Here is a 49,320-nt window from a genome sequence, read left to right as displayed (position 1 = left end):
CCTAAGTTTTCGGTAACTGCCAAGCCTGAAACTATAACACAACTTTTGCAGATTATGCAACCGGCTTTTGCCTAATTTGCATCCTATCTTGCAACCCCGCTGTTTCGCGAATCACTTCACTTCGCAGCAGCCCCGGATCGCCCCAGAGGTTGGTTACCGCCCAGTCGGCTTGCAACGTCGTTCAGACCACCCTACCGGGTAAACCCTGATTTGTCGTCACCAGCCAAGCCCAAGACTATAGCACAATTTTTGCAGGTTATGCAACTGGCTTCTGCCTGATTTGCACCACCTTTTGCAAAATTCGCTGACCGCTGGTTCGAGAGAGTCATTGCTGGCTCACCGCCTTGCTGCCCTGCGGCAGATCTGCTTGCCGTAGCGTTCAGATCCGTTGCACTTGCCTGGCCTCGCTGCTCAAAACTGCTTGAACTGCGAAGGAGCGAGACTATAGCACAGAATTTTCGCTTGTCACGCCAGCATGACACTCATTTTGCAGAAAGATGATGATTTCCGTGTGCCCCGGCTCTCGGATCGCTCGCGGTGACTGGCTCGCGGGCCGGTTCCAGCCTTCCTCAGTACAGGATGGCCGGCACGGCACATTTTTTTTGGGGGGGGGCACAGACATGCGCATTCGCGCCCGCCGGCCCCTCTCTTCGCCTCTCTCTATATAGGAGGAGCCGTGTGTCCCTGCTGGATCAGGGCGAATCGCATCGACCTGGTCGAGCGCCTGGCCTATGGGCGCCCCGTCGGCTGCTGACGGCTAGCCATCGGTCTGGGGTTTCCCTATGAATTCACCCGGGTGGGAGATCTCTATAGGGATAGCCTCTCCATATAGGACTTATCGCGGGAGTGAGCATCGAGCAGCCATATCTACCGTCGGAAGCACGCATCTATATATAGAGAGGGAGGGGGAAACGAGGCGTTCGCCCTCGGTTGGCGAGCCCCTCCCCCCAGCTGTGTGCCACCCCCAGCTGTGTGCCACCCCCAGCTGTACGCCATTAGCCGGCAACGCGCCCTTCCATGCTGCACGTCCGCCCACCAGTGGTCAATGAACGCCGCAACCACCTGTCTATATATAGTGGCAGGAATGGGAATCAGGAACTGCCGCCGGCTAGGGCGGGGACCGGGAAGGCATATTCCCTCCCACCCCAACCACCCTGCCTCATCACCAGCGCAGGGTGTCGATGCGGGTGACCCGCTTGAGCGATTGCTCGACGGTGGCCTGGTTCACCAGCCATTCCGGCGCGCCCACGTCCTTCAGCATGTGGACATCCATTTCATCCGCCAGGTTGCGCAGGACCCTGTCGGCACGCCGTTGGCGATAGGCACGCCAGAGACGGACGATGAAACCGCCCGGCGGCACGGCCGCGCGGTTGGCGCCGGAGACGGACGCTTCCGGGGTGCGCGTCACTGGTTGTGAAACCGGGATAGCCGGCGCCGCGGACGACGACACGTCAGGCATATTTGCCCGCTTGGGCGCCGGGCAGGCCGCGCCGAAAGCGGGAGAGGTCTGGATGCAGGTTTGGGCGGACATGGCTGGGCTCCTCGATTTAGTCCGTTTTGGTAAGCGTATTCGCCCAAATCGCGCCTGAAAATCGAATTGTTTTACCCAGGACGGTCAGTTAAGCTAACCAATCGAAGCATTCTCTCCGTGGGCTGGCCAGGCCCTCGACGGAATGTCCGCGAAACTTCCTGGCGTCCCGCCCCCCCCCCTTTCCCATGCGCCTGCCCCTGAATACCCTGCCCGCCTTCCGCGCCGTCGCCGAACTGCAGAACCTGCGCGCGGCGGCCGAACGCCTGCATCTGACCCACAGCGCGGTCAGCCAGCAGATCAAGGGGCTGGAAGAACAACTAGGCTTCCCCTTGTTCGAGCGCAGCGGGCGCGGCATCGTGCTGAACCCGGCCGGCGCGGCGCTGCTGTGCCGCGTGCAGAGCGCGATGGTGTTGCTGGACGAAGGCCTGATGGCGGCCTCGGCCGCCGCGACCGGCAGCGCGCAGCAGTTGCGCGTGTCGGTGCTGCCCTCGTTCGCGCAGCGCTGGCTGCTGCCGCGCATGACGCGCTGGCACAAGCGCCACCCGGACCTGTCGCTGCAGATCGAGACATCGCAGCAGGTAGTGGATCTGCTGCGCGATGGTTTTCACGCCGCGCTGCGATTCGGCCGCGGCCCGTGGCCGGGCGTCGAGTCCGAACCGCTGTTCGATATGCCGTTGCCGCTGATCGCGTTGGCCTCGCCCGAAACGGCGGCGGCCTTGCCCGACAACACGCCCGAGACGCTGGCGCGCCAACCCCTGCTGGGGGATCGCGACATGTGGCAGCACTGGTTCAACGCGGCCGGACTGAGCGTGCCGGTGACGCCGGTCGCCACGTTCAACGATGCCGGCATGATGCTGCAGGCCACTGAACAGGGCCTGGGCATCACTCTGGGACGCGAATTGCTGGCCGCGGACGCGATCTGCGCCGGGCGGCTGGTGCAGGTGTCACCGGTGACCGTGCATTATGAGCAGGCCCAGACCTATCACCTGGTCTACCGGCCCAGCCTGCGCGACTGGGAACCGCTGGTGGCGCTGAAGCAATGGCTGCGCGACGAGCTGGAACGCTCCAGCAAGAGTCTGGTGACCGCCGCTGCCCATGACGCAGCCAAGACGACGCGCGACAAGAAGGAATGACCCGCCGCCGGACGTGAACGTGCCGCGGCGGGAACCGGATCAGGCGACCTTGCGGGTCGCGGGCGGCACTGCCCGCATGCTGTCGGTCTCGTTGAAGCGCTGGTGCCACGCGAACGCCTCTTCCAGCAGATGGGGGGTCTGACCGCCGCGCTCGCAGGCCCGGTCGAAATAATCCTGCAGGGCTTCGCGATACGACGGGTGCACGCAGTGCTGGATGACGGCGCGGGCGCGTTCGCGCGGCGCCAGGCCGCGCAGGTCGGCCAGGCCGCATTCGGTGACCAGCACGTCGACGTCATGCTCGGTGTGGTCCACGTGGGACACCATCGGCACGACGCTGGAGATATCGCCGTTCTTGGCCATGGATTTCGACACGAAGATCGCCAGGTGCGCATTGCGGGCGAAGTCGCCGGAACCGCCGATGCCGTTCATCATGTGCGTGCCGCCAACGTGGGTCGAGTTGACGTTGCCGTAGATGTCGAACTCCAGCGCGGTATTGATGGCGATGATGCCCAGGCGGCGCACGATCTCCGGCGCGTTGCTGATCTCCTGCGGGCGCAGCACGATGCGTTCGCGGTAGTGGTCGATATTGGCGAGGATCTTCTCGTACACCGGCTTGGACACCGTGATGGACGAGGCCGAGGCGAAGGCCAGCTTGCCCTGGTCGAGCAGCTTGATGGCGCTGTCCTGCAGCACTTCGGAGTACATCGTCAGCCCGTCGAAATCCGACGATTCAAAACCGTGCAGCACGGCGTTGGCGATGGTGCCGATGCCGGCCTGCAGCGGCAGCAGTGAATTGGTCAGGCGGCCGGCGTCCACTTCGCGGCGCAGGAACGCGTTGATGTGCGCGGCGATGGCGTTGGTTTCGACATCCGGGGGCAAGGCGTTGGAGGGGCTGTCGGGCTCGTGCGTGATGACGATGGCGGCGATCTTTTCGGGATCCACCTCGATGAACGGCTGGCCGATGCGCTGGTCGGCCGTCACCAGGCCCATGGGCTCGCGGTTCGGGCGATCGGCCGGCACATAGATGTCGTGCAGGCCCTCGATCGCGGCCGGCACGCCCAGGTTCAGCTCGATGATGACGCAGCGCGCCTGTTGCGCGAACGAGGCCGAGTTGCCCACCGACATCGTCGGCACGATCGCGCCGGTCTCGGTGATGGCGGCGGCTTCGATGATGGCCACGTCGACCGGGCCGATGTGGCCGGCGCGCAGTTGCTCGGCCGTCTCGGACAGGTGCTGGTCGATGAAGGCGATCTCGCCCTGGTTGATCTTGCGCCGCAGGGTGGTGTCGACCTGGAACGGCATGCGGCGCGCCAGCGCGTTAGCCTGCGCCAGCACCTTGTCGGTGTCGTGGCCCAGCGAGGCGCCCGTGATGAGGGTGATGGCGAGCGGTTCGCGCCCCGCCCGTTCAGCCAGCGCGGCCGGCACCGACTTACAGTCGCCGGCGCGGGTGAAGCCGCTCATGCCGACGGTCATGCCGTCCTGCACCAGCAGGGCCGCCTGTTCGGCGGACGTGATCTTGGCGCGTAGCCCGGGATGGCGGATACGGTCGGTATGCATGGTGTCTCCAGATTCAAAAGCCGGCGGCTCGCGGCCGGACGCGGCGGTGCTGCCGCTCGCATCCAGGCGCCGTCTAGCGCGGCGTTTCCTGATGCCCGAAGCGCCTGGCAGGCCGGCTTCGGGACGAATTTTCCGCAGTATAGGAAGCGCCAGCCAAATCTCGTAATGACTTAAAATCATCCGATCCAGTCGTTTTTTTCCTTATTTGAATGTTCCGCACCTTGCAGAGGAGATGAGCCTTGGACGTGCGCGCCTTGCGGTACTTCGTCGAGACGGTCCGGCACGCCAGCTTCACGCAGGCGGCCAAGGCGCTGTTCGTGACGCAGTCCACCGTCAGCAAGATGATCCGCCAGCTGGAAGAGGAAGCCGGCACGCCGCTGCTGGTGCGCGACGGCCACACGGCGCGCCCCACCGACACTGGCCGCGTGATGTACCAGCGCGGCCTGCAGGTGCTGGAAACCATGCGCCAGCTGAGCGAGGAAATGCGCCAGACGGCGGAGTTGCAGCGCGGTTCGCTGGAGGTCGGCATCCCGCCCATGATCAACCTGCTGTTCACGCCGGTGGTCAAGCGCTTTCGCGAACTGCACCCCGGCATCCACCTGACCCTGCGGGAAGGCACCGGCCGCGCGGTCGAGGACCTGGTGGCAGGTGGCGAACTGGAAGTGGGCGCCACCATCCTGCCGATCGCGCCCGACAGCGGCCTGGCGGCGCAGGCCTTCGGCAGCTATCCGATCTGGGTGATCGGGCCGCCCGACGCGGCCTGGGCCGGCAAGACCTCGCTGCCCTTGAGCGCGCTGCGCGATACCCGCCTGCTGATTCCCACGGACGATTTCGCCATGACGCGGCGGCTGCGCCAGGCGTTTGCCGATGCCGGGCTGCAACCCGGCATCGCGGCGCAGAGCGCGCACTGGGACTTCCTGGTGGCGATGGCGTCGGCCGGCCTGGGCGTGGCGCTGCTGCCCGAACCGCTGATGCTGCGGATGAAGACGCGCGGGCTCAGCACCGCCAAGCTGGCCAAGTCCGGCCTGCAATGGGAGGTCGGCCACATCTGGCAGCAATCCGGTTACCTGTCGTACGCCGCCCGCGCCTGGCTGGAGGTCTGCGACGCGGTGCTGGGCGGGCCCCGGCGGGCCCGGGCCGATAAGCGCGCGGCGCAGTCCTGAAGCCGCAGCCGCGAGGCCCCGCCCGCCTGGCGACGGCCACCGGGATTCCGGCTCAAATCCGCCCCCGTTTTTTGGTTTCCCACGCCCACGGATCGGCGCCGGCGAAGGCCGGAATCTAACGGGGGACATAGCTGAGTTTTTGTTGCAGCGGACCGGGCCGCGGCTTGTTATGCTGCCGCCTCGACGCGATCCCATCGCCCCAAGAATCATGATCCCGAACCCGCAACATCCGCTCTTGCGCGCCCTGCCGCGCCGCCGTTCTTTTGCCGCGCTGATCGCCGGCCTGCTGCTGGCGCTGTGCCTGGCGCCCGCGTTCGCCGCCGCGCCCGCGTCGCCCGCCGAAACGGACGCCATGCTGGCCGGCGCCCGCAAGCAGCTCGACGACATCCGCAAGCGCGTCCCGGACGAGACCGACGACGCCGACCTGCTCAAGCAGCGCGGCGATGCCCTCGACATCCAGTCCAAGGCGGATGCCACCGCCGATGCGCTCACGCCGCAGCTGACCAGCGTGACCGCGCGCCTGAGCGAGCTGGGCGCGCCGCCGGAGGGCGTCAAGGAAGCGCCCGACGTGGCGGCGCAGCGCATGCAGCTGGAAAAGAACAGCCGCGCGCTGGACGCGCAGATCAAGCTGGCGCGGCTGCTGTCGGTCGATGCCGCGCAGACCGCGGAACAGATCTCGGGCCTGCGCCGCACGCAATTCCAGGCGCGCCTGGGCGAACGGCGCGACTCGTTCCTGTCTGGCCAATTCTGGGCCGAATTCCGCGAGGAATTCCCCGGCGACCTGGAGCGCCTGGTGGCGCTGCGCAACGATCTGGCCACCGCCGTCGGCCAGACGCCGAAATGGGGCTGGCTGCTGCTGGCCGCCGCGGCGGCGCTGGCGATCGCGCTGCGCGTCTGGATCGGCCGGGTGCTGTTGCGGCTCACGGCCACGCGCGTGCCGCCCGGACGCCTGCGCCGCTCGTTCCTGGCGGTGGCGCTGTTGACGCTGGCCGTCGCCACGCCCGGGGTCATCGCGCTGCTGATCCACATCGGCCTGGACTGGAATTCACAGCTGTCGGAAAGCACCAGCGCCCTGCTGGCCAATCTGGTCGCCACGGTCTGTTTTGGCGGCTATGTGTCGGGCCTGGGCTATGCGCTGCTGTCCGCCAACCGGCCGTCATGGCGGCTGCCGCCGATCTCCGACAAGGTGGCGCACCGCCTGCGCTGGCTGCCCGGCGTGCTGGGCGTGATCGTCGTGATGATCTGGCTGGCCGAACGGCTGCCTGTGCTACTCAACGCCAGTCTCACCACCACCATCACCCTGACCGGCATCGTGGCCGTGTTCGTGATGATGACGATGGCGGTGGCGCTGTCGATCGGCCGCCGGCTGCGGCGCCGCGCGTTGCGGGAAGACGGCCCGCCGCCGCCCTTCTGGACCTCGCTGCTGCTGACCGCGACCGGCACGGTGCTGGCGATCAGCCTGGCCAGCCTGCTGGCTGGCTACGTCGCCTTCGGCAGTTTCCTGACCAAGCAGGTGCTGTGGGTCGTGATCATCCTGGCGTCGGCCTACCTGCTGGCCGTGCTGATCGAGGACGGCTTCAGCACCCTGCTGGGCACGTCGCACCGCGAAGACAGCGAAGGCCCCAGCCTGCGCGACCAGGCCGCCGTGCTGCTGTCCGGCGTGGGCCGCGTGGCGGTGGGCCTGCTGGCCCTGATCCTGCTGCTGGCGCCGTTCGGCGAAGGGCCGATGGACCTGCTGCAGCGCTTCGACCAGCTGCGCAAGGGCCTGGCCATCGGCGAAGCGCAGATCCGTCCGGGCGCGGTGCTGCAAGCCCTGCTGGTGCTGGGCCTGTCGCTGCTGGGCGTGAAGATGCTCAAGCGCTGGCTGTCGAACCGTTACCTGCCGACGACGGAACTGGATCCGGGCATGCAGCTGTCGGCCGCGACGCTGTTCGGCTATGCCGGCTTCGTGCTGGCGGTGGCGCTGTCGCTGTCGGCCGCCGGCATCGGGCTCGAACGGGTGGCGTGGATCGCCAGCGCGCTGTCCGTAGGTATCGGTTTCGGCCTGCAGGCGGTGGTGCAGAACTTTGTGTCGGGCCTGATCCTGCTGGCCGAGCGGCCGGTCAAGGTGGGCGACTGGGTCTCGCTGGGCGGCGTGGAGGGCGACATCCTGCGCATCAACGTGCGCGCCACGGAAATCCAGATGGGCGACCGTTCCACGGTGATCGTGCCGAATTCGGAGTTCGTGACCAAGACGGTGCGCAATGTCACGCGGTCCAACCCGCTGGGGCTGGTGCAGATCAAGTTGCCGCTGCCGCTGTCAACCGATGCGCAACGGGTGCGCGAGCTGATCCTGCAAGCCTTCGCCGACCATGAGGATGTGCTGGAGACGCCGGCGCCGAATGTGTTCCTGGATGGCATCGAGGGCGGCAACCTGGTGTTCAACGCCAAGGGCTATGTCTCGTCGCCACGCTCGTCCTACGGCGTGCGCAGCGCGCTGCTGTTCACGCTGCTGCAGCGGCTGCATGACGCCGGGCTGGAGGTATCGTCGCCGCCCACGATGCTGCTGGCATCCGCGCCCCAGACCGCGGCCTTGCAGCAGCCCGGCGCGGCCGAGGGGCCGGGCGCCGCGGCCACGCCCGCCGCAACGCCCTGAACGCCTGGAACCGCGATCGCCGCACACGATCATCAACCCGGCGAATAGAAGTCGGCCAGGCCCTGCCGGTCCATGCGCGGATTGCGCAGCGTCGGCGCATTGACCATGGCGTTCTGCCCCGACATCACCGGGTAGGCCTGCGCGACCGGCGCCGGCGCCATGTACTGGGCGCTGGGCGACTGCGGCTGGGCGGGCGCGTACTGCGCTTGCGTCGGCGCGACGGGCGCGGTCTGCGCGACGTTCTGCGAGGGATTCTCGAAGCGGTGATCCGCCGTGGTCAGCGAGGGATTGGTGCACAGGCCCTGCGCGGTGAGCGCGGCCTTGGTCCGATCGTCGGTCTGGCACAGGATGTCCACGGCGGCCGTCTCCAACCGGCGCGACCGGTCCGGATCCTTGGTCGACGCGGCCGCCTGCATGGTGCGCTCGAAGTTGCGCCGCAGACTGCACTTCTGGTCCTCGACCGGGAACGCCACGTTCATGCCGAAGCCGACCACCGAGCCGCCGCCGCCCGCCGACACCATGCAGCTGTCGGAAGAGAACGAACCATAGAAGCTCTGTGCGCCGATCGGCGGCGCGGTCCGCAGGGTGCTCGATCCACTGTTGTTGGAATTGAGCGTGATGCCCTGGTTGTTGCCGGCATTGGTGGAGCCCGACGAGGCCGAGGTGGTCGCGGCGGAAGAACTGGTCTGGGCGCCCGCGGAAAAGGCCACCAGCGACAGCGACAGAGATAAGGCAAGCGCAAGGGTTTTCATGATGTCCTCTCGACCGGACGGCCGAAGCCGTCCGGATTGCGTGCTGCTCAGTGACCGAAACCGCCCACGGGGCCGATGCCATGGATCGACGCGGTCGCGCCGATCGCACCGGCGTTGAACGTGCCGGTCGCCGTGGCATTGGTGGTGGTGCTGCCGAACGTTGCGCCGCCATTGGCGATGCTGTCGCCCACCATGATCGGCGCGTTGCCATGGATCTGGCCGTAGGTTTCGCTGGTCGCGTATTGCCGCGTGCTGGTGACCGCGGTGGTGCCATCCGGGCTGAAGGATCCGCCCGCGGTGGCGACGCCTCCCGTTTCACCGAACGACGTCTGGCTCGACGAGCCATAGCCGTTGATCTGGGTCGAAACCACGGAAGTACCCGTGGAGACCGAGGACACCGTCCCGGTGATGGTGCCAACATGGCCAGACGCGGAAATGCTGGGCTGGCCCGGTCCGCTCGCATAGGCGGCCGAAACCGCGACGAGGGACAACGCTGCGACTGCTGCGAGCTTTTTCATTTGAGCTCCTCCTGATCCGCCCGATGCGGATGAACAGGTGCCGGTGGCCGACCGGCGCGGACCTTTACCACCCCGACGCAGTACGCCCATACGGCAACGTGGCGTTTGGGACTTTCGTATTGGTACGGAATGATTGCTCCGGACTAAGGACGTCGATATCGGTTAAACGGGCGACCGCCCTCCAGAGACGGAGCGCGAAGACGTAAAAGATGGCGTGGAATCTGCGAACACCGCGACGCGGGCCATGCATATGGAGGAGTCGCGGCGCGCGCCGGGCGAAATTGCTGCGCCGCATCTCAGCTCATAGGATGGGGCGCCGCCGCGCGCTCTCGCGCGATTTACCTAGCGCGCACGGCGGCGGGCGGCAAGGAGGCAACCTTTAGGCTGACTGTCAGGAGAGTGTGACGGCCGGCGCGACCGGCCCGGATTCAACGCGGACCAGGCGCGACGATGCGATCGAGCAGGCGCGCCGATTCCCACCGCGCCAGCGCCAGATCCACCGCGACGAGCAGCAGCAGCACGCCGAGTTCGGCCAGTTCCATCTCGGCCCACAGGTGATAGCAGGCCAGTAGCGCGATGCCTGCCGCGCCGGCCAGCCAGCAAGGCCAGGCCGGCGGCAAGACGGCCGGCGCGGCCGCGCGAGCCTGCCGCAGCACCAGCCAGGCGATGAGCGGCAGGCCCAGCATGGACAACGGAATGTAGATCGCAATGGCCGACAACACGGCGACCACGCTGAACTGGGTCGGCGAGGCCAGCGCCATGATGGCGAGCGCGGCGACCCCGGCATACCAGAGCAGGCGGGCGGCGACGAGGCGCGGCAGCGAAAGGACGGATCGGTTCATCGGGACGGAATTTTGGGCCATACTACTCCGCCCGGCCGGCCCCTGCCCGGCCTCTTTATCCGGAGACACCATCATGATCCAGGAGATTGCCAGCATCCATGTCCGCGAAGGACAGGAAGCCCTGTTCGAGGCCGGCGTGGCGCAGGCCAAGCCGCTGTTCCTGCGGGCCCGCGGCTGCCACGGCATGGAGCTGTACCGCAGCATCGAGCAGCCGCAGCGCTACACGCTGGTGGTGGATTGGGAAACCGTCGAAAACCATATGGTGGATTTCCGGGAATCTTCCGATTTTCAGGAGTGGCGCAAACTCGTGGCGGGCTTCTTCGTCGAGCCGCCCCAGGTGCACCACGAGCAAAAGGTGGTCTGAGGTTCAGGCCGCGTCCGGCGGATCGTCATACTTGCGCGCGCTGCCGCGAAAACGATCCGCGGGATACTTCACCGCGTTCCGGGCCATCTTGGCCTGGACCGCGGCCGCGATGTCCACGCCCAGCTGATCCGCCAGGGCCACCAGGTACATCTGCACATCGGCGATCTCGTCGGCCGCGTCCGCCAGCAGCGCCGCGGACGGCTGGCGCGACTCCTGTTCGGTCAGCCACTGGAACAGCGCCAGCAACTCGCCCGCTTCCCCCGACAACGCCATCGCCAGGTTCTTGGGCGAATGGAAGCGCTGCCACTCACGTTCGGCGGTGAAGGCCCGCAGGGCCTGTCGGATATGTTCCAGGTCGGACATGATGGTTCCGTTGAAACGTGGCGCGGCCTCAGGCCACGGCCAACCTCGAACTGGCCGCCAATGCGACGGCCACCGTGGTGCGCACGTCGGCCAGCGCCCGGTGGGTGGGCTCGGATGCGCCCACGTGCCGCGCCAGCACGTCCAGCTTGTGCGAGGGCAGCTCGGGCCAGGCGCGCCGCGCCAGCACCAGCGTGCAATGCGTGGCGTTGGCGAACGGCAGGCCGGTCTGGAGCGCGGCGGCTTCCAGGAAGCGGCGGTCGAACGAGGCATTGTGGAAAAACACCGGCAGGTCGCCGACGAAGTCCAGGAACGCCGCGAAGGCCTGCGCCACGGGCACGCCCTGGCGGTCGACCTCGGACTGGGTGATGCCGGTGAGGCGGGTGATGAACGGCGGCACCGAGGCGCGGGTGCGCACCACCTGCGCGTATTCCTGTTCGGCCGCGCCGCCCGCGCCGACGCGCACCGCGGCGAATTCCAGGATTTCGCACGACGCGGTCGACAGCCCGGTGGTTTCCAGGTCGGCCACCACGAACGGGCCGCGCAAGGCGTTCAAGGCGGCGGCAACGGCCGCGGACGGCTGCCCGGAGGCGGCGCGCGGCGCGGCGCCGGCCGGCCGCGCACGGCGATAGTAGAAGGCCATGGCCTCAGCGCGCCGCGGACAGCGGCGCGAACCGCGGCGAGCCGTCGGCCAACTGGCCGAAGAACAGGTCGGCCGGGCGCACCCACAGGCCACGCGCGTGCGGCCACAGGTGTTCGTAGACCACCATGGATTCCTCGGTCTCGGAATGGCGGGCGGTATCGATATAGCGATACAGGCCGCCCTTGTAATGGCGATGGGTGGCGAGAGCCAGGGCTTCGGATTCGGTCATGGGGAATTGCCGCAAAAAACACGGCCCGGGCCGGAAACTTCCTGCCTGGGCCGACGGGTTCGTACAAGACCGTATTTATAGCGCACTCGGGCGGCGGGCGCGCCGCCGCCCTCGCATCAGTAACGCACATACTCCAGCACGGGCTTGGGCGGCAGCGGCGTATTGGCGGCTTGCCGGGCCCGCACCGACGGCGCCACCGGCTTGACCGCCGTCCTGAGCGTCGGGCTGCCGCCGTGCAGTTCATGCGCGGCCTGCAGCGCGGACGCCGCCTCGGCCGTCATCTGGGTGATGTCCTCGGTCACTTCGCCCAGCTTGGCCGATTGCGCCAGCGAGACCTCGACCACTTCGCCCATGATCTCGGTGACCCGCCGCGACGACGCGACGATGTCTTCCATGGTGGTGCCAGCCGATTGCACCTGGCGGGCGCCGCTGCCGATCTGCTCGACCGACGTGGTGATCAGCCCTTTGATTTCCTTGGCCGCGGCGGCGCTGTTCTGCGCCAGGCTGCGCACCTCCGCCGCCACCACCGCGAAGCCCTTGCCATGCACGCCGGCGCGCGCCGCCTCGACCGCGGCATTGAGCGCCAGGATATTGGTCTGGAACGCGATGCCGTCCATGACGCCGATGATTTCCGAGATACGCTTGGAACTGTCGGTGATGGCGCCCATGGTGCGGACCACGCCCGCGACGGTCTTGCCGCCCTCTTCGGCCACCCGGCAGGCGTCCTGCGCCAGGGAATTGGCCTGGCTGGCGCGCTCCGCGTTTTCGGTCAGGCCCTGCACCGCCACCCGCAGCGTCTGGGCGGCGGTAAACCGCTTGGTGATGTCGGTGGCGAATTTCACCACTTTGAACGGCCGGCCCTCGGCATCGAAAATCGGGTTGTAGCTGGCCTCGATCCAGACATGGCGGCCATTCTTGCCGATGCGCAGGTATTGGCCGGTGTCATGCTGGCCGCTGCGCAGTTTGCGCCAGAATTCGGCATAGGCGCCGCTGCGCGCCTCTTCGGGCAGCACGAACATGCTGTGGTGACGCCCGCGCACTTCGTCCTCGTGATAACCGACGGCGTTCAGGAACAGATCGTTGGCGCGGATGATGGTGCCGTCCAGTTCGAACTCGATAATTGCCTGCACTTTGGAAATGGCCTCGAGCTGGCCCTCGGTATCCGCCTGGCGCTGCTGTTGCTCGGTAATGTCGGTGGCGTACTTGACCACCTTGAAGGGCCGGCCGTGTTTATCGAAGATGGGGTTATAGCTGGCCTGCAGCCAGACGTCGCTGCCATCCCTGCGAATGCGGCGGTAGCGGCCCGCGTCGTGCGCGCCCTGGCCCAGCTTGTCCCAGAAGGCGAGGTATTCGGCGGATTCCCGGTCCTCGGGCACCACGAACATGCGGTGATGCTGCCCCAGGACCTCGTCCAGCTCATAACCCATGGTGTCGAGGAAATTCTGGTTGGCCATCAGGACATGGCCTTCGAGATCAAACTCGATCACCGCCTGCGCTTTGTGAATTGCCGCGATCTGCCCGTATAGATCCGCTTTCTGCATGCCGCGCTCGCCGCGCAGCAGGCGTTTGAGGGTAAGCCATTGCATGTTGACGTCTCCCGCAGGGAATGGGACGAGTGTGCTGAAAATCGATAGAGAAACCTTGGCTTGTCTGAAGCAGTTGCTTGGCGCGTCCCAGGAATCAAGCGCCGCATGCCGCGCCGCATGCACACGCTTGCCTGCAGGTCCATCGCCCGGGTAGCGACGGCAGGTCAAGAATTACAGAAAACGGAAGAATGTATCCAGTCGAAAATATTTAATCCTAAAAATGAGCTGTTCTCAATATATTCATTGATGACTGACTAAAAAAAACTCGGCAACGGATATTTCACCGCGTTTCACGATTAACGCCCGTCTGATTTTTCGTTATTGATCCGGGTTAATACGAATCCGCCCCCGTATTTTCAGATATAAGTCAGAGGAATAATGGGGCCGCGCCGGCGGCGGCCCCATTTAATTAACACGGCAATAAATACGCACCGGATCCGAATCCCCCGAATGCGGTGACCACGGCCTGGAATCGTTATTCAGCGTCCAGTTCGCGATAATGGCGGAATATGCCCTCGCCGAATGGCAGGCGCCTGCCGCTGGCGAAATACGCCTGCAACGCCGGCAGTTCCGCGACGCGCCGATGCAAGGCCATGACCTTGGGAAACTTCATCGCCTGCGTGCCCATGCGCCTGGGAAAGGCGAACAGCAGGCCGTCGACCAGATGGAACAACGACAGGTCGGCATAACTCCAGCGCTTGCCGCCCGCCAGCCACGCGTCGGGACCGGCCAGCACCCGCTCGAAATATCCCAGGAACTTGGGAATGCGTTCCTCGCGGAAACCGCGGGCGCGCCGCGCCGCTTCCTCCTTCTGGTCCTCGTAATAATCGCTGGCCGAAATCGGGTGATGGGTATCGTGCGCCTCGGCCACCATGTCGGCGATGGTCAGCTGCAATTGGTTGACCCACAGGCGTCCCGACACCGTGGCGGGCGCCAGGCCGTGCTTTTCGCCGAGGAACAGCAGGATGTTGGCGGTTTGCGCCAGGGTCATTTTCCCGGCCACCAGATACGGCGGCGCGAAAGGCGGCTGCTTGCGATCGGACAGCATGTCCTGGATCAACGCATCTTCGCCAATGCCGGGCTCGCGCGCGCGTTCACGGTAAGGAATACCGCCGGCTTCAAGCGCCAGGCGCACGAATTCTCCGCGGCCGGGAATGCCGTCCCAATACCAAAGGTCGTATGTCATGCGTTCTCCTTGCCGGGGCAAAGCTACGCGGGAAAGACGCTGATCTCGCCTTCGTGCCGCGCGGCGTGCTGCCCGTGGCTTTGCTGATACTGGCGCGGAGATAGTCCGAAATGCGCGCGGAAATCGCGTGAAAAATGCGCGCCGTCGGCAAACCCGCAATCCAGCGCGATTTGCGTGATGCTGCAGGCATTATTAAGCAACAACCAGCTGCCATATTCCAGCCGCAATTGCCGCTGGAACGCCATCGGCGACATGCCGGTGGCCAGGCGGAAGGCGCGCTCCAGCTGGCGCCGGCCCACGCCGACATAACGCGCGATGGCATCCAGCGGCGGCGGATTGTCGATGCGCTGCTCGATGAAATGCGCCGCCTGGCGCACCCGCAGGTCCTGGATGCCGGACAGGTCGGTGCGGAAATGCGCCTGCGGCACGCGGCCCGGCCGCGCGCCCTGCAGCATCATGTGGCGCATGGCCTGCTGCGCCTTGTCGCGGCCGCAATGCCGCGCCACCAAGTACAGACCCAGGTCGATGGCGGCGGTGGAGCCGGCGCAGGAAATCAGGTCGCCCTCGTCGACGAACAGGCGGTCGACCACCGCGCGAGTCGCGGGAAAGCGCTCGCGGAAGGTTTCCAGCACGTTCCAATGCACGCACACCGTGCGCGGCCCGATCACGTCGGCCTGCGCCAGCGCAAAGGTGCCGGTGCAGATGCCGAGCAGGCGCACCCGCAGCGCCGCGGCGCGCCGCAGCCAGTCGCGCAGGGGCTCGGGCATGCGGCCGCTGGAATAGTCGTTGCCGCCGCAAATCGCGACGTAGTCGAACTGCGCCGGGTCCTCGGGCAGGCCGGCTTCGACCTCGATCGTCAGCCCGGCGCTGGAGCAGCGCGGCTTGCCGTCCCAGCTCATCACCCGCCACGCGGTATGGATCTGGCGGCTGCGGCCGCCATGGTCGCCGGCCAGCCGCAACACGTCGACAAAACCGGCGAACGCCGCGAGCGTGAACTGGTCCAGCAGCACGATGCCGATGGTCAGGGCGGGTTTTCCCTGAGGCAGGTGTGCTTCGCCGTCTTCATAGGAGAGCGGCAAGGACGGGGGTGGCGCGGCGACGGACATGACGCAATTATTCAAGTTTATGTCCCGCGTCTTCAAGCTCGTTTTCCCGAGCATCGCCCAAGATGTGCCTGTGGTACTTGAGTCAATGAATCGCGGATCGACAAATCTACAAGGGGAATCCGACATGGCAACAAACACCCGCAGCGCGCTGGGCGCGGCGGCGCTCGGCGCGGGGCTGCTCCTGGCTTCGCACGCGGCGCTGGCGCAACAGCAGAAAATCACCGTCGCCTGGTACGGCGGCAACTGGGGCGACGCGTTCCGCGCCTGCGTGGCCGAGCCCTTCACCAAAGCGACCGGCGTCACCGTGGTGCCGGAAGTCGGCACCTCCACCACCACCCTGGCCAAGCTGCAGCAGCAGAAGGGCGCGCCGACCATCGACGTGGCCTGGATGGACGGCGGCATCAGCGAGCTGGCGCAGCAGGCCGGCGTGCTGGACGCGCTGGACGCCAGCGCCATTCCCAACCTGAAGAACGTCATCGAGCAGGGCGTGTACCGCGACGGCAATGCCGCCTTCGCGGTCAGCACCGGCTATTACTCGCTCGGCATCACCTACAGCACCAAGGAAGTGACGCAGCCGCCGACCAGCTGGAAGGACCTGTGGAAGCCCGAGTATGCCGGCGCGGTGGCGGTGCCCTCGCCCGCCAACTCGTCGGGCGTGCCGTTCATCTTCTTCCTGGCGCGGGTCTGGGCGATCGACCCGTCGAACCTGGCGCCGCTCTATTCCAAGCTGGCCTCGCTGGACACCGCGCTGTTCTTCGACAGCTCGGGCGCGGCCACCAACGCCTTCCAGAGCGGCGAAGCGGTGATCGGCGCGCACTTCAACGTCGGCGCCTGGGACCTGATCGACAAGGGCCTGCCGATCGGCTTCACCGTGCCCAAGGAAGGCGTGTGGGCCACCGACGCCCGCCTGCACCTGGTCAAGGGCGCGCCCAACAAGGCCGCGGCGCAGAAGTTCATCGACACCGCGCTGACGCCGGACGCGGCCGCCTGCCTGGCGACCAAGCTCTACCTCGGCCCGGCGGTCAAGGACGTACAGGTCTCCAAGGACGTCGCCCGCAAGCTGCCCTGGGGCGCCGACGGCTCGGTCAAGAACCTGAGCCTGTTCGACTGGAACATCATCAACGCCCGCCGCGCCGAGGTCACCGACGCGTGGAACCGGCAGGTCGCCCGCAAGCGCTGAGCAAGGTCCGTTCCCCATGTCCGCTTTGCTCACCATCGAAGGCGTGTCGATGCGCTTCGGCGCCTACCAGGCGCTGGATCGCATCGACCTGGCGATCCAGCAGGGAGAGTTCGTGGCGCTGCTGGGCCCCAGCGGCTGCGGCAAGACCACGCTGCTCAAGTCGATCGCCGGTTTCCTGCAGCCGGAATCGGGCCGCATCCTGATCGACGGCCAGGACGTCAGCCGCCTGCCGGCGCATCGCCGCCCGCTCAACACCGTGTTCCAGAACTATGCGCTGTTCCCGCACATGACCGTGCTGGAGAACGTCGCCTACGGTCCGCGGCGCCAGGGCGCGTCGAAATCCGACGCGGCGGATCGCGCCAGGGATGCGCTGGACATGGTCGGCCTGGCCGACTTCGGTCCGCGCTATCCCCGCGAAATGTCCGGCGGCCAGCAGCAGCGGGTGGCGCTGGCGCGCGCCATCGTCAACCAGCCCAAGCTGCTGTTGCTGGACGAGCCGCTGTCGGCGCTGGACCTGAAGCTGCGCAAGCGCATGCAGCTCGAACTCAAGCATCTGCAGGCCCGTCTCGGCATCGCCTTCATCTTCGTCACCCACGACCAGGAAGAAGCGATGACCATGGCGGACCGCGTCGTGGTCATGCACGCCGGCCGCATCGAGCAGGTCGGCGCCGGCACCGACATCTACCGCCAGCCGGCCACGCGTTTCGTCGCCGAGTTCATCGGCGATGCCAACTTCATCGCCTATACGGTGGCCGATGACGGCGCCTTGATGCTGGATGCCCAGGGCCTGCGCGTGCCGCTCGCCCAACGTCCGGCGACGGCGCGCGGCCTGGCCGTGCTGCGGCCCGAGGACCTGAAGCTGTGCCAGCGCGCCGATGCCATGCTGACGGGCACCGTGAGCGACGTGATCAACGTGGGCAGCCACAGCATGATCCACGTCGACATCGGCGGCCAGACCCTGGTGGCGCGTCACGGCGGCCTCGCGCCCGGCGGCCTGCATGCCGGCGGCGAGGTGGCGCTGGCGTTCGCGCCCGAACACCTGCACCTGATCGGCGGCCAGCCATGATGCGGCGCGCCTGGCTCTCCCCCGGCCTGCTGCTGGCGGCCCCGGTGCTGTTCTTCGCGGCCTTCTTCCTGGCGCCGCTGGCGGTGGTGGCGCTGGCCAGCGCCACCGGCGGGCCCGACGGCCTGACGCCGACGGCCGCGCAATACATGAAGGTGCTGGCCGACCAGTACCACTGGGACGTGATCCTGGTGACGTTCCGGCTGGCCCTGTTCACCACCCTCGCCTGCCTGGCGCTGGGCTATCCGCTGGCCTGGTACCTGGTGCGCGTGGTGCGCTGGCAGGCCTGGCGCCGCGCCTGCGTGATCCTGCTGGTGGTGCCGCTGTTCACCAGCAACATCGTGCGCGCCTTCGGCTGGATGGTGCTGCTGGGCCGCAACGGCCTGGTCAACCAGGGCCTGATGGCGACCGGCGCGGTGGACCGGCCGATGCGCTTCATCGGCACCGAGCTGGGCATCCTGATCGGCATGGTCTACGTGCTGCTGCCGTTCGTGGTGCTGGCGGTCGGCAATGCGCTGGCGCGGGTCGACCCGGCCTGCGAACAGGCCTCGGCCGACCTGGGCGCGAGCCCGGCGGCGACCTTCTTGCACGTGACCTGGCCGCTGACGCTGCCCGGCGTGGTGTCGGGCGCCATCATCGTCTTCACGCTGGCGGTCAGCGCCTACGTGACGCCGGCGCTGCTGTCGGGCGGCCGCGTCACGGTGCTGTCGATGCTGATCTTCCAGCAATACAGCACGGTGTTCGATTTCCACTACGGCGGCGCGCTGAGCATGGTGCTGCTGGTCTTCACCCTGATCCTGGTGGCGCTGGCCAATCGCGCCGCCACCTTGCCGGGAGCCGCGCGATGATCGCCCGCCACCTGATCCGCCTGACCGCGCTGGCCGTGCTGGCCTACCTGGCGCTGCCGCTCGTGGTGATCCTGGGCGCGTCGTTCACCGCCACGCCGTACCTGGCGTTCCCGCCGCAAGGCTGGACGCTGGAGTGGTACCGCACCTTGCTGGTCGAGGCCGGCTATGTGGCCGCGTTCACCACCAGCACGGTGCTGGCGCTGGCCGCCACGGTGGCCGCGGTGCTGCTGACGGTGCCGGCGGCGCTGGCGCTGGCGCGCTACGAGTTTCCGGGCAAGGCCGCGCTGACCTCGGTGCTGATGTCGCCGCTGGTGCTGCCGCACATCGTGCTGGGCGCGGCGCTGCTGCAGTTCGGCGCGTACTTCGGCCTGACCCGCAGCTTCCTGTCGCTCCTGATCGGCCACGTCGTGATCATCGCGCCGTTCGTGCTGCGCTCCACTCTGACGCTGCTGACGCCGGAACAGCGCGCGCTGGAGGAAGCCTCGGCCGACCTGGGCGCCAACCCCTGGACCACATTCTTCCTGGTGGTGCTGCCGCAGATCCGTCCGGGCATCGTGACGGGTTCGATCTTCGCCTTCATCTCGTCATGGATCAATGTGGAGCTGTCGATTTTCAACACCACGGCGGACCTGAACACCATCCCCGTGAAGCTTTTCAATTACGTGCAATACACGATTGATCCGACCATCGCAGCCGTATCGGGCGCCACGATCGTGGCTGCGGTCGTCGCCATCGTGATCCTGGATTTGACCGTCGGGCTGGACATGCTGTCCGAACGCGGCAAATAACTTTCCTCTTTCCCCTATCTACCGCCTGGAGTCACTGTCATGCGCAAGCAAGACGCGTTCGATGTCATCTATACCCATACGGAAGGCGAGCCCCTGTGTATCGTCCACAGCGGCATTCCGTACCCCGCCGGTTCCACCATCCTGGAAAAGCGCGCGTTCCTGGAGCAGCACTATGACTGGCTGCGCAAGGCGCTGATGCGCGAGCCGCGCGGCCACAAGGACATGTTCGGCGTGTTCCTGACGCCGCCGTCCAGCCCCGAGTACGACGCCGGCCTGATCTACATCGACGGCACCGAGTATTCGCACATGTGCGGCCACGGCACCATCGCGGTCAGCATGGCCATGGTGGCCAACGGCCTGGTGCCGCGCGGCAAGGACGGCATCACCCGCATCCGCTTCGAGACCACCGCCGGCCTGGTGGTGTCGGAAGTGGCCTCGGAAGGCGACAACGTGCTGTGGACGCGCTTCGAGAACGTGCCGGCCTACGTCGCCGCGCAGGACATTCCGGTGGAACTGCCGGGCTACGGCAAGCTGTCGGCCGACATCGTCTGGGGCGGCAACTACTTCGGCATCGTCGACCTGTCGAACTGCGACCTGCGCATCTCGCCGGACAACGGCACCGAACTGTCGCGCATGGGCCTGATCGTGCGCGACCAGCTCAACGCGCGCCACCGCATCCAGCACCCGACCGAATCGCACATCAACAACCTGAACTTCATCACGTTCTGGCACCAGCCGACGATCGAGAGCGCGTTCTACAAGAACGTGCACGTGTTCAGCGCCGGCCAGCTCGACCGCTCGCCCGGCGGCACCGGCACCAGCGCGATGATGGCCATGTTCGAGGCGCGCGGCAAGATGGGCCTGAACCAGCCCATCAAATCCGAAGGCCTGCTGGGCAGCGGCACCTTCGAAGGCTGCCTGCTGGGCGAGGTCGACCTGAACGGCACCCGCGCGGTGCGGCCGACGGTGAAGGGCACGGCCAGCATCCTGGGCACGGCGCGCTGGGTCATCGACAAGAATGATCCGGTGGGCGCGGGGTTCCTGATCCGCTGAGAAGGCGCGGCGGCCGGCGTGGGCTGGCCGCCGACCACCGCCGCGCGCTTGGCGAAAGATAGGACGAGAGGAATGGCTCAAAGGACTTGTCGCGTCGTCGTGCCGCACATAGGCTATCCAGGTCGCCCACGCCTTTGGAATTCTCTACATGCCACGCCGTCCAACGCCATCCCAACGGCCCCCCGTACGGGAACACTGCCAATCGGATCCTCCTCCAGAGCTGCCGCCTCCCTATCTACCCAGCGTCGATCAGCGGGACGAAAACGCCTGGCTCAAGCGGCTCGAAGCGATAAGCCGGGCCAGCAAGGCGGATCCATCCCGCCTGCTCACCCCTGGCGAGGTTCTGGCCGCGCTCGCCGCGGAGCGCGCCAGACGACCTTGAGGCCGCTGACATGTTCTACGTCGTGTTCACGCCGGACGCGCTCCGCGACATCGTCAACATGCAACGGTATTTCAGCGCGGCGGGGACTTCCGCAACAGCGGACGGCTATGTCGACGGCGTGATCCAGGCCTGCCTGGACCTGGCCCATTTTCCAAGACGCGGAGCGCGGCGCCATGCCGCCAACCCCAATCTCCGCTTCCTGCATCATCAGAAGCGATGCACCATCGCCTACTCCTTGAACGATGACGGGTCCGTGACCATTATGGGCGTGTTCTATGGCGGCCGCGACTATAGCCACCTGCTCCACGAACCTGCCAGGCCATACCGCCTGAGAACCCACCGGAAACTTGCGGCAATCCCGCCGCCGGGCTTAGGATGGAGTCACGGCCAGACCGTGCGCTGGCGCCAGGCGTCCGGCGCGGGCTCGGGCCGGCGCTTGAACCTTGCCAGCGATTCGGGAGCACATCGTGAAGAAAGTTGCTGAGATTCTCAGGGAAAAGGCCAACCCGCCCGTCGTGACCGTCACGCCGGACTCGTCCGTGTACGACGCCATCAAGACCATGGCCGAACGCAGTATCGGCGCCGTGGTGGTGGCGGAGGGCGACGAGGTGCTGGGCATGCTCACCGAGCGCGACTACGCCCGCAAGATCGTGCTGCAGGATCGCTCCTCGCGCACCACCAAGGTCCGCGAAATCATGACCGACTCCGTCTTCTACGTGCGGCCGGAAGACACCCGCGAGCACTGCATGGCGCTGATGACCGAGCGCCACTTCCGCCACCTGCCCGTCATCCAGGACAAGAAGCTGGTCGGCCTGGTGTCCATCGGCGACCTGGTCAAGGACGTCATGAGCGAGCAGAAATTCATCATCACCGAGCTCGAACGGTACATCTCCGGCGAACACGGCTGAATCGCGGCAAGGCCCGGATCGTCCGCCTCGCGGCTACCCCGCCGCGAGGAGCCGCGACGCCGGCACGATCAGGCCGAGTCCGGCCGCCAGCAGCAGCACGAACACCATCCGCTTGACGGTCTTCATCGACCCGGCGGTGGCGTAGCGGCGCGCGACCCAGGTCACCCCGATCACGACCGGCAGGGCTTGCAGGCTCAGCCAGAACGACGTGGCCATGAACGTGCCCTGCCCCGTCACCAGCGCCAGGCGCACGACCGCGTTCAATGAAAACAGCACCAGCAGGCTGTTGCGGATGGACGCCAGCGGCAGGGGCTGGCGATACAGGTGATAGACCATGGGCGGGCCGGCGCTGGAGAACAAGCCACCCAGCACGCCCGAGACCCCGCCGAACAGCACGAACGAGGCGCGCGATGACAGGCGCTCCAGGGGCTGAGTGCGCGCCACCAGCAGCACGGCGCAAGCCAGGATGGTCAGGCCCAGCAGCAATTGCAGCAGCACCGCCATGGCGCCGCTGATCCAGGCCAGCGCCACCACCCCCAACGCCACGCCGGCCAGGCTGCTGACCAGCGCCGGCGTCATCAGGCGCCAATTGACCTGCGGCTTGGCCCGCGCCAGCGTGACCACGGCGTTGACCAGGGACAGCACGCTGACCACGTTGGCCACTTCGGACACGGATGCCAGCTGGAACACGCCGGACAACCCCAGCAGCACCAGGCCGAAGGCGAACCCCGTCATGGTCTGGGCGTAGGTCGCCAGCGCCACACAGGCGAGGAACAACACGTGTTGGAAGATGCTCATGCTGGGGCGGAGCCTGACCTGCCTCGGCTCGGCCCCGCCGCGCGGGATCGCGGCCAGGAGCGGAACGACTGGGGGAACGGCGTATTCAAGGGGCTTGGAACGCCGGCGATCATAGCACCGGGCCCGGCGGCGTCCGCGGGCCTTCGCATACATTTCGTAATAATCAGATGCGCTCATGCACCCCGCCGCCGACGCGCCGCCGCTATCCTTGCGGCCCAGTAAGCCAGCCACGCCCGGCCCGGCCGCGCCATCCCGGCGCCGCCCCGGACGCGGCGCGCCCGCCCTCTCGCATGACACCCAAACAGACCACGATCAATACGGTGACGTTGACCTGCTCGACCTGCGGCAGCGCGCAGTTCACCAAGCTGGATACCAACGAATACCAGTGCAGCCATTGCCACGCCGTCACCCTGGTCGAGGACAACGTCGCCCAGCGCCTGGAGAAGATCCTGCGCGGCATGCAGCAGCCGGCGCCCGCCGCCAAATTGCAGCCGGGCGCGATCATCGCGATCGCGCTGGTGGTGCTGGCCGCGATCCTGGTGCCGCTCACCGCCACGCTGTTCAACAGTGGCTCATCGACCCGCGCCCCCTCGCGCGCCGCCCCGCCGCCCATCGACGCCGCGCTGGTCAAGCTGACGGACGTGCAGGAAGTGCGTGGCCGCGGCCGCAACCAGCTGGTGATGCTGATGCGCAACGAGACCGGCAAGAAGATCGATGCGCCGCGCGTCACCGCCACGTTCTATCAGGGCGAACTGACGCTGTCGTCCACCTCGGGCTCGCCGATGGCGCGCACGCTGCTGCCCGGCGAATACACCCCGGTGACGATCTCCCTGCCCGACACCGCCTACAGCCGCTATGTCCTGAAGCCGGCCACGCCGTCGCTGGCGAACAGCAGCGCCCGCGACGTCGCCGCCGACAAGGTGCAGCTGGTGCGCAACGATGGCGTCTACCGCCTGGTCGGCCTGCTGCGCAACAAGGGCGCGGTGGCCGCCGGCAGCACGCAGATCTCGGTGATGCTGTACGACGAGGACGGCAAGCTGCTGGGCATCGGCAACGGCTACGGCTCGGCCAGCCCGCTCGCCCCCGGCGCGGTGACCTCGTTCGACGTGCGCTGCGAGATGCTGGCCGAAGGCAAGGTCGGGTCCTACGATTACATGGTGCAAAGTGAAAGCTGACCGTTCCCCCGCGCGGCCCCTGTCGCGGCCCGCCCGGGCCGGGCTGGTGCTGATCATCCTCGCCGCTGGCGGCTACGCCCTGGCCAAATACAACGGCCTGTTGCCCTGGGACGCGCCCAAGCCGGCCCAGGCCGCGGCGGCGCCTGCCACGGCTGCGCCAGCGCCCGAGGGTCCCGCCAGCCGCATCGTGCGCGTCAGCCCCGCCAATCCCCGCATCATCGACCAGGTGCGCCTGACCACGGCCGAACTGCTGGACCCGGATTTCGCCCTGTTCGACCCCGCTTCGCTGACCTTGTCGGCGCCACGCCGCCTGCTCAATGAGATCGAGCGTCCGCTGCTGCTGGCCGAAGTGGTCAACCGCAGCGACAAATACGTAGCGCTGTCGCCGGGCATGGAGATCTCGGTGTTCGACGGCTCGCGCCCCCTGCGGCTGCGCCAGGAATGGTCGCTGCCGGCCATGCTGTACCCCGGCGAGCGCATTCCGGTGCTGCTGAACGGCGAGAACTTCGAGCGCTATTCCGAGGTCAAGACCGACTGGAAGCCGGCCAAGCGCGCGGCCCTGCCCGGCACCCGGCCGGCGCTGGACATCAGCGTCGAAACCACCGAGGCCGGCGTCGGCACCGGCACGCTGAATTTCACCTACCGCTACCGCTACAAGTACGTCATGGTGCATGGCCGGGTGCGCAACGACGACCACGTCGACGTCGACAACGTCAAGGTCTGGATCAGCCTCTACGACGCGCAGGACAAGCTGACCGGCGCGCGTTATTCGGAGCTGCGCCTGCCCAAGCTCAAGCCAGGCGAGAGCGCCCCGTTCCAGCTGGACGTCAAGCAATACGGCGCCAACTTCGCCCGCGTGGGCGTGGTGTACGACGCCAAGGCCAACTGATCCGCCGCCCCGGGGGCCCGCCCGACAGTCGCGCGCGGCTCCCGGCGTCAACACGGGCTCCCGCTGCCCGAACGCGGGCACGGGGCCTGCCGCAGCGGCCCTCCCATCCTCGCGCCGGGGCGCCGGCCACCAAATCGTCCCCGTTTTCACGCTCCCAAGATCGCCCCGTCCCGCGCCTGGCTGCGCCCCGGCGTGGCCCGCAGACAACGCCTATCGACTCAAGTCTTATATAAGATATAAGACATTTGCTAGCGGCCCCCTCTTCCCTCTACAATTCCGGCGACAACCCTTCTTCCAACCCGACTTTAAGCAGGCCTCAACATGCTGGATACTTACCGCCAACACGTTGCCGAACGCGCGGCTCTGGGGATTCCCCCGCTGCCCCTGACGGCAAAACAAACCGCTGAACTGATCGAACTGCTGAAGAACCCGCCCGCGGGCGAAGAGCAGAACCTGGTCGAGCTGCTGACCCACCGTGTTCCGGCCGGCGTGGACGATGCCGCCAAGGTCAAGGCCTCGTATCTGGCCGCCGTGGCCCTGGGCACCGAAGCTTGTGCCCTGATCAGCCGCGCCAAGGCGACTGAACTGCTCGGCACCATGCTGGGCGGCTACAACATTGGCCCGCTGGTCCAACTGCTCGACGACAAGGAAATCGGCACGATCGCCGCCGACGCCCTGAAAAAGACCCTGCTGATGTTCGACGCCTTCCACGACGTGAAGGAAAAGGCCGACAAGGGCAATGCCAACGCCAAGTCCGTGATGCAGAGCTGGGCCGACGCCGAATGGTTCACCAGCCGCCCGGAACTGCCCGAGAGCCTGACCATCACGGTCTTCAAGGTGCCTGGCGAAACCAACACCGACGACCTGTCGCCGGCCCCGGACGCCACCACCCGCCCCGACATCCCGATGCACGCCCTGGCGATGCTCAAGAACAAGCGCGACGGCGCGGCGTTCGAACCGGAAGAAGACGGCAAGCGCGGCCCGGTCAAGTTCATCGAGTCGCTCAAGGACAAGGGTCACCTGGTCGCCTACGTCGGCGACGTGGTCGGCACCGGCTCCTCGCGCAAGTCGGCCACCAACTCGGTGCTGTGGTTCACCGGCGAAGACATCCCCTTCGTGCCGAACAAGCGTTTCGGCGGCGTGTGCCTGGGCAACAAGATCGCCCCGATCTTCTACAACACCATGGAAGACGCCGGCGCCCTGCCGATCGAACTCGACGTTTCCAAGATGGAAATGGGCGACGTGGTCGAACTGCGCCCCTATGAAGGCAAGGCCATCAAGAACGGCGAAGTCATCGCCGAATTCGAAGTGAAGTCCGACGTGCTGTTCGACGAAGTGCGCGCCGGCGGCCGCATTCCGCTGATCATCGGCCGCGGCCTGACCGCCAAGGCGCGCGAAGCGCTGGGCCTGGCGCCGTCGACGCTGTTCCGCCTGCCCAAGGACCCGGCCGACACCGGTAAGGGCTTCTCGCTGGCCCAGAAGATGGTCGGCCGCGCCTGCGGCCTGCCGGAAGGCCGCGGCATCCGCCCGGGCACCTACTGCGAACCGAAGATGACCTCGGTCGGCAGCCAGGACACCACCGGCCCCATGACCCGCGACGAGCTCAAGGACCTGGCCTGCCTGGGCTTCTCGGCCGACCTGGTGATGCAGTCGTTCTGCCACACCGCCGCCTATCCCAAGCCCGTGGACGTCAAGACGCACCACACGCTGCCCGAGTTCATCAGCACCCGCGGCGGCGTCTCGCTGCGTCCGGGCGACGGCGTGATCCACTCGTGGCTCAACCGCATGCTGCTGCCGGACACCGTCGGCACCGGCGGCGACTCGCACACCCGCTTCCCCATCGGCATCTCGTTCCCGGCCGGCTCGGGCCTGGTCGCCTTCGCCGCCGCCACCGGCGTGATGCCGCTGGACATGCCGGAATCGGTGCTGGTCCGCTTCAAGGGCAAGCTGCAGCCCGGCGTCACCCTGCGTGACCTGGTCAACGCCATTCCGCTGTACGCCATCAAGGCCGGCCTGCTGACGGTCGCCAAGCAAGGCAAGAAGAACATCTTCTCCGGCCGCATCCTCGAAATCGAAGGCCTGCCCGACCTGAAGGTCGAACAAGCCTTCGAACTGTCGGACGCGTCGGCCGAACGTTCGGCCGCCGGCTGCTCGGTGCGCCTGAACAAGGAACCGATCATCGAGTACATCAACAGCAACATCGTGATGCTCAAGTGGATGATCGCCAACGGCTACGAAGACGAGCGCACGCTGGGCCGCCGCATCAAGGCGATGGAAGCCTGGCTGGCCAATCCCCAGCTGCTGGAGCCGGACGCCGACGCCGAATACGCCGCTGTCATCGAGATCGACCTGGCCGACGTGCACGAGCCCATCGTGGCCTGCCCGAACGACCCGGACGACGTCAAGACGCTGTCGGAAGTCGCCGGCGCCAAGATCGACGAAGTGTTCATCGGCAGCTGCATGACCAACATCGGCCACTTCCGCGCGGCGTCCAAGCTGCTCGAAGGCAAGCGCGACATCCCGGTCAAGCTGTGGGTGGCCCCGCCCACCAAGATGGACGCCACGCAGCTGACCGAGGAAGGCCACTACGGCGTGTTCGGCACGGCCGGCGCCCGCACCGAAATGCCGGGCTGCTCGCTGTGCATGGGCAACCAGGCGCAGGTCCGCGAAGGCGCGACGGTGATGTCCACCAGCACCCGCAACTTCCCGAACCGCCTGGGCAAGAACACCAACGTCTACCTGGGTTCGGCCGAACTGGCCGCGATCTGCTCGAAGCTGGGCCGCATCCCGACCAAGGACGAGTACATGGCCGACATGGGCGTCATCAACAAGAGCGGCGACCAGATCTACCAGTACCTGAACTTCGACAAGATCGCCGACTACAAGGACGTGGCGGACGTGATCGAGGTGTAAACCTCGCCACGTAGGCTCGCCTGCGACACGGCCCCGGAGCGATCCGGGGCCGTTTTCATTGGCGCCGCCAAAACGGCCGGATCCCGCGGAAATCCGCCTTGATCGGCCGGTTGGAGGCAAAAAAAACGGGGGCGGAACTTTTCCGTCGATACGTTTTCATACAATCACAGCAAACCGTGACAAACAAAACGTAACCGCCGCCCGCCGGCGCCTGGAGAAGACCACCAATGACACGGCTCTTGATGCCGCTGCCGCTGCTGGCCGCGCTTGCCGGCTGCGCCACCGCCCCGCCCTCGAATCCCGAGAACATCTGCGCCATCTTCCGCGAAAAGCCGGACTGGCACGATGCCGCGCTCAAGGTGCAGAAGAAATGGGGCGCGCCGGTGCCGGTGCCGATGGCGATGATGTACCAGGAGTCCAGCTTCAAACAGGACGCGGTGCCGCCGCGCTATTACTTCCTGGGCATCATCCCGTGGGGCCGCGTCAGTTCCGCCTATGGCTACGCCCAGGCCAAGGACGAGACCTGGGCCGACTACAAGAAGGATGCCGGCGGCTGGGGTTCCAGCCGCGACAACTTCGCCGACGCCCTGGACTTCATGGGCTGGTACATGAACAAGAGCCAGCGCCTGAACGGCATCTCCAAGTCGGACGCCTACGGCCAGTACCTGAACTACCACGAGGGCTGGACCGGCTACCGCAACCGCAGCTACGACCGCAAGGCGTGGCTCAAGACGGTGTCAAAGAAAGTGCAGGCGCGGGCCGACAAATTCGCCAGCCAGTACAAGAGCTGCGAAAAGGACCTGACCCGCGGCGGCTGGTTCTTCTGAACCCGGCGCCTCAGGCCTGCACGCCCAGCCGGTAGACGACCGTGTCGAGCCGGCTCACGCCGCGCTCGGCGAACTTGGGTTCCTTGGCCAGGATGTCGCGGCGGTCGATGATGACCGCCGGCGAGACGCCGCTGAACAGCGTCCGCATCTCGGTGTCCAACACCGCGAACGGCGGCCCGTCCATCTCTTCCTGCGGGTAGTCCAGCGTGATCAGCAGGCCGCGGTAGCCGGGCGACAGCTGCCCGTAGACGTGGCGCACGTACTCGCCGCGCATCTCCACGGGCAGCGCCACCAGCGCAGCACGGTCATACGCGCCGACGCAGTGCGACAGCAGCGGCGCATCCAGCTTGAAGATGTCGCCGCAGATGATCTCGATATTGCCCGCCACGTAGTGCCTGCCGTAGGCGCTGTCCTGGATCACCGGCTTGAGCTCGTTCTCGACGAAGAACTGCTCGACCGCCAGTTGCGACAATTCCACGCCCAGCACCTGGAAGCCTTGCGCCGCCAGCCAGACCATGTCGAGGGATTTGCCGCACAGCGGCACCAGCACCTTGCCGCCCGCGGGCACCGAGAGTGTCGGCCAGTATTTCTGCAGCAGCGGCGTCACTCGTGTTTGATGAAAATGCGTGCGCCCGTCGCGCCAGCGTTCCAACCAGAATTCCGCGTCCATGTTTGTTCTTATCCTCCGGAAAATAGCGAATCGCGTGATTCGCGGCAGCGCCGCGCGCCGGTGCGCGGGCTGGCAATCACGCTCTCGGATGCTACCTGTCCGCGGCCGGAACTACGTTGCGAACAAGCGCCCGAAAGGCGTGCTTACCGATGCCCGGCGGCGGCAACGCCCCGGCCGGGCGCCGGTTCTCCCATTGTAGTGATCCTGGTGATCCGGGTATCGGGCTCAAGCATGCCGGCTCCGCCGGCGCGGCGACGGCGCCGACCTAGGGTTTGTTCCAGGTCATCGGACGCATCCAGACGGGGGGCTGCCCCGTATTTGCTAGTGACGGCCAACCAAAAAGGAGATCGTCATGAAATTGCTAGCTTCGATTGCCATCGCCTGCTCCGCCCTGACCCTGTCGCCCACCTATGCGGCCGACGTCATGGTCGGCGGCCAACCGATGATGCCCGGCAAGACCATCGTCGCCAACGCGGTCAATTCGGCCGACCACACCACCCTGGTGGCCGCGGTCAAGGCCGCCGGCCTGGTGGACACGCTGCAGGGCAAGGGTCCGTTCACGGTGTTCGCGCCCACCAATGCCGCCTTCGCCAAGCTGCCGGCCGGCACGGTCGACACCCTGGTCAAGCCCGAGAACAAAGCCACCCTGACCAAGATCCTGACGTACCACGTGGTGCCCGGCAAGCTGGACTTCGACGCGCTGGCCGCCAAGGCCAGGAAGGGCGGCGTCACCGAGCTGACCACCGCCAGCGGCGGCAAACTGTGGGTGATGATGAACGGCAAGCACAACCTCATCGTCAAGGACGAGAAAGGCGGCGTCGCCAACATCAGCACCTACGACGTCTACCAGTCCAACGGCGTGATCCACGTGATCGACAGCGTGCTCATGCCCAAGTAAGTCCATCTCGGGATATCGTAGGGGGTCCAGCCCCCTCTTCCCGACCCTCATGATCGCAACGCCGCATCGTCCTTTTCGATTGTCGCCAGGCTGGCGGCTCGCCGCGGCATGGCTGGCGGACCGGCGCGCCGGCCGGCGGCATTGGCGGCCAGTGATCCGCTGCCTGCTGGCTGCCCTGCTGCTGGCGGGCCACGCCACCGCCCGCGCGCAGCCGCAACCGCCGCTGGAATTCGACAATGCCTACCAGGCCGAGCTGGCCGCCGAGAGCGCCGCCTTGCGCGCCCGCATCCAGCAATGGCCGGCGCCGCTGCAGGAGATGAACCAGCAGATCTCCGCCGCGCTGCGCGCCAACGACCCGGCGCGGGCGCAGCGCATCGCCGAAGCCCTGTCGCAACGCGATCCGGGCAACGCCGATGTCAGGAACTTCCTGGGCAAGCTGCAAACGGTCAACGGCCAGCCCGCCGCGGCGCTCGAACGGTTCGACGAAGCGATCGGGCTGAACCCGGACAACCGCTGGTTCTATGTGAACAAGGCCGGCGTCCAGGCCGAACTGCGGGATCTGCCCAACGCGCTGGCCACGACCCGGATCCTGACGCAACGCTATCCGCAGTGGAGCATCGGCCTGAACCTGGAAGCCGCTCTGCTGGACGGCCTGGACCAGACCGAGGAAGCCCTCAAGGCGTACGAGCGGGCGGTGGCGGCGACGCCGCCCAGCGCCCAGATACTGACCAACCAGGGCATGCTGCTGCGGCGGCTGGGCCGCCAGGCCGACGCGCGCGTCAGCTACGAGGCCGCGTTGCGGCTGCAACCCGGCTATTCCCGCGCGAGCGCAGAGCTGGCATCGTTGCCGCGCTAGCGCCGCTTCTTTCAACTTTTTTCGTCCCGCCTTGCCGCGACCCGCAAGCCATCCGCCGCCACAGGAGCCCCCATGTCTCGCACGCCGCCTGCGCCCCCCTCGCCGCCCGCCCCGCAATCGCCTCTCGCTTCCCCGCCCCGGCGCGCGCTGACGCTGGCACTGGCGGCGCTGACCTGCGCGCCGCTGCGCCTCGCGTCAGCCGCTGGCGCCGCGGCGCCGAATGAACGGGACGCCATCATCCGCCAGGTCTTCCGGGCGGATCCGGCGAGCCTTCGCTACCACGCGGACCACGCCAGGCTGATGCGCGGACTGGGCGTGATCTGGATTCCCGTGGAGTCCGGCGCGCCCGGCGTCGAATTCGAACGGCCGCTGAGCGGCAAGGACACGATCGCCGCGGCGATGGCTTTGCTGGGTACGTCCGACCGAAGCCTGGCGACGCGGCGCCTGGCGGAAGTGTGCCGGCTGGTGCCGGCCTATGTGCGCGACATCGGCCGGCTGGCGCCCGGCCGCTATACACTGCCGCCGCAACGGCGCGAGGCCTTCGACTTTCCCGACAGCGGCGTCGATGCGCAGGGCCGCTTCGAACTGCGGCGCGAGCACCTGACGCTGCTGCGCGCGGCGAACTGGCGCGAGGCCGGCCCGGGCGAGCTGAACGCGGTGCTGCGCGAAGGCGACGCCTTCTGGCCGATGCCGTTCATCGACGGCAAGCGCCCGTATGGCGACAGCAGCTACTACCAGATCGACATGGCGCGGCTGCTGGGCAAGCCCTATCCGGTGGGCGCCGATGGCCGCGCCATCACCGATCCCGCGACGGATGCTCGCCTGGAAAAACTGCACTGGCAGACAGCGGCCGCGCTGCAGGTCTTGCTGGCGCATGCCAGAGCCTGAGTCGCGCGCCGCACCGCGGGCGCGCTACGGCCGCGCAAAGAAATGGCGGATGTCGTCGGCCACCGGCACGGCTGCCAGCACCATCAGGAACAGCGCCAGCGGCAAGGTCGACCCGAAGCCGTAATGGAAGAAGGAATAGGCGCCCGTCACGCCGCCAGCGAAAAACAGCGTGACCAGCGTGCTCAGCACGATCAGCTTGCCTCGATCGGCCCGCACCGGCGGCGTGCCGGCCTTGTCCTCATGCGCCAGGTTCCAGTAGAACAGCTTGCCCAGCTCGATGCCGATGTCGGTGACCATGCCGGTGACGTGCGTGGTGCGGATCTCGGACTTGGACACCTTGGTGATCATCGCATTCTGCAGGCCCATGATGTAACACAGCAGCATCACGGTGCCCGGCACGTAGAACCAGCGCAGGTTCTCCAGGTTCGCCCCCAGCAGGCCGAAGGCCAGCAGCAGCACCGCCTCGACCATCAGCGGCAGGGCGAACTCGCTGGCCAGGTGCGTGCGCCGGCCGAAATTGATCAGCGAAGCGGAAGTGGCCGCTCCCGCCACGAACGACAGCAGTGCGGCCAATCCCTGCACCACCACGGCCAGGCCGCCCAGCACCATATGGTCGGCGATCATCGAGACGATGCCCGACATGTGCGAGGTGTACTGCTGCACGGCCAGGAAACCGCCCGCGTTGACGGCGCCGGCGATGAACGTCAGGAAATACGCCAGCCGCCGGTTGGCCTGCGGCGTGCGGCTGACCGCGGTGAGCTGGCGCAGGAAGGGGATGGCCACGGCGTCGGCGCGCTAGCGCACGGGGAAATAGGTGCCGTCCATGGACCCGCCCGACCCGCAGCTGGGCGTGGGGTCGTCGCGCTTGTCGCCGGGCGGCCGCGCTTCCTCGGCCACCAGGCCCATCCCCTTGCGGCGCAGCGCCAGCGTCCAGCCGGGCGCGTCTTTTTCATGGATCACCAGCGTGTCGCCGCGCACCTCGGCCTTGCCGGAGGTGTCGCAGAGCCAGCGGGCGTTGTAGGGGTCCGCCGCCGAGACTTCGGCGAACAGGCTGCCGTCCGCCTGCCGCATGACCTTGAGCTGGCCGCCGTAGTTGCCCCACTGGCCCTCGAAGCCTTTGCGCGGCGCAAGTTCGAGCGACGCGAGGAACTTGTCCCGGTCGGCCAGCCGTTCGGCCAATTCGGCCGCGCCCGTGGGATTGTTGAAGGGGCGCTCGTAGGACTGGTCACGCACGCCGTTGAACAGCCACTGTTCGGTGGAGAAGATCTTGGCGGTATCGGCATCGTAGGCGCGGCGCGCCTTGTCGAAACGCTGGGCGATGCTCACATCGAGCGCCGCCAGTTTGGGATCGCCGCAAATGGCTTTCTCGGCGCCGCTCTTGGCGCGGGCGCAATCGAACGACGGCTTGGCCGCCGCCGAGGCGCTGGCGGCCCCGGCAACCATCATGACCACCGCCAGGCCGGCGGCGCGCGCATAGCGCTTCATAGCGGGAACTCCCGGAAAAAGGGCAGCGCGGCCGGCGAACGGGCCGCGCCCGGTTCCTGGATTCTACCCGCCTCATCGCCCCGGCCGGCGGGGCTCGCCGCCCGCGCCGGCCTTTCTCGGTCTCAGTCCCCGTCCGCTCACGCGGCGTCGGACTCGCTCAGCTGCTTGCGGCGCAACTCGCCCTGGCGCGTGAACATCCAGCCCGGATACTCGGGCGGCAGCGCGCTTACCTGATCCAACGCCGCCAGCTCGTCGTCCGTCAGGCGGATCGCCGTGGCCGCCAGGTTGTCGTCGAGCTGATCGACGCGCTTGGCGCCGATGATGACGCTGGTGACCGCCTTCTGGTGCAGCAGCCAGGCCAGCGCCACCTGCGCCACCGACACGCCGCGCGCGTCGGCCACCCGGCGCAAGGCGTCGATGCTGTCGAAAGCGCGTTCGCGGTCGACCGGCGGGAAGTCGAACTGGGCGCGGCGATCGCCGGCGGCGGCCTGGCCGTCGCGGCTGTACTTGCCGCTGAGCAGGCCGCCCGCCAGCGGGCTCCACACCATCAGGCCCACGCCCTCGCTTTGCAGCATGGGCACGATCTCGCGCTCCAGGTCGCGCCCGGCGATGGTGTAGTAGGCCTGCAGCGATTCGAAGCGGGCCAGGCCCAGGCGCTCGGCGATGCCCAGCGCCTTCATGATCTGCCAGGCCGCCCAGTTGGACACGCCGACGTAGCGCACGTGGCCGTGTTGCACCAGGTTGTCGAGCGCCCGCACGGTTTCCTCGATCGGCGTGGCCGGATCGAAACCATGGATCTGGTAGAGGTCGATGTGGTCCAGCTGCAGGCGCGCCAGGCTCTTCTTGACGCCCTCCATGATGTGGACGCGCGAATTGCCCCGGGCGTTGACGCCCGCGCCGGTCTGGCCGAACACCTTGGTGGCGACGACGACGTCGTCACGCGCCACCTTCAGGTCGCGCAGCGCCTGGCCGGTGATCACCTCGGAACGGCCCTCCGAATACACGTCGGCCGTATCGATGAAGTTGACGCCCGCCTCCAGCGCGCGGCCCACCAGGCGGTTGGCGTCTTCCTGCTGCAGGGCGCCGATCTTGCTCCACAGTTCGCCTTCGCCGCCGAAGGTCATCGTGCCCAGGCACAGTTCCGAGACGAACAGGCCGGTGCTACCGAATTTCTTGTACCGCATCATTGCACTCCTTCCAGGGCGCGGCGCGGCGGCCGTCCCGGGATGGGCGGCGCCGGCATGGCCGGGGTGAAAACAGTATGCGTCGCCGGCGTCGGCGGATGGATGCTCGATCCTGCCCTTTTTTTGCCCGATTCTCTGACCGTCGACCGGCCTGGTGCGGGACGCGCCCGATCCTCCGCATTTTTTGCCTATTTCTCCGCACTCCGCTCGACACACGCCCGCACAAGTTCTGCCTGGGTCTACACTCGACATCGCCTGATTCTCCGGCGGCCCGCGCCACGCGCGCGCCAGGCCGCCTTGCCCGGAGCCCGCCCATGCCTCCCGCCGACCACACCCCCAATCCCGTCTTCGAGCCCGCCCGGCACGAATTGCTGTGCCTGCTGGAACGCATGACCGGCACGCTGGAAGGTTCCCTCGACACGCCCATCGAGGGCCTCTTCCTGCACCGCCTGTCACAGCCGACCGGCCCCAAGCCCGGCCTGCAGAAGGCCGCGCTGGCGGTCATCGCCCAAGGCTCCAAACGGATCCTGATCGGCGAGGAGACCTACGAGTACGACCCGTTCCACTACCTGATTTCGTCGGTCGACCTGCCGGTGGTGGCCAAGGTGTCCGTGGCCAGCCCGACCCTGCCCTACCTGGGGCTGCGGCTGGACCTGAATCCCGAAGAGATCACCGAGCTGATCAGCGACGAGAACCTGCCGCCGCTGGTGCCGGCCGAATCTTCGCGCGCGCTGTGCATCAACCCGCTCGGCGGCACGCTGCTGGACGTGATGCTGCGCATGCTGCGGCTGCTGGACACGCCGCGCGACATCCCGATCCTGGCGCCGATGATCAAGCGCGAGCTGCTGTACCGCCTGCTGATGAACGGCCAGGGCGTGGTGCTGCGCCAGACGGTGCTGCAGGACAGCCAGCTCAACCGCGTCGCCAAGGCCATCCGCATCCTGCGCGACAACTACGCCCTGCCGCTACGGGTCGAGGAAATCGCCCGCGACGTCCACATGAGCGTGTCGTCGCTGCACCATCATTTCAAGCAAGCCACGGCCATGAGTCCGCTGCAGTACCAGAAGCACCTGCGGTTGCAGGAGGCGCGCCGGCTGATGCTGACGGACGACGCCGGCGTGGCGCTGGCCGCCCACGCCGTGGGCTACGAGAGCTCGTCGCAGTTCAGCCGCGAATACAGCCGCCTGTTCGGCACCCCGCCCCTGCGCGACAAGCAACGCTGGAAGGACGAGGCGCTGGCGGCTGCCTGATCCTCCGGCGCACGGCCGCCGCCATCTCGCGGCGATGGCCGGCTCGGCCGCAATCGGCGATATGCTTGGGGATTGCCCATCGCGGAGGCCGGCGCGCCCATGCAAGACCTGAACGATCTCTACTACTTCGTCCAAGTCGTGCGCAACGGCGGCTTCGCGCCGGCCGGACGCGCCCTGGACATCCCCAAGTCCCGCCTCAGCCGGCGCATCGCGCTCCTGGAAGAGCGGCTCGGCGTGCGGCTGATCCAGCGTTCGACGCGCACCTTCGCCGTCACCGAACTGGGCCAGGAGTATTTTGAGCAATGCCTATCCATGCTGGCGGGCGCCGAAGCGGCGCAGGACGTCATCGACCGCACCCACGCCGAGCCGCAAGGCACCATCCGCATGAGCGCGCCGCCCGCGCTGATCTACTACTTCCTGGGCGACGTGGTAGCGCGGTTCATGGAAAAGTGCCCCAAGGTACACGTCTACATGAAGAGCTTCAGCCGCCCCGTGGACGTGCTGCGCGAGGGCTATGACCTGGCGGTCCGGGTGCGCTTCGGCGCCATCGAGAACAGCGACCTGGTGATGAAGCATCTGGGCATCGGCCGCCAATGCCTGGTGGCCAGCCCCGAGCTGGCCCGCAGCCTGCCCGCCGGCGCCGATCCGCAGTTGCTCGGCCAGATGCCGACGCTGGCGCTGGGCGTCGAACAGCGCGAATGCCGCTGGAAACTGGATGGCGTCGATGGCGCGCGCGTCGAGGTGCCGTTCTCGCCCAGGCTGGTGACGGACGACATGCTGGCGCTGAAACAGGCCGCCCTGCGCGGCGTGGGCATCGTGGCGCTGCCGCTCCTGATGATCCACGAGGAGCTGGATGCCGGGCGCCTGGTCAACGTCGGCGGCCCCTGGCAGCCCGAGCAGGGCAACGTGCACGCCGTGTTTCCCTCGCGCCGGGGATTGCTGCCGGCGGTGCGCGAACTGCTGGACTTCATGGCGGACGAATATGACCGGATTGCCGAGCAGGAGGCGTCGACCCAGCAGCGGCACGCGTCACCGCTGTCATGGCTGCCACAGGCATCGTCCGAAAAATAGAACGCTGCGGATCAGTTTGGTGTACTACCGATGTATTCGGCTTGTATTTAGGATGAAGGCTCTCTCGGTTACCCCACCCCGGCGGCCACCGGCCCGCCATCCCCCAACGGAGCAAAGCCATGACCAAACCCTACGTGAAGCTGGACAAGAACGAAGCAGCGGTGCTGCTGGTGGACCACCAGGCCGGCCTGCTGTCCCTGGTGCGCGACTTCCAGCCCGACCAGTTCAAGAACAACGTGCTGGCGCTGGCCGACCTGGCCGCCTATTTCAAGCTGCCCACCATCCTGACCACCAGCTTCGAGGATGGCCCCAACGGCCCGCTGGTGCAGGAACTCAAGGACAAATTCCCCAAAGCGCCGTACATCGCCCGCCCCGGCAACATCAACGCCTGGGACAACGAGGACTTCGTCAAGGCGGTCAAGGCCACCGGCAAGAAGCAACTGATCATCGCCGGCGTGGTGACGGAAGTGTGCGTGGCCTTCCCCGCCCTGTCGGCGCTGGAGGAAGGCTTCGACGTGTTCGTGGTGACCGACGCCTCGGGCACCTTCAACGAAGTGACCCGCAACGCCGCCTGGAGCCGCATGCAACAGGCCGGCGCGCAACTGATGTCGTGGTTCGGCGTTGCCTGCGAACTGCATCGCGACTGGCGCAATGACATCGAGGGCCTGGGCACGCTGTTCGCCAACCACATTCCCGACTACCGCAACCTGATGGCCTCCTACTCGGCCACCAAGGGCAAGTAAACCGCGACGCGCGGGCCTACTTCTTGCGGAAGGGGTAGGCCTGCTGCGCCAGGAACGTGCCCGGCATGTCGTTGTCGAGGATGCCGTAGTTCTCCGGCAGGCGCTTGCCCGTGCCGCGCACCGCGGTGCCGAACAGGTAGTCGATGAACGACAGGTGGGCCGCGTAGTTGCGGTCGATCGCCTCGGTGTCCGACGAGTGGTGCCAGTGGTGGAAGTCCGGCGTCACGATGATGTAGCGCAGCCAGCCCCACGGCAGCTTGACGTTCGAGTGGATCAGCACGGCCTGGAAGCCGACGATGATGATGTAGGCGTCCAGCACCGGCTTGGAGAAGCCCAGCGCGAACAGCACGCCCAGCACCGCCACGCGCGTGATCAGCAGCTCGACGATGTGCAGGCGCGAGCCGGCGAGCCAGTCGAGCGTGCGGGTGCTGTGGTGCACCGCGTGGATGCGCCACAGGAACGGCACCTCGTGATACGCGCGATGCGCGGCGTACTGCACCAGGTCGGCCACCAGCACCGCCACGAACAGCTCGGCCAGATACGGCAGCGACTGGATCGCCTGCTGCAGCGGTTCGTACGCCGCCCACGAGAACAGCCGGTGCACGAAGAAGTTGATGCACAGCAGCACCGCTCCCACCGAGAGGTGGTTGAACAGGAAGTGCTTCATGTCCACCTGCCACTCGCCGCGGAACACCGGTTGCCCCGGATAAAGCGGGAACAGCTTTTCGAAGATGATGAACACGGTGCTGGAGGCCAGCAGGTCGAGGATGAACCAGTCCAGGCCCAGGTAGGGATGGTGGCCGGTGTTGGACGTGGTCACCACCACCTGGCTGCCGCCGGCGGCGACCGCGCCGCACACCAGCACGAACGCGGCGATGTTGAGCCAGCGCTGGCGGCCGAACACGATGTTGGTCAGGGCGATGGTGCCGGACGCCAGCAACGCCGCGAACAACAGCGTGCGCATCGCGTCGACGGTATAGAAGGTGCGCAGTTCGGGCGTCGTCAGATACGCCGGAAAATGGAATGCCAAGACGCCCAGGACCGACAGGATCGCCAGGAACAGCGCGATCACGCCAGTGATCATCCCGGTGCCCGGGTGGATGCGGCCGTCCTGCTTGAACAAGTCCAGGACCCGGCGATGGATGGACGCGCGCTGATTCATTTCACTTTTATGGCAGACCACGGGGAAGCGAGTGTATCCCCCGCCTCCAAAAGCCATGTAAAGAAACGTGAGGAGATAAGACCAACCGATCTTCGCCCGCCCCCCCTTGCGCCGTGTCAATTCTCGCGCACCGCCGCGGCCGCGTCGGGTTGACTTTGAAGGGCCATTGCGCTGTCATGGAACCGACAGCTCATTTACGGGCCGGCCCGCCGGCCCCGCGCAGCCCCCCTTCAACCGGATCACGCAAGAGGCCGTCATGTTCCCTGAGTATCGCCAACTGATTACCCGCCTGAAAGCCGAAAACGGACATTTCTCCGCCCTGTTCCAACGCCACAACGACCTGGACCAGGAAATCAAGAACATGGAGGCGGGCATCGTGCCGGCCTCGGACACCAACGTCGAAGTCCTGAAAAAGGAAAAGCTGCTGCTCAAGGACAAGCTCTACAGCCTGCTGCGCGCGGCGGATCAGAACGCCGGCTAGCCTGGCTTCACGGATTCCCCTGCGACAAGGCGCCCATCCACGGGCGCCTTTTTGTTGCCCGCCTCCCACGCAGCGCTCATCGCTCGGTCCGAGTTTCGGCCACCACGCCGCTCCGCGGGTGAATGAGTCCGGCAACAGGATCCGCGTTTCCCCGGTCGGCTTGGGCCGCCATGCGATCCCGGCCCCGCCGCCCTCGCGCACTGCCCGTTCCGGCGCACTTGCTGACATTAAGCTGAATAAATAAAATCGCCGCATACGGTCGCCCGTCGGCCGCGTGAACAGGATGCCAAGGTGCAAGACAGAGATTTCAAGGCAGGCGAGGCCGTATCGCCAGTGACCGGCTGGGCCATGATGCCGCTGGTGGAACACGATTCACTGTTGCTGCGATTGGACTTCCTGACCGACCCATCGCCCGCGGCCGCCACGCGCAGCGAACGAGGCCGCGTCTATGCCGTGACTTCCGAGCAACTGCAACTGTTGCTCGATTCATTACAGGCCCAGCTCGCCAAGCTGCAGCCCGGCCAGGGCGGCCCGCGCCATTGAGCCGGGGCGGCGCCATGACGCCGCCACCCAATCTTCAGGATTGCTAAAGATAGATTAGGATCTTTAGATTCTCTAATTACACTGCAACCGCTAGTCTGTCGCCCTTGATTCAGGGTACGACATGACCAGCGCCTTTTTCCCCGGTTTTTTCCTCAGCCTCAGCCTGATCCTCGCGATCGGCGCGCAGAATGCCTTCGTCCTGCGGCAAGGCCTGCGCCAGGAACACGTCTTCGCCGTCTGCCTGGTCTGCGCCGTGTCGGACGCCGTGCTGATCGCCGCGGGCGTGGCCGGCTTCGGCCTGGCGTCGAACGCCCTGCCCTGGCTGGAGCCGGTGCTGCGCTACGGCGGCGCGCTGTTCCTGCTGACCTACGCGGCGCGCAGCTTCCGCTCGGCGCTGCGCAACCACGGCAGCCTGACGCCATCGTCGCGCCAGGCCGCCGGGCTGGGCGCCACGCTGGCGACCTGCCTGGCCTTCACCTGGCTCAACCCGCACGTCTACCTGGATACCGTGGTCCTGCTGGGCTCGATCTCCAGCCAGTACGAGGGCCGCAAGGTGGCCTTCGCGCTGGGGGCCATGACGGCCTCGTTCGCCTTTTTCTTCACGCTGGGCTTCGGCGCCCGCCTGCTTCGGCCGGTGTTCGCCAGCCAGACCGCCTGGCGGATACTGGATGCCCTGGTCGGCCTGGCCATGCTGGCGATCGCGGTCAAGCTGCTGTGGCCGTGACGGCGGCCTTGCGGGCGGCGGCCGGCGTATTGCGGAACGTGACGCCCAGGCGGTTGAACGCATTCATCAGCCCGATGGCATAGGTCAGGTCCGCCAGTTCCTTGTCGCTGAATTCGGCCGCCGCGGCCGCGTAGTCGGCATCCGGCACGCCGGTTTCGGCCACCCGCGTCACGCATTCGGCCCAGGCCAGCGCGGCCTGTTCGCGGGCGCTGAACACCGCGCCGCCTTCGCGCCACACCGGCACCAGCACCAGCTTGTCCACCGTCACGCCCTGCTTGAGCAGGTCGCGGCTGTGCATGTCGATGCAGTAGGCGCAGCCGTTGATCTGCGAGACGCGCAGGTACACGAGGTTGACCAGCGCCTCCGGCAGGCCGCATTGGCGCAGATAGGCGTGAACGGCGCCGAAGGCCTTGTAGCCCTCCGGGGCGGCTTGGGCATAGTCGAGGCGATGACTCATGATGAAAGTCCTGATAACTGTGTGTCGAAGGCTCCATGCTGCGCCCGCGCCGCGTTTTGCGGTAGATCCAAGAACCGGGTTCCGGCGTGGGCCATGTCGCCGCGGAGCGGCGCCAGCCCCGGCGGCGCCTGGAGTATCCTGCGCGACAGCACAGCACGCCGCCACGCGGCGCCAACGGTTCGACCGGACACAAGGAACCCCCGCATGAAACGCCTCCTGCCCCTGGTGTTTTCCCTTCTCGCCTGGCCCGCCCACGCCGCCTGCCCGGCGCCGGCGGAGTGGGCACGCACGTTCCAGCAGGCGCACGCCGACTTCCACGTCGCGCCGGACCGCGACGAACCCTCGCTGTTCACCCCGGCCTTCGACGCGGCCTTGCGCCGCGAATGGAACTACGCCCAGGGCGAGGTCGGCCATCTCGACTACGATCCCTGGCTCGGCGCGCAGGATGGCGAGATCGGAGGCAAACCGGTGTTCGAGACCGAATCAGAAACCCGCGGCACCGCGATCGTGGCGATGCGCTACCCCTTCGTGCTGGAACCCGGCGGCCCGCGCACCCCGCAGGTCGTGCACCTGGTGCTCAAGCGCGAGGCGTCGCAATGCTGGCGCCTGGACGACTTCATCACCCCGCTGGGCGATTCGCTGCAACGGTTGTATGCGGCGCGCGAGGACACGCCCCAGGAACACAAGCCTACGAGTCCGCCTGCTGCCGATACGCACGCTCGTTAGCCTCATCCTTGTCGATGACCCAGACCATGAACATGCAGGCAAGGAGCAGGCCGAAGCCGATCCAGACCATGGCGGCGGGCGCGGCCTCCCGCCCCTGACGGATATCCGCGACGACTTTATCCGGCGACACCAGCAGCCGTCCGTCGTGTTCCATCAACAGGACGCGCCGGTTGCTGAAGAACGGATAGACCGACTGCTTGAACCAGACGATCTTCAGCTTTTCCCCCTCCATCGCCTCACGCACCTGCGCGACCTTACCGACGAAGCAATTGGGGCTTGCGTAAGCCGGCCCCGCACAGACATATTCCTGCCCGTCCACCACCAGCAACGCCGCGCGTGATTTGCCGACGGACTTGAACGTCGCGAGCCCTTCCGTGATACGTATCTCGGACTGTTCGGGAAAGCGCAGCTTCATATCGTAGATGCGCGGCAGGATCAGCCCCGCGAAGAAGACCAGGCAGAGGACGGCCACCCAGGTTGTCCGAGGATGGGCCTGCATGTGCCGCCATATCGTCCGTATTTTCATGCGACGGCAATATAGGCATGCGGGATGACGGGCCGATGACGCCTGCCGCGCGCCCAAATGCGCAAGGCCTTGCAGACGGATGCCTGCAAGGCCTTGATTGGATTGGTCGGGGCGGCGGGATTCGAACTCGCGACCCTCTGCTCCCAAATTAATTAATCACGAACGACAGCGGACAACCGCGGACACATAAGACCTTGAATTTAAATAATTTCTCAGAATCGTCTTGTTCGCTACCGTTCGCTACTGTACGCTACCAGCCGGCGAAAAGTTGCCCCATGAGTTGCCCCATGAAAACCGACTTGCGACCCTCTGCTGATGAACAGATATCCGAAACGAGGTAAAGGCTTCCGCTGGACCGTCAAGGAGCTAGAAGCCATCCCGCTTTCCTGGAAAGGTGACACGCTGGCCGACGGCGACGGCCTGCAGGGAGAAGTTCGACTACATGGAGCAAACGTCTCGGTCACTTGGAGGTATGCCTATAAGAGGGAGGGCAAGACGAAGCGCCACTACTGCGGCACATGGCCAAGCGTGGCCCTGGATCAGGTCCGTGGGAATCGCGATCAGGCGCGCGAATGGGTCAAGATCGGAGTGAATCCAAGTGATCAAAAGCGGGTAATTCGGATCGAGGCACAGCGTCAGATTGAAGCGACCCTTGCCGACGAAGATCGACGCCAAGCTGATGACCTGACTGTGAGAGACCTCTATGACGCGTGGATCACCGACGGCGTGCGGCGCTCGGACGACAACGCCGAGCTCAAGCGTGTTTTTCAAAAAGACGTGCTGCCACAGATCGGAACCACAGCACTGCGGAACCTGGATGAGCACGGCATCAGAGCGCTCTTGAGGCTGATTGTGGCGCGAGGTGCGAATAGGCTTGCCGTTGTGGTCTTTACCGCCATACGACAAATGCTAGTCTGGGGCGAAAAAAGGAAGCCCTGGCGAGCCCTACTTATAGAGGGCAATCCTACTGAGCTCATCGAGATCCCCAAGATAGTAGAGAAGGACTACGACTTGGCGAACATACGAGACCGTGTGCTAAGCCTGGACGAGATCCGAGAATTGCAGGCAATCTTCGAGCGGATGGAGAGTGAGTATGCCGCCGCCGAGGATAGGCGGCGCGCCATACGTCCTATCGCACTCGCAACCCAGGTGGCGATATGGATCTGCCTGTCCACACTTTCCCGCATCGGTGAAACGCTCAAAGCCCGCTGGGAACATGTCGACCTAGCGGCAGGCACTTGGTACATCCCCAAAGAAAACGTCAAGAAGACAAAGGCCGGCCAACGCGCGCTCACAGTGTTTCTGTCGCCCTTCGCGAAAATGCAATTTGAGCGATTGCATGAAAAGACCGGAAAAGGAATTTGGTGTTTCCCGGCCAAGCAAGCAGAGGGGCACGTATCAGAATCGAATGTGGGAAAGCAGATAGGCGACCGTCAGGTAATGTTCATGAACCGCAAAGCCCTGAAGGGGCGGCGTAACGACAATACTCTTGTTCTCGCGAGCGGACGAAACGGAAACTGGACTGCGCACGATTTGCGTCGGACAGGAGCCACCCTAATGGAGACCCTCGGAATTGAAGACAAGGTTATCGACCTTTGCCAAAACCATGTCATTCACACGGGCAGCGCCAAGATTCGGCGGCACTATCTGCACAGCGATCACTCAAGCCAAATGCGCGAAGCTTGGAAGGCGCTCGGGGCAGCTTTGGAGACGGCGCTTTTTCGCTGAACCCGCTCAGCAACCGCCGGCCAAAACTCTCAGCTGCGAAGGCGTTGAGTAGTGGGATCAAGCTCGCTCAAAGCTTCTTCCGCCCGAGAGAGCCATTCTCTCAACTCGCCTGAAGCCGAATCCCCCGATGCCTCACGAAGATGTCTCAAATAGCACGCCACTGATTGCGACTTCCGCCAAGCGTCTGCTTCTGCGCATAGGTCCCGCAAGAAGCTTTCCCTCTCCTGCTTTTCCCGCTGCAACTGCGCCTCGACGAGTTGCTGTGCCTTCCGCTCCTCCTCCAAGTGCTGTTGCCTTTCAATCCGTCGGGCCTGCGCCTCCTCGCGTAATTTTGCTTGGATCGCCTCGCGATTAAGATGTTCAACATAGGCAGCTTCGGCCTTAGCGAGTCTGCCAAAGAGATCGTTTAGCTGCTCTTCCAGCGGGCCGTCTTCATCGGACTGGAACTTCTCGGGGCGTGTCGATATCCTGAAATGAATCCGCAATTTCCCTGTCGGATGCGGCTCTTTCCGTATACCGCCCAGGTGTGCATAGAAGATGCTTTTATCCTTCACCTCCTTGACTGTTGCATGCTCTGTCAAGCGCAGGAGCGTATCGACACCTCGCCGCCTTAACGTTAAAGCTCCTGCATCGGCGTCCGGCACCAAGACCGTATACCCGCGGCGGGAAGCCGCTTGCGCGACTGCGTTCAAGATAGCTATCGCTCGGTCTATCTGTTTTTCGGTTACCCGTGCCACACATCGTTCGTTCTTCAAAAACAGGTAGCCGCCGTTTTCTTCAAATTTTGACCACACTAGTCGGGAGTTCAACACGGACCAATTTGGCTCCCAAGGCCTATTCTTAGATCTTTGCAGAGCCGCCTCGTGATCTTTACGGGCTTTCTGCCACTCCTTAACTCTTCGAGCGAGTCGCTGCTGCACGGGCAATAGTGCTTTGTGCATAGGACGATCGCGGACTTCCACGCGGTTGTCGGGATCCTTCTCGAAATCTAGGTCCGTTTTTAGAACAGCTTTGGTCTCGGACCTCATAGCAAGAGACGGTGCAGCTTCATCCCTAGTAGTCACCGGCTCGGAAACGGGCTTTCCTGCCAAAGCAGGAAGCTTCGGCCGCTCACGCGCCTTTCCAGCGGCCAGCTTTGCCCAATACCCTCTTTCTGGGACAGGCACGCCCAATCTACGGCAAACTTTACGTAGGCCATTGTCTGAGAGGCCATACTCTTGGCAGAGCTTCGAAATCGGCACGGTCCATACCTTTTCGTACAGCTCCGCCCTTTGTATCGTTCGACGCACAAGCATTCTCCGTGTCGCCCAAGGGGGGCGTCTCTACCGCATTCCTAAGTTGGTCACGGCGCCTTGAAGTCGGATCTAGCTCGTCAGCTACCAGGCCCGCCCATTTGAGCCATTCTTCCGCAGCACTGCCGATATCGGGAAGCATCGCGCACTTCACTTCCTCCGCATACTGCCGAATCATGTTCGCACGATGCCAATTTTGTGCTTCGTCTTCCAACTTGCGTCGCCTCGCGGCCTCTTCATCCTTCAGCCGCTTCCGCTCTAACTCTGCTTGACGTGCTTCGGCGTCTGCTTCCTTATCACGTCGCCACTTTCGATTTTGGGCGAGATCGAGCACCAGCTCGCGAGGAATCTGATCAAATAGCTCTTCTAGCTGATCTTCAAGAGATGCCCCTTCCTTTTCGACCACCTCGACCTCCCCGCCCGAGCGGTTAAGATAAATCGACATTGAGCCGGTAGTTGATAAGTAGTTTTCGTAAGGATTCCCCGTCGCCGAACCGTCGCCATCGTCCTGGACTCGCGCCAGCTTCTCCATAATCCTCAGGTCAAGCTCAGCCCCTACTGCGCGAATTTTGAAAGTCTTGTCCCACATTTTCCACGGCACCGGCTCATAGCCGCGAAGCGAGGCCATGGAGAACAAGTCATCTGCGAGATTCAGCGCCCTCTCCCAACCGCGCAGCGTGACACGCAATGCTTGCGCCTTGTGCTTCGGGAACAGCAACAGCCCATCGCGTACAGCGGCTTTCCAGGTATGGCCGAGCACAAGGGAGGGACCTTGTGAAATACGCTTTTTCCGCCGATCCTGGTTCAAATGATCCTCTTGAGCCTTGCGCAAATCCTCGGCACGTGACTGAAGATATTCTTTCAGCTCCTTCAGCGCGGCATGGATAACCTTGCGCTCTCCACGGGAATAAGGTGGGATCCGAGTCTCCGCTTCCACCAACTTTGCTAACGTTGCGCGCTCCGACTCCACTAAAGTTTCAACAGACTGCGCCCAGTTGTACGTAGTTGCTCTCATACCAACTCCAGTCTGAATGTCCAACGGCTCTTCTCCAACGGAACAGAGCAATGCGCTGTAGTGTTTTCCATCGCGCGAGGAGCGCCAAAACCTCCCCACTTGTACAGGCCCGCAGTAGCAGCAAACACCCTAATAAGCCTTAGCGGCTCCAGTCAACAATCCGTACCATTTTCCCGAGCGATAGAATCCACGTACAACATCATATCTACTAGTCCCAGCAAGACAGTTCCCTTCCGTCACGACCAAGTCCCGACAGGAGAAGTAATGCACCTTACAAAGGACGTCAAAAGCACGCACGAAGCTAGAGAGATCGCGCGAGTCTGGGCATATCGCCACGATCAAAATGAAGACCGCTGCGAAGCTATTGCGGAATCATGGTTCGACGCTGGCAAGGACCAGGACGCCTGTGCCCGCAGGGATCTGGAGGCTTACTTGGCTCGCCGTCTGCAGTAACTGGCCTATCTTCTGCCCGGGCTCGCCGTGTGCAGCCACTACCAGACCTTGAAAGACGCCGAGCCGCTGCTCAAGAAGTTCGGTGCGCCCAACAAGCCGGCCGGCGGCAAGCACGACCGCTCCCAGGCGTATTCATCCTATGTCCTGGGGACAAGTCATAGGGTTATCCCCTGTACGTGGTAGCAAGGAGCTTTGATAGGCTGACCTCGCGTTACACACGAGAGGGGTCTGCCATGGCAACCCGCGTCAAGCTCCTGTACTTCAAGCCCACAAGCGTTCGCGCACGCCTCTGGCCCGTTGGCATCGCACTGAGATGGACTCTTGGACTGATACCAGCGCCACGGTCCGTCACCATGGGCCATGTCCAATATGGAATGACCAGGCAATCAGAATTCACTTTCTGGGTCTTCGCCCTCCGAGTCGCAATCATAGGTGAAGCGATCATCGTCACTAGGAACGGACAGTGGGATCCAGCGGGCACCGTCGACGGCTGCGGTGTTCATGCCTTTGGTCGAGACTTCGAGCTGCTGCCTACCCCCACAGATGACAATGCCCCGTTGAGCAAGGAAACATCAAGACAATGGTGAAGATGGCTATCGACGAACTCAACCGCCAGATCAACGCTGTGGATGCCCAACTGGACAAGCTTCTAGAGGATAGAAGAGCCGAGGAGATACGGGAAATCGTTCGATCCATGCACTCGTATTCCATTTCTCCTAAAGAAATATCCGCTGCTTTCATCAACAGCCGACCAGAGAAAAAAGAGGCAACCGAGCCTCGCCCCCGACAACGGCCACCTGTACCTCCAAAGTATCGTCACCCAGATACCGGCGAAACTTGGACCGGCCGCGGCCGTGCACCTCGCTGGCTTACTGCCCAGGAGCGCGCTGGCGTGGATCGGAATGACTTCCTGATCTTAAAAGATCTCCAGTAGGCAAGAGCCGCGCGAGCTGCGCAAGGGCATGGCACCGAGATAAACGGGCCAGCGCTGCAACACTATTGCATTTTGTTGCGCTGCGAACGAGAATAATTCCTTCACGATAGACTTTTGGGACGATTGAGCGATGCGACTCGAAGACATCCAAAAGCTGGGAGCGCAAGCTGCGCGAGAAGGATTGACCCTCTTCGATTGCCCCTACTTTCGGGCGAAGGCGTTGCCCGGCTACACGGGCGAATCCATCCAATCGTGGAAACTGAAGGTGGACGCCTGGGAGTTGGGCTGGCAGGTAGAAACCGACAATCGCCTCGCCCGAGCCGACCGCAAGGCCATAGTGCGCGCTAGCAGCGCCTCGCACTGATCAGATTGGAGCCCTGCGTTCTATCGTGACGTGCAAAGCCGTCGCCACATTTCATTGCGTTCAAGCACCTGGCGCCGCACATCTGCCGGCGTTCGATCAACCTCGGCGGCCGAGTCGAAATAGATTGGCCGCGCGTGGTCGCAATACTCAACGCCCACCCGGGCCGGGGCCGCGCACCCAGTCAGACTTGAGCCGATCAGAAACAGCATCATCGCCCATGCGGGCCACATCATCCTGCACATTGCGCACCTCCTGGCGGGCCTTCGCCGCCTGTTCGTTGATTTGCTCGGCGCGCTCCTGGCGCTCCGCCTGTCGCCCGGTGGCGCGGCCCCGGTAAAACACGCCCACCAGCGCGCCCAGGAAGATGCCGGCAAGCAGCATCCAGCCTTGCATGCGCTCAAGCCACGTTCGCATTTCGGCCTCCTATCTCGATGTAGGCCTGCGTGTGGTTGCTGGCCCACTTCTTCCGCAGGGCTGCCCGCACTTCGGGCGTGCCCCGGTTGTAGGCGCCAGGGCGCCAGGTGCGCAGGTACAGCGACCACGCGCCCTCTTCATCGCCAATGCCCGGCAGACGCCCCGGATCGCTCCAAAGCAGCAGGCGAGCCAGGCCGGCCGCCAGCACGTCGTCTTGCTCAATGGCATTCCAGATTGCGGCGTTGTCGGCAGCCACACCTCGAGCGCGGTACAGTTGCGCCGCCAGGTCGCGGGTGGCCGCGTGAGTCCGAACGCCGCTGACCATGCCGCCGCCCTGCTCCGCCTGCCAGAAGCTCTTGGCCGGTCCGGTCGGCCGCGGCGGACTGCCAACGAGCTGCCGCCGGTCGATGAACCGGCTTTCCTGCAGGCCTATAGCCAGTAGCATGACGCGCGCGTCCGGCGTGTCCATACGCGTCGGCAGCAGCGCCAGCGCCGGAGTGATCGCGGTATCGTTGATCGTTTGAAGATTCATGGTCAGCCCTCCCCGCCCGACCGCAGGCCCAGCAGCTTGGCCCGCGCTTCGGCCAACCATTCCAAAAATCCCTTTTGCCGCATGCTCGCCATCCAGCGCATATAGGCGCCCAGCACCCACCAGGCCGGCAGACCGGCAAGCAGCATGCTCGGCCCCAAAACGTAGAACTTCGCCAGCAGCGCGTCGTCGCTGCCGGCACCATGCTGCGCCAGCCACGTCATGGCATCCATCAGGCCCGGCTTCCAGGCGATGACCGCCCCCGCGAGCGCCGGCCCGAACATGAACGAGCAGGCGACCGTGCAGATGGTTCGCACGGTGAATTCACGGGCCGTGCGGGGCGGCATTATCAGCAGCCCGAGCATTGCGGCCACGGCGGCGGGAATGCCGTAAGCCATTGCGACCTTCAAGGCTGCCATGCCCCCCAAACCAGTGGAACTCGGTTCCATTCGAATACTCCCTTGATGGGTTCGCATTGCTGCCTCCCGTTGTGTGGAC

The 49,320-nt window shown here is 65.6% G+C and carries 52 protein-coding genes; 28 read left to right on the top strand and 24 right to left on the bottom strand.

The genetic code is table 11. The annotated features are described in order from the left end of the window. Positions 1 to 1,162 precede the first annotated feature (1,162 nt). On the bottom strand, positions 1,163 to 1,531 hold the full coding sequence (locus AOZ53_RS35135; protein ID WP_231690502.1) for a hypothetical protein: 369 nt from the start codon (positions 1,529 to 1,531) through the stop codon (positions 1,163 to 1,165). Positions 1,532 to 1,716: 185 nt separating this feature from the next. Here AOZ53_RS35135 and AOZ53_RS26970 point away from each other — a divergent pair, with 185 nt between their 5' ends. Further along, on the top strand, positions 1,717 to 2,664 hold the full coding sequence (locus tag AOZ53_RS26970) for a LysR substrate-binding domain-containing protein (protein ID WP_054490123.1): 948 nt from the start codon (positions 1,717 to 1,719) through the stop codon (positions 2,662 to 2,664). A gap of 39 nt (positions 2,665 to 2,703) precedes the next feature. Here AOZ53_RS26970 and AOZ53_RS26965 read toward each other — a convergent pair whose 3' ends face one another. After that, positions 2,704 to 4,221 carry an acetyl-CoA hydrolase/transferase family protein gene (locus tag AOZ53_RS26965; protein WP_054490120.1) on the bottom strand — a complete coding sequence of 506 codons (1,518 nt, stop codon included), beginning with the start codon at positions 4,219 to 4,221 and terminating at the stop codon, positions 2,704 to 2,706. 239 nt (positions 4,222 to 4,460) lie between these two features. Here AOZ53_RS26965 and AOZ53_RS26960 point away from each other — a divergent pair, with 239 nt between their 5' ends. Further along, entirely contained in the window at positions 4,461 to 5,384 is a 924-nt protein-coding gene (locus tag AOZ53_RS26960) for a LysR family transcriptional regulator (RefSeq protein ID WP_054428308.1), read from the top strand. Between the two features lie 208 nt (positions 5,385 to 5,592). Then, positions 5,593 to 8,019 carry a DUF3772 domain-containing protein gene (locus tag AOZ53_RS26955; RefSeq protein WP_054490118.1) on the top strand — a complete coding sequence of 809 codons (2,427 nt, stop codon included), beginning with the start codon at positions 5,593 to 5,595 and terminating at the stop codon, positions 8,017 to 8,019. A 32-nt stretch (positions 8,020 to 8,051) separates the two neighbouring features. Here AOZ53_RS26955 and AOZ53_RS26950 read toward each other — a convergent pair whose 3' ends face one another. The 3 genes from AOZ53_RS26950 to AOZ53_RS26940 form a co-directional block, all read right to left on the bottom strand. After that, the gene (locus AOZ53_RS26950; RefSeq protein WP_054428310.1) at positions 8,052 to 8,771 is read right to left on the bottom strand and encodes a hypothetical protein; all 720 of its coding nucleotides are present in this window, start codon (positions 8,769 to 8,771) and stop codon (positions 8,052 to 8,054) included. A gap of 47 nt (positions 8,772 to 8,818) precedes the next feature. Further along, positions 8,819 to 9,289 carry a hypothetical protein gene (locus AOZ53_RS26945; protein WP_054428311.1) on the bottom strand — a complete coding sequence of 157 codons (471 nt, stop codon included), beginning with the start codon at positions 9,287 to 9,289 and terminating at the stop codon, positions 8,819 to 8,821. Positions 9,290 to 9,717: 428 nt separating this feature from the next. Continuing rightward, positions 9,718 to 10,227 (bottom strand): hypothetical protein, encoded by a 510-nt coding sequence (locus AOZ53_RS26940; RefSeq protein ID WP_231690697.1) that lies wholly within the window; start codon positions 10,225 to 10,227, stop codon positions 9,718 to 9,720. On the opposite strand from AOZ53_RS26940, the gene AOZ53_RS26935 reads away from it, so the two are divergent. After that, positions 10,205 to 10,495 carry an antibiotic biosynthesis monooxygenase family protein gene (locus AOZ53_RS26935; protein ID WP_006390640.1) on the top strand — a complete coding sequence of 97 codons (291 nt, stop codon included), beginning with the start codon at positions 10,205 to 10,207 and terminating at the stop codon, positions 10,493 to 10,495. The genes AOZ53_RS26940 and AOZ53_RS26935 overlap by 23 nt on opposite strands. Positions 10,496 to 10,498: 3 nt before the next feature. Here the strand turns inward: AOZ53_RS26935 and AOZ53_RS26930 are convergent, their stop codons facing one another. From AOZ53_RS26930 to AOZ53_RS26905, 6 genes are all read right to left on the bottom strand, one after another. Further along, on the bottom strand, positions 10,499 to 10,858 hold the full coding sequence (locus AOZ53_RS26930) for a nucleotide pyrophosphohydrolase (protein WP_054428315.1): 360 nt from the start codon (positions 10,856 to 10,858) through the stop codon (positions 10,499 to 10,501). Between the two features lie 28 nt (positions 10,859 to 10,886). Next, a complete protein-coding gene (locus AOZ53_RS26925) occupies positions 10,887 to 11,498 on the bottom strand; it encodes a 3'-5' exonuclease (protein WP_082385787.1) in 612 nt (203 codons plus the stop codon). Between the two features lie 4 nt (positions 11,499 to 11,502). Next, complete coding sequence (locus AOZ53_RS26920; RefSeq protein ID WP_054428317.1) at positions 11,503 to 11,727, bottom strand: DUF1653 domain-containing protein; 225 nt, start codon at positions 11,725 to 11,727, stop codon at positions 11,503 to 11,505. 116 nt (positions 11,728 to 11,843) lie between these two features. Next, the gene (locus AOZ53_RS26915) at positions 11,844 to 13,313 is read right to left on the bottom strand and encodes a methyl-accepting chemotaxis protein (protein ID WP_054428319.1); all 1,470 of its coding nucleotides are present in this window, start codon (positions 13,311 to 13,313) and stop codon (positions 11,844 to 11,846) included. Between the two features lie 475 nt (positions 13,314 to 13,788). Beyond that, on the bottom strand, positions 13,789 to 14,499 hold the full coding sequence (locus tag AOZ53_RS26910) for a glutathione S-transferase (RefSeq protein ID WP_054428321.1): 711 nt from the start codon (positions 14,497 to 14,499) through the stop codon (positions 13,789 to 13,791). 23 nt (positions 14,500 to 14,522) lie between these two features. Beyond that, the gene (locus tag AOZ53_RS26905; protein WP_082380634.1) at positions 14,523 to 15,605 is read right to left on the bottom strand and encodes a GlxA family transcriptional regulator; all 1,083 of its coding nucleotides are present in this window, start codon (positions 15,603 to 15,605) and stop codon (positions 14,523 to 14,525) included. Between the two features lie 124 nt (positions 15,606 to 15,729). Here AOZ53_RS26905 and AOZ53_RS26900 point away from each other — a divergent pair, with 124 nt between their 5' ends. The 7 genes from AOZ53_RS26900 (at position 15,730) to AOZ53_RS26870 (ending at position 21,827) form a co-directional block, all read left to right on the top strand. Continuing rightward, positions 15,730 to 16,785 carry an ABC transporter substrate-binding protein gene (locus AOZ53_RS26900; protein ID WP_054428325.1) on the top strand — a complete coding sequence of 352 codons (1,056 nt, stop codon included), beginning with the start codon at positions 15,730 to 15,732 and terminating at the stop codon, positions 16,783 to 16,785. A 16-nt stretch (positions 16,786 to 16,801) separates the two neighbouring features. Then, positions 16,802 to 17,851: an ABC transporter ATP-binding protein gene (locus AOZ53_RS26895; RefSeq protein ID WP_054479419.1), complete on the top strand. Its 1,050-nt coding sequence runs from the start codon at positions 16,802 to 16,804 to the stop codon at positions 17,849 to 17,851. Continuing rightward, the gene (locus AOZ53_RS26890; RefSeq protein WP_082380635.1) at positions 17,848 to 18,696 is read left to right on the top strand and encodes an ABC transporter permease; all 849 of its coding nucleotides are present in this window, start codon (positions 17,848 to 17,850) and stop codon (positions 18,694 to 18,696) included. Before AOZ53_RS26895 ends, AOZ53_RS26890 begins: the two co-directional genes overlap by 4 nt. Further along, entirely contained in the window at positions 18,693 to 19,484 is a 792-nt protein-coding gene (locus AOZ53_RS26885) for an ABC transporter permease (RefSeq protein WP_054428328.1), read from the top strand. Before AOZ53_RS26890 ends, AOZ53_RS26885 begins: the two co-directional genes overlap by 4 nt. A gap of 39 nt (positions 19,485 to 19,523) precedes the next feature. Beyond that, a complete protein-coding gene (locus AOZ53_RS26880; protein ID WP_054490116.1) occupies positions 19,524 to 20,537 on the top strand; it encodes a proline racemase family protein in 1,014 nt (337 codons plus the stop codon). A 392-nt stretch (positions 20,538 to 20,929) separates the two neighbouring features. Continuing rightward, positions 20,930 to 21,403, top strand: a complete 474-nt coding sequence (locus AOZ53_RS26875) for a type II toxin-antitoxin system RelE/ParE family toxin (protein ID WP_054490115.1) — start codon at positions 20,930 to 20,932, stop codon at positions 21,401 to 21,403. Beyond that, positions 21,387 to 21,827: a CBS domain-containing protein gene (locus AOZ53_RS26870; RefSeq protein ID WP_035359324.1), complete on the top strand. Its 441-nt coding sequence runs from the start codon at positions 21,387 to 21,389 to the stop codon at positions 21,825 to 21,827. The genes AOZ53_RS26875 and AOZ53_RS26870 overlap by 17 nt, the downstream gene beginning before the upstream one ends. Positions 21,828 to 21,860: 33 nt before the next feature. Here the strand turns inward: AOZ53_RS26870 and AOZ53_RS26865 are convergent, their stop codons facing one another. After that, positions 21,861 to 22,625 (bottom strand): TSUP family transporter, encoded by a 765-nt coding sequence (locus tag AOZ53_RS26865; RefSeq protein ID WP_054428330.1) that lies wholly within the window; start codon positions 22,623 to 22,625, stop codon positions 21,861 to 21,863. A 290-nt stretch (positions 22,626 to 22,915) separates the two neighbouring features. Here AOZ53_RS26865 and AOZ53_RS26860 point away from each other — a divergent pair, with 290 nt between their 5' ends. The 4 genes from AOZ53_RS26860 (at position 22,916) to AOZ53_RS26845 (ending at position 28,429) form a co-directional block, all read left to right on the top strand. Then, positions 22,916 to 23,800, top strand: a complete 885-nt coding sequence (locus tag AOZ53_RS26860) for an FxLYD domain-containing protein (protein ID WP_054428332.1) — start codon at positions 22,916 to 22,918, stop codon at positions 23,798 to 23,800. Next, complete coding sequence (locus tag AOZ53_RS26855) at positions 23,790 to 24,689, top strand: FxLYD domain-containing protein (protein WP_054490113.1); 900 nt, start codon at positions 23,790 to 23,792, stop codon at positions 24,687 to 24,689. The genes AOZ53_RS26860 and AOZ53_RS26855 overlap by 11 nt, the downstream gene beginning before the upstream one ends. A 321-nt stretch (positions 24,690 to 25,010) precedes the next feature. Then, positions 25,011 to 27,602 (top strand): bifunctional aconitate hydratase 2/2-methylisocitrate dehydratase, encoded by a 2,592-nt coding sequence (gene acnB, locus AOZ53_RS26850; RefSeq protein WP_054428336.1) that lies wholly within the window; start codon positions 25,011 to 25,013, stop codon positions 27,600 to 27,602. A gap of 227 nt (positions 27,603 to 27,829) precedes the next feature. Further along, on the top strand, positions 27,830 to 28,429 hold the full coding sequence (locus AOZ53_RS26845) for a transglycosylase SLT domain-containing protein (RefSeq protein WP_054428338.1): 600 nt from the start codon (positions 27,830 to 27,832) through the stop codon (positions 28,427 to 28,429). A gap of 10 nt (positions 28,430 to 28,439) precedes the next feature. Here the strand turns inward: AOZ53_RS26845 and AOZ53_RS26840 are convergent, their stop codons facing one another. Beyond that, positions 28,440 to 29,099: a thiopurine S-methyltransferase gene (locus AOZ53_RS26840; RefSeq protein ID WP_054428340.1), complete on the bottom strand. Its 660-nt coding sequence runs from the start codon at positions 29,097 to 29,099 to the stop codon at positions 28,440 to 28,442. A 352-nt stretch (positions 29,100 to 29,451) separates the two neighbouring features. Here AOZ53_RS26840 and AOZ53_RS26835 point away from each other — a divergent pair, with 352 nt between their 5' ends. The 3 genes from AOZ53_RS26835 to AOZ53_RS26825 all read left to right on the top strand — a co-directional run bounded on the left by AOZ53_RS26835 (position 29,452) and on the right by AOZ53_RS26825 (position 31,741). Continuing rightward, positions 29,452 to 29,997 carry a fasciclin domain-containing protein gene (locus AOZ53_RS26835; protein WP_054428342.1) on the top strand — a complete coding sequence of 182 codons (546 nt, stop codon included), beginning with the start codon at positions 29,452 to 29,454 and terminating at the stop codon, positions 29,995 to 29,997. 151 nt (positions 29,998 to 30,148) lie between these two features. Beyond that, entirely contained in the window at positions 30,149 to 30,853 is a 705-nt protein-coding gene (locus AOZ53_RS26830; protein ID WP_054428344.1) for a tetratricopeptide repeat protein, read from the top strand. Between the two features lie 72 nt (positions 30,854 to 30,925). Continuing rightward, positions 30,926 to 31,741 (top strand): hypothetical protein, encoded by an 816-nt coding sequence (locus AOZ53_RS26825; protein WP_082385786.1) that lies wholly within the window; start codon positions 30,926 to 30,928, stop codon positions 31,739 to 31,741. A 24-nt stretch (positions 31,742 to 31,765) separates the two neighbouring features. Here AOZ53_RS26825 and AOZ53_RS26820 read toward each other — a convergent pair whose 3' ends face one another. The 3 genes from AOZ53_RS26820 to AOZ53_RS26810 all read right to left on the bottom strand — a co-directional run bounded on the left by AOZ53_RS26820 (position 31,766) and on the right by AOZ53_RS26810 (position 34,410). Continuing rightward, positions 31,766 to 32,524 (bottom strand): YoaK family protein, encoded by a 759-nt coding sequence (locus tag AOZ53_RS26820; RefSeq protein ID WP_006390661.1) that lies wholly within the window; start codon positions 32,522 to 32,524, stop codon positions 31,766 to 31,768. 12 nt (positions 32,525 to 32,536) lie between these two features. Then, positions 32,537 to 33,226: a lysozyme inhibitor LprI family protein gene (locus AOZ53_RS26815; protein WP_054490111.1), complete on the bottom strand. Its 690-nt coding sequence runs from the start codon at positions 33,224 to 33,226 to the stop codon at positions 32,537 to 32,539. Between the two features lie 137 nt (positions 33,227 to 33,363). Further along, positions 33,364 to 34,410, bottom strand: coding sequence for an aldo/keto reductase (locus AOZ53_RS26810; RefSeq protein ID WP_054490128.1), 1,047 nt, complete (start codon positions 34,408 to 34,410; stop codon positions 33,364 to 33,366). Positions 34,411 to 34,724: 314 nt separating this feature from the next. On the opposite strand from AOZ53_RS26810, the gene AOZ53_RS26805 reads away from it, so the two are divergent. From AOZ53_RS26805 to ycaC, 3 genes are all read left to right on the top strand, one after another. Continuing rightward, positions 34,725 to 35,660, top strand: coding sequence for an AraC family transcriptional regulator (locus AOZ53_RS26805; protein ID WP_054428348.1), 936 nt, complete (start codon positions 34,725 to 34,727; stop codon positions 35,658 to 35,660). Between the two features lie 99 nt (positions 35,661 to 35,759). Beyond that, positions 35,760 to 36,731, top strand: a complete 972-nt coding sequence (locus AOZ53_RS26800; protein ID WP_054490126.1) for a LysR substrate-binding domain-containing protein — start codon at positions 35,760 to 35,762, stop codon at positions 36,729 to 36,731. A 119-nt stretch (positions 36,732 to 36,850) separates the two neighbouring features. Further along, positions 36,851 to 37,474, top strand: coding sequence for an isochorismate family cysteine hydrolase YcaC (ycaC, locus tag AOZ53_RS26795; RefSeq protein WP_054490109.1), 624 nt, complete (start codon positions 36,851 to 36,853; stop codon positions 37,472 to 37,474). Between the two features lie 16 nt (positions 37,475 to 37,490). Here ycaC and AOZ53_RS26790 read toward each other — a convergent pair whose 3' ends face one another. Beyond that, positions 37,491 to 38,636, bottom strand: coding sequence for a sterol desaturase family protein (locus tag AOZ53_RS26790; RefSeq protein WP_054428351.1), 1,146 nt, complete (start codon positions 38,634 to 38,636; stop codon positions 37,491 to 37,493). 256 nt (positions 38,637 to 38,892) lie between these two features. On the opposite strand from AOZ53_RS26790, the gene AOZ53_RS26785 reads away from it, so the two are divergent. The 3 genes from AOZ53_RS26785 to AOZ53_RS26775 all read left to right on the top strand — a co-directional run bounded on the left by AOZ53_RS26785 (position 38,893) and on the right by AOZ53_RS26775 (position 40,384). Beyond that, positions 38,893 to 39,117: a YdcH family protein gene (locus tag AOZ53_RS26785; protein ID WP_054428352.1), complete on the top strand. Its 225-nt coding sequence runs from the start codon at positions 38,893 to 38,895 to the stop codon at positions 39,115 to 39,117. A 291-nt stretch (positions 39,118 to 39,408) separates the two neighbouring features. Continuing rightward, entirely contained in the window at positions 39,409 to 39,660 is a 252-nt protein-coding gene (locus AOZ53_RS26780) for a hypothetical protein (RefSeq protein ID WP_054428354.1), read from the top strand. A gap of 121 nt (positions 39,661 to 39,781) precedes the next feature. After that, positions 39,782 to 40,384, top strand: coding sequence for a LysE/ArgO family amino acid transporter (locus tag AOZ53_RS26775; protein WP_054428356.1), 603 nt, complete (start codon positions 39,782 to 39,784; stop codon positions 40,382 to 40,384). On the opposite strand, the gene AOZ53_RS26770 is transcribed toward AOZ53_RS26775, so the two are convergent. Further along, positions 40,365 to 40,841: a carboxymuconolactone decarboxylase family protein gene (locus AOZ53_RS26770; RefSeq protein WP_054428358.1), complete on the bottom strand. Its 477-nt coding sequence runs from the start codon at positions 40,839 to 40,841 to the stop codon at positions 40,365 to 40,367. The genes AOZ53_RS26775 and AOZ53_RS26770 overlap by 20 nt on opposite strands. A gap of 204 nt (positions 40,842 to 41,045) precedes the next feature. Between AOZ53_RS26770 and AOZ53_RS26765 the strand changes: the two genes are divergently transcribed. After that, positions 41,046 to 41,567, top strand: a complete 522-nt coding sequence (locus AOZ53_RS26765; protein ID WP_054478493.1) for a hypothetical protein — start codon at positions 41,046 to 41,048, stop codon at positions 41,565 to 41,567. Here AOZ53_RS26765 and AOZ53_RS26760 read toward each other — a convergent pair. Next, complete coding sequence (locus AOZ53_RS26760; RefSeq protein ID WP_054478491.1) at positions 41,530 to 42,066, bottom strand: hypothetical protein; 537 nt, start codon at positions 42,064 to 42,066, stop codon at positions 41,530 to 41,532. The genes AOZ53_RS26765 and AOZ53_RS26760 overlap by 38 nt on opposite strands. A gap of 342 nt (positions 42,067 to 42,408) precedes the next feature. Between AOZ53_RS26760 and AOZ53_RS26755 the strand changes: the two genes are divergently transcribed. Further along, positions 42,409 to 43,821, top strand: a complete 1,413-nt coding sequence (locus tag AOZ53_RS26755) for a tyrosine-type recombinase/integrase (RefSeq protein WP_082385785.1) — start codon at positions 42,409 to 42,411, stop codon at positions 43,819 to 43,821. A 29-nt stretch (positions 43,822 to 43,850) separates the two neighbouring features. Here AOZ53_RS26755 and AOZ53_RS34485 read toward each other — a convergent pair whose 3' ends face one another. Further along, positions 43,851 to 44,633, bottom strand: coding sequence for a hypothetical protein (locus AOZ53_RS34485; RefSeq protein ID WP_156333542.1), 783 nt, complete (start codon positions 44,631 to 44,633; stop codon positions 43,851 to 43,853). A 373-nt stretch (positions 44,634 to 45,006) separates the two neighbouring features. Further along, positions 45,007 to 46,128 (bottom strand): hypothetical protein, encoded by a 1,122-nt coding sequence (locus AOZ53_RS34480; protein WP_156333541.1) that lies wholly within the window; start codon positions 46,126 to 46,128, stop codon positions 45,007 to 45,009. A gap of 1,042 nt (positions 46,129 to 47,170) precedes the next feature. On the opposite strand from AOZ53_RS34480, the gene AOZ53_RS33845 reads away from it, so the two are divergent. Together AOZ53_RS33845 and AOZ53_RS26740 are read left to right on the top strand one after the other, a co-directional pair. Beyond that, entirely contained in the window at positions 47,171 to 47,515 is a 345-nt protein-coding gene (locus AOZ53_RS33845) for an H-NS histone family protein (protein ID WP_197286531.1), read from the top strand. 130 nt (positions 47,516 to 47,645) lie between these two features. After that, positions 47,646 to 47,879, top strand: coding sequence for a CrpP-related protein (locus AOZ53_RS26740; protein WP_054490102.1), 234 nt, complete (start codon positions 47,646 to 47,648; stop codon positions 47,877 to 47,879). Between the two features lie 147 nt (positions 47,880 to 48,026). Here the strand turns inward: AOZ53_RS26740 and AOZ53_RS26735 are convergent, their stop codons facing one another. From AOZ53_RS26735 to AOZ53_RS26725, 3 genes are read right to left on the bottom strand one after another with little or no spacing between them, the layout of a single operon-like run. Next, a complete protein-coding gene (locus tag AOZ53_RS26735; RefSeq protein ID WP_054490100.1) occupies positions 48,027 to 48,293 on the bottom strand; it encodes a hypothetical protein in 267 nt (88 codons plus the stop codon). Next, the gene (locus AOZ53_RS26730) at positions 48,277 to 48,825 is read right to left on the bottom strand and encodes a hypothetical protein (protein ID WP_054490098.1); all 549 of its coding nucleotides are present in this window, start codon (positions 48,823 to 48,825) and stop codon (positions 48,277 to 48,279) included. Before AOZ53_RS26730 ends, AOZ53_RS26735 begins: the two co-directional genes overlap by 17 nt. A gap of 2 nt (positions 48,826 to 48,827) precedes the next feature. Further along, positions 48,828 to 49,271 (bottom strand): hypothetical protein, encoded by a 444-nt coding sequence (locus tag AOZ53_RS26725; protein ID WP_054490096.1) that lies wholly within the window; start codon positions 49,269 to 49,271, stop codon positions 48,828 to 48,830. Positions 49,272 to 49,320 lie beyond the last annotated feature (49 nt).

It is taken from the genome of Achromobacter sp. 2789STDY5608621, assembly GCF_001299375.1.
Classification (GTDB): Bacteria; Pseudomonadota; Gammaproteobacteria; order Burkholderiales; family Burkholderiaceae_B; genus Achromobacter; species Achromobacter insuavis.
The sequence above is the reverse complement of the archived record's forward strand: the minus strand, read 5'-3'. Positions and strand labels throughout refer to the sequence as shown.

Excerpts from the sequence above, each read along its gene's own strand:
- AOZ53_RS35135 (WP_231690502.1), bottom strand. The coding sequence starts at position 1,531 with ATGTCCGCCCAAACCTGCATCCAGACCTCTCCCGCTTTCGGCGCGGCC.
- AOZ53_RS26970 (WP_054490123.1), top strand. The coding sequence starts at position 1,717 with ATGCGCCTGCCCCTGAATACCCTGCCCGCCTTCCGCGCCGTCGCCGAA.
- AOZ53_RS26965 (WP_054490120.1), bottom strand. The coding sequence starts at position 4,221 with ATGCATACCGACCGTATCCGCCATCCCGGGCTACGCGCCAAGATCACG.
- AOZ53_RS26955 (WP_054490118.1), top strand. The coding sequence starts at position 5,593 with ATGATCCCGAACCCGCAACATCCGCTCTTGCGCGCCCTGCCGCGCCGC.
- AOZ53_RS26950 (WP_054428310.1), bottom strand. The coding sequence starts at position 8,771 with ATGAAAACCCTTGCGCTTGCCTTATCTCTGTCGCTGTCGCTGGTGGCC.
- AOZ53_RS26945 (WP_054428311.1), bottom strand. The coding sequence starts at position 9,289 with ATGAAAAAGCTCGCAGCAGTCGCAGCGTTGTCCCTCGTCGCGGTTTCG.
- AOZ53_RS26935 (WP_006390640.1), top strand. The coding sequence starts at position 10,205 with ATGATCCAGGAGATTGCCAGCATCCATGTCCGCGAAGGACAGGAAGCC.
- AOZ53_RS26940 (WP_231690697.1), bottom strand. The coding sequence starts at position 10,227 with ATGCTGGCAATCTCCTGGATCATGATGGTGTCTCCGGATAAAGAGGCC.
- AOZ53_RS26930 (WP_054428315.1), bottom strand. The coding sequence starts at position 10,858 with ATGTCCGACCTGGAACATATCCGACAGGCCCTGCGGGCCTTCACCGCC.
- AOZ53_RS26925 (WP_082385787.1), bottom strand. The coding sequence starts at position 11,498 with ATGGCCTTCTACTATCGCCGTGCGCGGCCGGCCGGCGCCGCGCCGCGC.
- AOZ53_RS26920 (WP_054428317.1), bottom strand. The coding sequence starts at position 11,727 with ATGACCGAATCCGAAGCCCTGGCTCTCGCCACCCATCGCCATTACAAG.
- AOZ53_RS26915 (WP_054428319.1), bottom strand. The coding sequence starts at position 13,313 with ATGCAATGGCTTACCCTCAAACGCCTGCTGCGCGGCGAGCGCGGCATG.
- AOZ53_RS26910 (WP_054428321.1), bottom strand. The coding sequence starts at position 14,499 with ATGACATACGACCTTTGGTATTGGGACGGCATTCCCGGCCGCGGAGAA.
- AOZ53_RS26905 (WP_082380634.1), bottom strand. The coding sequence starts at position 15,605 with ATGTCCGTCGCCGCGCCACCCCCGTCCTTGCCGCTCTCCTATGAAGAC.
- AOZ53_RS26900 (WP_054428325.1), top strand. The coding sequence starts at position 15,730 with ATGGCAACAAACACCCGCAGCGCGCTGGGCGCGGCGGCGCTCGGCGCG.
- AOZ53_RS26895 (WP_054479419.1), top strand. The coding sequence starts at position 16,802 with ATGTCCGCTTTGCTCACCATCGAAGGCGTGTCGATGCGCTTCGGCGCC.
- AOZ53_RS26890 (WP_082380635.1), top strand. The coding sequence starts at position 17,848 with ATGATGCGGCGCGCCTGGCTCTCCCCCGGCCTGCTGCTGGCGGCCCCG.
- AOZ53_RS26885 (WP_054428328.1), top strand. The coding sequence starts at position 18,693 with ATGATCGCCCGCCACCTGATCCGCCTGACCGCGCTGGCCGTGCTGGCC.
- AOZ53_RS26880 (WP_054490116.1), top strand. The coding sequence starts at position 19,524 with ATGCGCAAGCAAGACGCGTTCGATGTCATCTATACCCATACGGAAGGC.
- AOZ53_RS26875 (WP_054490115.1), top strand. The coding sequence starts at position 20,930 with ATGTTCTACGTCGTGTTCACGCCGGACGCGCTCCGCGACATCGTCAAC.
- AOZ53_RS26865 (WP_054428330.1), bottom strand. The coding sequence starts at position 22,625 with ATGAGCATCTTCCAACACGTGTTGTTCCTCGCCTGTGTGGCGCTGGCG.
- AOZ53_RS26860 (WP_054428332.1), top strand. The coding sequence starts at position 22,916 with ATGACACCCAAACAGACCACGATCAATACGGTGACGTTGACCTGCTCG.
- acnB (WP_054428336.1), top strand. The coding sequence starts at position 25,011 with ATGCTGGATACTTACCGCCAACACGTTGCCGAACGCGCGGCTCTGGGG.
- AOZ53_RS26845 (WP_054428338.1), top strand. The coding sequence starts at position 27,830 with ATGACACGGCTCTTGATGCCGCTGCCGCTGCTGGCCGCGCTTGCCGGC.
- AOZ53_RS26840 (WP_054428340.1), bottom strand. The coding sequence starts at position 29,099 with ATGGACGCGGAATTCTGGTTGGAACGCTGGCGCGACGGGCGCACGCAT.
- AOZ53_RS26835 (WP_054428342.1), top strand. The coding sequence starts at position 29,452 with ATGAAATTGCTAGCTTCGATTGCCATCGCCTGCTCCGCCCTGACCCTG.
- AOZ53_RS26825 (WP_082385786.1), top strand. The coding sequence starts at position 30,926 with ATGTCTCGCACGCCGCCTGCGCCCCCCTCGCCGCCCGCCCCGCAATCG.
- AOZ53_RS26815 (WP_054490111.1), bottom strand. The coding sequence starts at position 33,226 with ATGAAGCGCTATGCGCGCGCCGCCGGCCTGGCGGTGGTCATGATGGTT.
- AOZ53_RS26810 (WP_054490128.1), bottom strand. The coding sequence starts at position 34,410 with ATGCGGTACAAGAAATTCGGTAGCACCGGCCTGTTCGTCTCGGAACTG.
- AOZ53_RS26805 (WP_054428348.1), top strand. The coding sequence starts at position 34,725 with ATGCCTCCCGCCGACCACACCCCCAATCCCGTCTTCGAGCCCGCCCGG.
- AOZ53_RS26800 (WP_054490126.1), top strand. The coding sequence starts at position 35,760 with ATGCAAGACCTGAACGATCTCTACTACTTCGTCCAAGTCGTGCGCAAC.
- ycaC (WP_054490109.1), top strand. The coding sequence starts at position 36,851 with ATGACCAAACCCTACGTGAAGCTGGACAAGAACGAAGCAGCGGTGCTG.
- AOZ53_RS26790 (WP_054428351.1), bottom strand. The coding sequence starts at position 38,636 with ATGAATCAGCGCGCGTCCATCCATCGCCGGGTCCTGGACTTGTTCAAG.
- AOZ53_RS26785 (WP_054428352.1), top strand. The coding sequence starts at position 38,893 with ATGTTCCCTGAGTATCGCCAACTGATTACCCGCCTGAAAGCCGAAAAC.
- AOZ53_RS26775 (WP_054428356.1), top strand. The coding sequence starts at position 39,782 with ATGACCAGCGCCTTTTTCCCCGGTTTTTTCCTCAGCCTCAGCCTGATC.
- AOZ53_RS26770 (WP_054428358.1), bottom strand. The coding sequence starts at position 40,841 with ATGAGTCATCGCCTCGACTATGCCCAAGCCGCCCCGGAGGGCTACAAG.
- AOZ53_RS26765 (WP_054478493.1), top strand. The coding sequence starts at position 41,046 with ATGAAACGCCTCCTGCCCCTGGTGTTTTCCCTTCTCGCCTGGCCCGCC.
- AOZ53_RS26760 (WP_054478491.1), bottom strand. The coding sequence starts at position 42,066 with ATGCAGGCCCATCCTCGGACAACCTGGGTGGCCGTCCTCTGCCTGGTC.
- AOZ53_RS26755 (WP_082385785.1), top strand. The coding sequence starts at position 42,409 with ATGAACAGATATCCGAAACGAGGTAAAGGCTTCCGCTGGACCGTCAAG.
- AOZ53_RS34480 (WP_156333541.1), bottom strand. The coding sequence starts at position 46,128 with ATGAGAGCAACTACGTACAACTGGGCGCAGTCTGTTGAAACTTTAGTG.
- AOZ53_RS33845 (WP_197286531.1), top strand. The coding sequence starts at position 47,171 with ATGGCTATCGACGAACTCAACCGCCAGATCAACGCTGTGGATGCCCAA.
- AOZ53_RS26740 (WP_054490102.1), top strand. The coding sequence starts at position 47,646 with ATGCGACTCGAAGACATCCAAAAGCTGGGAGCGCAAGCTGCGCGAGAA.
- AOZ53_RS26735 (WP_054490100.1), bottom strand. The coding sequence starts at position 48,293 with ATGCGAACGTGGCTTGAGCGCATGCAAGGCTGGATGCTGCTTGCCGGC.
- AOZ53_RS26730 (WP_054490098.1), bottom strand. The coding sequence starts at position 48,825 with ATGAATCTTCAAACGATCAACGATACCGCGATCACTCCGGCGCTGGCG.
- AOZ53_RS26725 (WP_054490096.1), bottom strand. The coding sequence starts at position 49,271 with ATGGAACCGAGTTCCACTGGTTTGGGGGGCATGGCAGCCTTGAAGGTC.